The 54572-nt window shown below is 67.6% G+C and carries 56 protein-coding genes and 1 pseudogene (1 of these 57 running past the window's edge); 39 read left to right on the top strand and 18 right to left on the bottom strand.

Going from position 1 to position 54572, the window contains the following annotated elements:
- The 8 genes from ACREEF_RS01570 to ACREEF_RS01535 form a co-directional block, all read left to right on the top strand.
- Positions 1 to 393: the end of an enoyl-CoA hydratase/isomerase family protein gene (locus tag ACREEF_RS01570; RefSeq protein ID WP_431563859.1), read on the top strand. The gene continues 654 nt to the left of window position 1, outside the view; only the last 393 of its 1047 coding nucleotides appear in the window; the start codon falls outside the window, past its left edge; the stop codon is at positions 391 to 393.
- Between the two features lie 59 nt (positions 394 to 452).
- Positions 453 to 1823, top strand: coding sequence for a class II 3-deoxy-7-phosphoheptulonate synthase (locus ACREEF_RS01565; protein ID WP_431563858.1), 1371 nt, complete (start codon positions 453 to 455; stop codon positions 1821 to 1823).
- On the top strand, positions 1820 to 2392 hold the full coding sequence (locus ACREEF_RS01560; protein ID WP_431563857.1) for a prephenate dehydratase domain-containing protein: 573 nt from the start codon (positions 1820 to 1822) through the stop codon (positions 2390 to 2392). Before ACREEF_RS01565 ends, ACREEF_RS01560 begins: the two co-directional genes overlap by 4 nt.
- Before the next feature lie 391 nt (positions 2393 to 2783).
- Entirely contained in the window at positions 2784 to 3545 is a 762-nt protein-coding gene (locus ACREEF_RS01555; protein ID WP_431563856.1) for a chorismate mutase, read from the top strand.
- 69 nt (positions 3546 to 3614) lie between these two features.
- Positions 3615 to 4253 (top strand): SPOR domain-containing protein, encoded by a 639-nt coding sequence (locus ACREEF_RS01550; RefSeq protein WP_431563855.1) that lies wholly within the window; start codon positions 3615 to 3617, stop codon positions 4251 to 4253.
- A 96-nt stretch (positions 4254 to 4349) separates the two neighbouring features.
- Positions 4350 to 5198, top strand: coding sequence for a division plane positioning ATPase MipZ (locus tag ACREEF_RS01545; protein ID WP_431563854.1), 849 nt, complete (start codon positions 4350 to 4352; stop codon positions 5196 to 5198).
- A gap of 7 nt (positions 5199 to 5205) precedes the next feature.
- Entirely contained in the window at positions 5206 to 5646 is a 441-nt protein-coding gene (locus ACREEF_RS01540; RefSeq protein ID WP_431563853.1) for a molecular chaperone DnaJ, read from the top strand.
- A 174-nt stretch (positions 5647 to 5820) separates the two neighbouring features.
- Positions 5821 to 6861, top strand: a complete 1041-nt coding sequence (locus ACREEF_RS01535; protein ID WP_431563852.1) for a DUF4062 domain-containing protein — start codon at positions 5821 to 5823, stop codon at positions 6859 to 6861.
- On the opposite strand, the gene cobS is transcribed toward ACREEF_RS01535, so the two are convergent.
- The gene (gene cobS / locus ACREEF_RS01530) at positions 6858 to 7862 is read right to left on the bottom strand and encodes a cobaltochelatase subunit CobS (RefSeq protein WP_431563851.1); all 1005 of its coding nucleotides are present in this window, start codon (positions 7860 to 7862) and stop codon (positions 6858 to 6860) included. The two genes, ACREEF_RS01535 and cobS, sit on opposite strands and share 4 nt — an antisense overlap.
- 59 nt (positions 7863 to 7921) lie before the next feature.
- A complete protein-coding gene (locus ACREEF_RS01525) occupies positions 7922 to 8350 on the bottom strand; it encodes an organic hydroperoxide resistance protein (protein ID WP_431563850.1) in 429 nt (142 codons plus the stop codon).
- 138 nt (positions 8351 to 8488) lie between these two features.
- Between ACREEF_RS01525 and ACREEF_RS01520 the strand changes: the two genes are divergently transcribed.
- Positions 8489 to 8752 (top strand): hypothetical protein, encoded by a 264-nt coding sequence (locus ACREEF_RS01520; protein WP_431563849.1) that lies wholly within the window; start codon positions 8489 to 8491, stop codon positions 8750 to 8752.
- On the opposite strand, the gene ACREEF_RS01515 is transcribed toward ACREEF_RS01520, so the two are convergent.
- Positions 8712 to 9380: a J domain-containing protein gene (locus ACREEF_RS01515; protein ID WP_431563848.1), complete on the bottom strand. Its 669-nt coding sequence runs from the start codon at positions 9378 to 9380 to the stop codon at positions 8712 to 8714. The genes ACREEF_RS01520 and ACREEF_RS01515 overlap by 41 nt on opposite strands.
- A gap of 45 nt (positions 9381 to 9425) precedes the next feature.
- Between ACREEF_RS01515 and ACREEF_RS01510 the strand changes: the two genes are divergently transcribed.
- The 5 genes from ACREEF_RS01510 (at position 9426) to ACREEF_RS01490 (ending at position 15621) form a co-directional block, all read left to right on the top strand.
- The gene (locus tag ACREEF_RS01510) at positions 9426 to 9728 is read left to right on the top strand and encodes a BolA family protein (protein ID WP_431563847.1); all 303 of its coding nucleotides are present in this window, start codon (positions 9426 to 9428) and stop codon (positions 9726 to 9728) included.
- A gap of 101 nt (positions 9729 to 9829) precedes the next feature.
- Positions 9830 to 11641, top strand: coding sequence for an ATP-binding protein (locus tag ACREEF_RS01505; protein WP_431563846.1), 1812 nt, complete (start codon positions 9830 to 9832; stop codon positions 11639 to 11641).
- A gap of 129 nt (positions 11642 to 11770) precedes the next feature.
- Positions 11771 to 12664 carry a mechanosensitive ion channel family protein gene (locus ACREEF_RS01500; RefSeq protein WP_431563845.1) on the top strand — a complete coding sequence of 298 codons (894 nt, stop codon included), beginning with the start codon at positions 11771 to 11773 and terminating at the stop codon, positions 12662 to 12664.
- Between the two features lie 4 nt (positions 12665 to 12668).
- Positions 12669 to 13685, top strand: coding sequence for a threonine aldolase family protein (locus ACREEF_RS01495; RefSeq protein WP_431563844.1), 1017 nt, complete (start codon positions 12669 to 12671; stop codon positions 13683 to 13685).
- Positions 13686 to 13734: 49 nt separating this feature from the next.
- On the top strand, positions 13735 to 15621 hold the full coding sequence (locus tag ACREEF_RS01490) for an ABCB family ABC transporter ATP-binding protein/permease (RefSeq protein ID WP_431563843.1): 1887 nt from the start codon (positions 13735 to 13737) through the stop codon (positions 15619 to 15621).
- Here the strand turns inward: ACREEF_RS01490 and ACREEF_RS01485 are convergent.
- The 4 genes from ACREEF_RS01485 to ACREEF_RS01470 form a co-directional block, all read right to left on the bottom strand.
- Complete coding sequence (locus ACREEF_RS01485; protein WP_431563842.1) at positions 15609 to 16091, bottom strand: chemotaxis protein CheE; 483 nt, start codon at positions 16089 to 16091, stop codon at positions 15609 to 15611. The two genes, ACREEF_RS01490 and ACREEF_RS01485, sit on opposite strands and share 13 nt — an antisense overlap.
- Positions 16088 to 16660: a response regulator gene (locus tag ACREEF_RS01480; protein ID WP_431563841.1), complete on the bottom strand. Its 573-nt coding sequence runs from the start codon at positions 16658 to 16660 to the stop codon at positions 16088 to 16090. The genes ACREEF_RS01485 and ACREEF_RS01480 overlap by 4 nt, the downstream gene beginning before the upstream one ends.
- 88 nt (positions 16661 to 16748) lie before the next feature.
- Positions 16749 to 17699 carry an acetyl-CoA carboxylase carboxyltransferase subunit alpha gene (locus tag ACREEF_RS01475; RefSeq protein WP_431563840.1) on the bottom strand — a complete coding sequence of 317 codons (951 nt, stop codon included), beginning with the start codon at positions 17697 to 17699 and terminating at the stop codon, positions 16749 to 16751.
- 83 nt (positions 17700 to 17782) lie between these two features.
- Entirely contained in the window at positions 17783 to 18685 is a 903-nt protein-coding gene (locus ACREEF_RS01470) for a site-specific tyrosine recombinase XerD (protein WP_431563839.1), read from the bottom strand.
- 60 nt (positions 18686 to 18745) lie between these two features.
- Here ACREEF_RS01470 and ACREEF_RS01465 point away from each other — a divergent pair, with 60 nt between their 5' ends.
- The 3 genes from ACREEF_RS01465 to ACREEF_RS01455 are packed head-to-tail and all read left to right on the top strand — an operon-like array spanning position 18746 to position 21029.
- On the top strand, positions 18746 to 19327 hold the full coding sequence (locus tag ACREEF_RS01465; protein ID WP_431563838.1) for a shikimate kinase: 582 nt from the start codon (positions 18746 to 18748) through the stop codon (positions 19325 to 19327).
- Entirely contained in the window at positions 19324 to 20445 is a 1122-nt protein-coding gene (gene aroB / locus ACREEF_RS01460) for a 3-dehydroquinate synthase (RefSeq protein WP_431563837.1), read from the top strand. The genes ACREEF_RS01465 and aroB overlap by 4 nt, the downstream gene beginning before the upstream one ends.
- Positions 20442 to 21029, top strand: a complete 588-nt coding sequence (locus tag ACREEF_RS01455; RefSeq protein WP_431563836.1) for a GNAT family N-acetyltransferase — start codon at positions 20442 to 20444, stop codon at positions 21027 to 21029. The genes aroB and ACREEF_RS01455 overlap by 4 nt, the downstream gene beginning before the upstream one ends.
- On the opposite strand, the gene ACREEF_RS01450 is transcribed toward ACREEF_RS01455, so the two are convergent.
- Together ACREEF_RS01450 and tadA are read right to left on the bottom strand one after the other, a co-directional pair.
- A complete protein-coding gene (locus tag ACREEF_RS01450) occupies positions 21026 to 21442 on the bottom strand; it encodes an MliC family protein (protein WP_431563835.1) in 417 nt (138 codons plus the stop codon). The two genes, ACREEF_RS01455 and ACREEF_RS01450, sit on opposite strands and share 4 nt — an antisense overlap.
- A 31-nt stretch (positions 21443 to 21473) precedes the next feature.
- Positions 21474 to 21938, bottom strand: a complete 465-nt coding sequence (gene tadA / locus ACREEF_RS01445) for a tRNA adenosine(34) deaminase TadA (protein ID WP_431563834.1) — start codon at positions 21936 to 21938, stop codon at positions 21474 to 21476.
- Positions 21939 to 21950: 12 nt separating this feature from the next.
- Between tadA and ACREEF_RS01440 the strand changes: the two genes are divergently transcribed.
- From ACREEF_RS01440 to ACREEF_RS01430, 3 genes are read left to right on the top strand one after another with little or no spacing between them, the layout of a single operon-like run.
- The gene (locus ACREEF_RS01440; protein WP_431563833.1) at positions 21951 to 23591 is read left to right on the top strand and encodes a pseudouridine synthase; all 1641 of its coding nucleotides are present in this window, start codon (positions 21951 to 21953) and stop codon (positions 23589 to 23591) included.
- Positions 23592 to 23594: 3 nt separating this feature from the next.
- A complete protein-coding gene (rsmD, locus tag ACREEF_RS01435; protein ID WP_431563832.1) occupies positions 23595 to 24161 on the top strand; it encodes a 16S rRNA (guanine(966)-N(2))-methyltransferase RsmD in 567 nt (188 codons plus the stop codon).
- Positions 24162 to 24201: 40 nt separating this feature from the next.
- On the top strand, positions 24202 to 25176 hold the full coding sequence (locus ACREEF_RS01430) for a dienelactone hydrolase family protein (protein WP_431563831.1): 975 nt from the start codon (positions 24202 to 24204) through the stop codon (positions 25174 to 25176).
- 49 nt (positions 25177 to 25225) lie between these two features.
- On the opposite strand, the gene ACREEF_RS01425 is transcribed toward ACREEF_RS01430, so the two are convergent.
- The 3 genes from ACREEF_RS01425 to mutL form a co-directional block, all read right to left on the bottom strand.
- Positions 25226 to 25501, bottom strand: coding sequence for a YjhX family toxin (locus tag ACREEF_RS01425; protein ID WP_431563830.1), 276 nt, complete (start codon positions 25499 to 25501; stop codon positions 25226 to 25228).
- A gap of 176 nt (positions 25502 to 25677) precedes the next feature.
- Positions 25678 to 26145: a low molecular weight protein-tyrosine-phosphatase gene (locus ACREEF_RS01420; protein ID WP_431563829.1), complete on the bottom strand. Its 468-nt coding sequence runs from the start codon at positions 26143 to 26145 to the stop codon at positions 25678 to 25680.
- Between the two features lie 4 nt (positions 26146 to 26149).
- Complete coding sequence (gene mutL / locus ACREEF_RS01415; protein ID WP_431563828.1) at positions 26150 to 28078, bottom strand: DNA mismatch repair endonuclease MutL; 1929 nt, start codon at positions 28076 to 28078, stop codon at positions 26150 to 26152.
- Positions 28079 to 28259: 181 nt separating this feature from the next.
- Between mutL and ACREEF_RS01410 the strand changes: the two are divergent.
- The 11 genes and pseudogenes from ACREEF_RS01410 (at position 28260) to ACREEF_RS01360 (ending at position 39151) form a co-directional block, all read left to right on the top strand.
- Positions 28260 to 28963, top strand: a pseudogene (locus tag ACREEF_RS01410) (YceI family protein).
- 68 nt (positions 28964 to 29031) lie between these two features.
- A complete protein-coding gene (locus tag ACREEF_RS01405; RefSeq protein ID WP_431563827.1) occupies positions 29032 to 30333 on the top strand; it encodes a cytochrome b/b6 domain-containing protein in 1302 nt (433 codons plus the stop codon).
- A 251-nt stretch (positions 30334 to 30584) separates the two neighbouring features.
- A complete protein-coding gene (serS, locus tag ACREEF_RS01400; protein ID WP_431563826.1) occupies positions 30585 to 32024 on the top strand; it encodes a serine--tRNA ligase in 1440 nt (479 codons plus the stop codon).
- A complete protein-coding gene (gene surE / locus ACREEF_RS01395) occupies positions 32024 to 32815 on the top strand; it encodes a 5'/3'-nucleotidase SurE (protein ID WP_431563825.1) in 792 nt (263 codons plus the stop codon). The genes serS and surE overlap by 1 nt, the downstream gene beginning before the upstream one ends.
- Positions 32812 to 33456 carry a protein-L-isoaspartate(D-aspartate) O-methyltransferase gene (locus ACREEF_RS01390; protein ID WP_431563824.1) on the top strand — a complete coding sequence of 215 codons (645 nt, stop codon included), beginning with the start codon at positions 32812 to 32814 and terminating at the stop codon, positions 33454 to 33456. Before surE ends, ACREEF_RS01390 begins: the two co-directional genes overlap by 4 nt.
- 122 nt (positions 33457 to 33578) lie before the next feature.
- Positions 33579 to 34679 carry a peptidoglycan DD-metalloendopeptidase family protein gene (locus ACREEF_RS01385; RefSeq protein WP_431563823.1) on the top strand — a complete coding sequence of 367 codons (1101 nt, stop codon included), beginning with the start codon at positions 33579 to 33581 and terminating at the stop codon, positions 34677 to 34679.
- 147 nt (positions 34680 to 34826) lie between these two features.
- Complete coding sequence (yajC, locus tag ACREEF_RS01380; protein WP_292082982.1) at positions 34827 to 35141, top strand: preprotein translocase subunit YajC; 315 nt, start codon at positions 34827 to 34829, stop codon at positions 35139 to 35141.
- 41 nt (positions 35142 to 35182) lie between these two features.
- Entirely contained in the window at positions 35183 to 36781 is a 1599-nt protein-coding gene (gene secD, locus ACREEF_RS01375) for a protein translocase subunit SecD (protein WP_431563822.1), read from the top strand.
- The gene (gene secF / locus ACREEF_RS01370) at positions 36781 to 37752 is read left to right on the top strand and encodes a protein translocase subunit SecF (protein WP_431563821.1); all 972 of its coding nucleotides are present in this window, start codon (positions 36781 to 36783) and stop codon (positions 37750 to 37752) included. The genes secD and secF overlap by 1 nt, the downstream gene beginning before the upstream one ends.
- A 91-nt stretch (positions 37753 to 37843) precedes the next feature.
- The gene (locus ACREEF_RS01365) at positions 37844 to 38464 is read left to right on the top strand and encodes a hypothetical protein (protein WP_431563820.1); all 621 of its coding nucleotides are present in this window, start codon (positions 37844 to 37846) and stop codon (positions 38462 to 38464) included.
- A 54-nt stretch (positions 38465 to 38518) separates the two neighbouring features.
- Positions 38519 to 39151, top strand: a complete 633-nt coding sequence (locus ACREEF_RS01360) for a squalene/phytoene synthase family protein (RefSeq protein WP_431563819.1) — start codon at positions 38519 to 38521, stop codon at positions 39149 to 39151.
- On the opposite strand, the gene ACREEF_RS01355 is transcribed toward ACREEF_RS01360, so the two are convergent.
- A complete protein-coding gene (locus tag ACREEF_RS01355; RefSeq protein WP_431563818.1) occupies positions 39148 to 40026 on the bottom strand; it encodes an MBL fold metallo-hydrolase in 879 nt (292 codons plus the stop codon). The genes ACREEF_RS01360 and ACREEF_RS01355 overlap by 4 nt on opposite strands.
- Positions 40027 to 40100: 74 nt before the next feature.
- Here ACREEF_RS01355 and ACREEF_RS01350 point away from each other — a divergent pair, with 74 nt between their 5' ends.
- From ACREEF_RS01350 to ACREEF_RS01340, 3 genes are read left to right on the top strand one after another with little or no spacing between them, the layout of a single operon-like run.
- Positions 40101 to 40424, top strand: a complete 324-nt coding sequence (locus ACREEF_RS01350) for an ArsR/SmtB family transcription factor (protein WP_431563817.1) — start codon at positions 40101 to 40103, stop codon at positions 40422 to 40424.
- A gap of 28 nt (positions 40425 to 40452) precedes the next feature.
- On the top strand, positions 40453 to 40986 hold the full coding sequence (locus ACREEF_RS01345) for a rhodanese family protein (protein ID WP_431563816.1): 534 nt from the start codon (positions 40453 to 40455) through the stop codon (positions 40984 to 40986).
- Between the two features lie 4 nt (positions 40987 to 40990).
- Positions 40991 to 41767, top strand: coding sequence for a sulfite exporter TauE/SafE family protein (locus ACREEF_RS01340; RefSeq protein WP_431563815.1), 777 nt, complete (start codon positions 40991 to 40993; stop codon positions 41765 to 41767).
- 2 nt (positions 41768 to 41769) lie between these two features.
- On the opposite strand, the gene ACREEF_RS01335 is transcribed toward ACREEF_RS01340, so the two are convergent.
- Complete coding sequence (locus ACREEF_RS01335) at positions 41770 to 42261, bottom strand: MarR family winged helix-turn-helix transcriptional regulator (RefSeq protein ID WP_431563814.1); 492 nt, start codon at positions 42259 to 42261, stop codon at positions 41770 to 41772.
- A gap of 68 nt (positions 42262 to 42329) precedes the next feature.
- Here ACREEF_RS01335 and ACREEF_RS01330 point away from each other — a divergent pair, with 68 nt between their 5' ends.
- Together ACREEF_RS01330 and ACREEF_RS01325 are read left to right on the top strand one after the other, a co-directional pair.
- A complete protein-coding gene (locus ACREEF_RS01330) occupies positions 42330 to 43535 on the top strand; it encodes an MFS transporter (protein WP_431563813.1) in 1206 nt (401 codons plus the stop codon).
- A gap of 85 nt (positions 43536 to 43620) precedes the next feature.
- The gene (locus ACREEF_RS01325; protein WP_431563812.1) at positions 43621 to 44346 is read left to right on the top strand and encodes a sterol desaturase family protein; all 726 of its coding nucleotides are present in this window, start codon (positions 43621 to 43623) and stop codon (positions 44344 to 44346) included.
- A gap of 6 nt (positions 44347 to 44352) precedes the next feature.
- Here the strand turns inward: ACREEF_RS01325 and trmFO are convergent, their stop codons facing one another.
- Positions 44353 to 45750, bottom strand: coding sequence for a methylenetetrahydrofolate--tRNA-(uracil(54)-C(5))-methyltransferase (FADH(2)-oxidizing) TrmFO (gene trmFO / locus ACREEF_RS01320; RefSeq protein WP_431563811.1), 1398 nt, complete (start codon positions 45748 to 45750; stop codon positions 44353 to 44355).
- 275 nt (positions 45751 to 46025) lie between these two features.
- Between trmFO and ACREEF_RS01315 the strand changes: the two genes are divergently transcribed.
- Together ACREEF_RS01315 and ACREEF_RS01310 are read left to right on the top strand one after the other, a co-directional pair.
- Complete coding sequence (locus ACREEF_RS01315; RefSeq protein ID WP_431563810.1) at positions 46026 to 46466, top strand: hypothetical protein; 441 nt, start codon at positions 46026 to 46028, stop codon at positions 46464 to 46466.
- Positions 46435 to 47328, top strand: a complete 894-nt coding sequence (locus ACREEF_RS01310) for a hypothetical protein (RefSeq protein WP_431563809.1) — start codon at positions 46435 to 46437, stop codon at positions 47326 to 47328. The genes ACREEF_RS01315 and ACREEF_RS01310 overlap by 32 nt, the downstream gene beginning before the upstream one ends.
- Positions 47329 to 47355: 27 nt before the next feature.
- Here the strand turns inward: ACREEF_RS01310 and uvrA are convergent, their stop codons facing one another.
- Together uvrA and ACREEF_RS01300 are read right to left on the bottom strand one after the other, a co-directional pair.
- The gene (gene uvrA / locus ACREEF_RS01305; protein ID WP_431563808.1) at positions 47356 to 50295 is read right to left on the bottom strand and encodes an excinuclease ABC subunit UvrA; all 2940 of its coding nucleotides are present in this window, start codon (positions 50293 to 50295) and stop codon (positions 47356 to 47358) included.
- Between the two features lie 114 nt (positions 50296 to 50409).
- Complete coding sequence (locus tag ACREEF_RS01300; protein WP_431563807.1) at positions 50410 to 50934, bottom strand: group III truncated hemoglobin; 525 nt, start codon at positions 50932 to 50934, stop codon at positions 50410 to 50412.
- 183 nt (positions 50935 to 51117) lie between these two features.
- Between ACREEF_RS01300 and ACREEF_RS01295 the strand changes: the two genes are divergently transcribed.
- Positions 51118 to 52734, top strand: coding sequence for an ABC-F family ATP-binding cassette domain-containing protein (locus tag ACREEF_RS01295; RefSeq protein WP_431563806.1), 1617 nt, complete (start codon positions 51118 to 51120; stop codon positions 52732 to 52734).
- A gap of 157 nt (positions 52735 to 52891) precedes the next feature.
- On the opposite strand, the gene ACREEF_RS01290 is transcribed toward ACREEF_RS01295, so the two are convergent.
- A complete protein-coding gene (locus ACREEF_RS01290) occupies positions 52892 to 54478 on the bottom strand; it encodes an EAL domain-containing protein (protein WP_431563805.1) in 1587 nt (528 codons plus the stop codon).
- Positions 54479 to 54572: the final 94 nt, after the last annotated feature.

Raw genomic sequence — 54572 nt, 5'->3', positions numbered from 1 at the left:
CCGCTGGACGCGCACCACGAGGCCATCGACCGGCTGTTCGCCTTCGATACGGTCGAGGCGATCTTCGCCGCGCTGGAAGCCGACGGTTCGGACTGGGCGCTGAAGCAGCTGGCGACGCTGAAGACCAAGTCGCCGCAGTCGCTGAAGGTGTCGCTGCGCCAGATCCGCACCGGCGCGATCCTGACCTCCTTCGCCGAGAACATGGCGATGGAATATGCGCTGGGCGGTCGGGTGGTGCGCACCCACGACTTCCAGGAAGGCGTGCGCGCCGTCATCGTCGACAAGGACAACGCTCCGCAGTGGTCGCCCGCCGACCTGTCGGGCGTCAGCGACGCTGTGCTGGACGAACTGTTCGCGCCGCTGGCCGCTGACGAGGCCTGGTCACCCATCTGAATTGCCGCTGCGGCGCAACATTTGTTGTTCCGAGACGCCCGGAAGGTTATCTAGGCGGCATGAGTAAGCGCTGGACCCCTGAATCCTGGAGAAACAAGCCCGTCGTGCATATGCCGACGGACTATCCTGACATGGCCGAACTGGCCCGTGTCGAAGACGAGCTGCGGGCCATGCCGCCCCTGGTGTTTGCCGGCGAGGCCCGCAAACTGACCCAGCATCTCGCGCAAGTGGAGGCGGGGAACGCCTTCCTGCTTCAGGGCGGCGACTGCGCCGAGAGCTTCAAGGAGTTCTCGACCGACAATATTCGCGACACCTTCCGCCTGATCCTGCAGATGGCGGTGGTCCTGACCTTCGCCGGCCGCAAGCCGGTGGTGAAGGTCGGCCGCATCGCCGGCCAGTTCGCCAAGCCGCGTTCGTCGCCGCTGGAAGAGATCGGCGGGGTCGAGTTGCCGTCCTATCGCGGCGACATCATCAACGGCATGGGCTTCACCGCTGAAGAGCGCGTGCCCGATCCGCAACGCCTGCTGAAGGCCTATAACCAGTCGGCCTCGACGCTGAACCTGCTGCGCGCCTTCGCGGGCGGCGGCTATGCCGATCTGTACAACATCCATCGCTGGACCCTGGGCTTCGCCGACAACGGCGCGGGCGCGGCTTACCGCGAGCTGGCCGACAAGATCACCGAGGCCCTGGCCTTCATGGAGGCGGTCGGCGTTACGCCCGAGACCCATCCCGACCTGTCGCGCGTCGAGGTCTTCACCAGCCACGAAGCCCTGCTGCTGAACGTCGAGAGCGCCCTGACGCGCCTGGAAGGCTCGTCGGGCGAATGGTTCGACACCTCGGCCCATATGCTGTGGATCGGCGAGCGCACCCGCCAGCTGGACGGCGCCCACATCGAGTTCATGCGCGGCATCTCGAACCCGATCGGCGTCAAGTGCGGACCGACCATGACGGCGGAGGACATCCTGCCGCTGATCGACGCCCTGAACCCGAACAACATCCCGGGACGCCTGACCCTGATCGGCCGCTTCGGTCACGACAAGATCGGCGACCGCCTGCCGGCCCTGATGCGGGCGGTGAAGGCCGAGGGCAAGCGCGTCATCTGGTCGATCGACCCGATGCACGGCAATACGCTCAAGGCCGCCAATGGCTACAAGACCCGGCCGTTCGACCGCGTCATGGGCGAGGTCCGCAGCTTCATCGACGTGGCCGAGGCCGAGGGCGTCCATCCCGGCGGCGTCCACCTGGAGATGACCGGCCAGAACGTGACCGAATGCCTGGGCGGCGCCCAGGCGGTGACAGAAGACGACCTGTCGAGCCGCTATCACACCCACTGCGATCCGCGTCTGAACGCGGACCAGGCGCTGGAACTGGCCTTCCTCGTGGCTGAACGCCTCAAGGTCGGCCGCCAGGCGCGCGCCGAGGCCGCGTGACCACGCCGACCGAAGACGAAGGGCCGGGCCGCGTCGCCTATCAGGGCGCGCCCGGCGCCTTCAGCCACGAGGCTTGCCTCGACCTGCGCCCATGGGACGAGGCGGTTGGTTTCGAGACCTTCCAGGGGGCCATCGAGGCCCTGCTGTCGGGCGACTGCCAGTCGGCGCTTATCCCGGTCGAGAACTCGACCATCGGCACGGTCGAGCCTGCCGCCACCCTGGTGCGCGAGGCGGGTCTGACCGTCGTCAGCGAGGCCTGGCGGCCGATCCGGCTGGCGCTGCTGGGCCTGCCGGAGGCCCGGATTTCGGACATCAAAACGGCCGAGAGCCATCCCGTCGCCTTGCAGCAATGCTCCAAGGCCCTGGGCGAGATGCGGATCACGCCGGTTGAGGTCTTCGACACCGGCGGGGCGGCTGCTGCGGTCGCCGAAGCCGAAGACGTGACCCGCGCCGCCGTGGCGCCGGCCCGCGCCGCCGAGGTTTACGGCCTGACGGTCCTGCGCAACGATCTGCAGGATTTCAGCGACAACCGGACGCGATTTGTCCTGTTCACGGCCCCCGAAGCCTGATTGGCGAAACAGGCTTTCGGATAATTCTGGAGCGAAGATCTCGGTTCGAATGCGAAAACATTCGAACCGATTTCGCTCTGCGGGTTGACCGCGCACAAAGTTTGCGTCTTTAAGATTGGGTCGGATCGACCCTGATCCAGAAACCGGACCGGATTCATGTCCTCGCTGCGCGCACAAATGACCCTTGAAACCACCTCGCGCGCGGTGGCCGGCTTTTATTTTGGCTACGGCTATTACGGCTTTCGATACGCCGGCTGAGGCGTCGGGCTTCTAACCAACCCTGACAGTCTCGCTGGCGACCGCTTCTCCCGAGCGGCCCTGCACGCGTTCCTGCCTGATGTTCGGCGGGCGCGATCTCCCATCGAAATTCGAATGCTGAAAGCCAAGTCCCATGCCGCAATCCAATCTCCAGCAAGTCTGGCCCGCTGAACAAGCCGAACTGTCGCCCGAGCAGAAGGCGCTGGCCGCCCTGCGCGCCGAGATCGACAGCCTGGACGACCAGATCCTGAACCTGTTCGAGCGCCGTCTGGCTGTCGCCGCCCAGGTGGGCAAGGCCAAGGACGCACCCGTAGGCCCCCACATCAAGCTGCGCCCCGACCGCGAACAGGCCGTTCAGGCGCGCGTCCTGAAGCAGTGCGAACCCGAGAACCGCGAGGCGGTCGAGCACCTGTGGCGCGAGATCGTCGGCTGGGGCCTGGCCCGTCAGGGCCGGCTGCAGGTGCACGTCTGGGCCCCCATCGACCCGGCCAAGGCCGTGGACGGCGCCCGTCTGCGCTTCGGCGCCGCCGCCGACATCAAGCTGGTCCGCGACCCGCAGGCCGCGCTGGCCCACGCGGCCGAAGGTCATGGCGTGGCCGTTCTGTCGATCAACACCGACGACGCCTGGTGGATGGGCCTGCGTCGTGAATGGTCGATGCTGAGCGTCTTCGACGGATACGGCGGCGAGACGCCGACCTCGCTGGCCGTGGGCAAGATCGATCCGCCGGCCCTGCCGACGGGCCGCCGCGTGGTGGTGACGGTCGGCGGCGACGCCGGCGACGGCTCGGGCGCGCGTCGCTGGGGCCTGAACACCAACCACGGCTGGACCCTGGCCCTGACCGACGCCGATGTGGCGCCGGGCGACGTGGAAGGCTGCGTCGGCGCCATCGGCTGATGAAAGCGTGAACGGGCGTTAAGCCTGTTCCTCAACCCTGTCTCAAAAGACTGCGTTCAGCATGGCGGCATGAACGCTTCCGTCATCCTGCGGTTCGGATCGGTCGGCGCCCTCGCGGCGCTGCTGGCCGGCTGCGGCATGACGGAGGCCGATCCGCATCGGTTCGAAGGCGTGGCCGAGAGCATTGCGGCCATTCCTCTGTCGGCCAAGCCTGAAGCCAGACGTGAGCCAGCCGGGCCGCGCAACGCTGAGGAGGCGGGGCTGAGGCCGCTGAAGGTCGAGCTTCTGACGCCGCATCAGCTGTGGGACGCCCGCGACGGGCTGACCGCCAAGGCGGCGGCTGTCCTGCCGGCCATGCCGTCGGTGTTTCATGATCCCGAGGCGCTGGCGGACGTGCAGGCGGCGTCTCATCCAGAGGCCAAGCCGTCGCGACCGGTCGCGGTCGCCTCGTCCTCATCCAGCGCCCTGATCCAGCTCGGCGCCTACGCCAGTCAGGCCTCGGCCCAGGCGGCGTGGGATCGACTGGGGCAGGGGACCAGCGGTCTGAACCCGGTCTTCGAGCCTGTCGAGGTTAATGGTCGGCGGCTGGTGCGGCTGAAGGTCCGCGCTGGATCTGCCCAGGCGGCGGCGCTTTGCGCCAAGGTCGCGGCGTCCGATCCGTGGTGCGTTCGGGCCGTAGAGGTGGCGTCGTCCACAGGCGCGGCTTAAGGTTTCGTTGACGACTGACGCCCTTGGCCCGATCTAGGGCGTCTGGGACGGACCGCGACCGCTTGAGTCGCGCCCGTCGAAACATCGGGGTCCAACATGGCGCAGCCTCAGGTCATCGTCATCGGCAATGAAAAGGGCGGGGCGGGCAAGTCCACCCTGGCCATTCACATCGTCACCGGCCTGCTGCACGCGGGCAAGAAGGTCGCCATCATCGATCTGGACCTGCGTCAGCGGTCGATGGAGCGCTTCTTCTCGAACCGCGCGGCCTGGACGGCGGCCAACGGTCACGACCTGCCGCTGCCGATCGTGCCGGACATGGGCGACGGCAAGGCTCTGGCCAAGGCCGACGAGGCCGAGCAACTGGCGCGCTTCGAGGCCGCCTACGCCGAGGCGCAAGGGCTCGCCGATATCATCCTGATCGACACGCCCGGCGGCGACACCGCCCTGTCGCGCGCCGCCCATGCCCGCGCTGATCAGATCGTCACCCCGATGAACGACAGCTTCGTCGACTTCGACCTGCTGGGCGAGGTCGATCCGGTGACGCTGGAGCTGAAGAAGCCCTCCATCTATTCCGAGAGTGTCTGGGAGGCGCGCAAGCATCGCGCCATCACCGAGGGCCGTCAGGTGACGATCGACTGGATCGTCGTCACCAACCGTCTGGCCGTGGCTGAGGCCCGCAACCGTCGCCGTCTGGAAGAGCGGATGATGAAACTGGCCAAGCGGGTCGGCTTCCGCGTCGGACCGGGCCTGCGCGACCGGGTCATCTATCGCGAGCTCTTCCCCTTCGGCCTGACCGTCGCCGACCTGTCGAACGACATCCGCCCGGTGTCGGTGTCCCTGGCCCACGTCGCCGCGCGTCAGGAGATGCGCAATCTGATGCAGGCCATGGGTCTGGACGACGCAGCGGGCGGATCGCTGGCTCCGCTGGACGCGGCCGCGGCCTGATCGTCGCATGGGTCTGATCTGGCTGGCGCTGGCCGCCGTGGCGGTCTGGGCGCTGGTCCGGCTGGGCCGCCAGACCGAGCGCGCCCGGCGCGGCCACTGGCGCATCTCTGCGACGATCCTCAGCAGCGCCCTGTTCGCAGGGGCGGTTCTGGCTGCCTCACGCGGGGTCTGGCTGGCGGCGATCGGGCTGGCGGGGGCAGGGCTGTGGCTGGCGGTGCAGTCGCGGGTTCGCACTGTGCCGCCGCGTGCGCCGGGGGCTGAGCGCCTTTCGGAAGCCGAGGCGCGGGCCATTCTGGGCGTGTCCGCCGATGCGACGCCGGAAGCTGTGCAGGCGGCTTGGCGCCGCCTGATGGCTCGCGCCCATCCCGATCAGGGTGGGACCGAAGGGCTGGCCGCAAGGGTCAATGCGGCGCGGGATCGACTGCAGCAAAAGAACGGGCGCGACTGAGGCTGTAGCAATATCTACTAGATAATACCGCTCGCCTATTCCCGGCTTATGATCCCGGCGTTCAAGCCGGCCGTGACTATGGCCGAGAGAAGTTGGCAGGATAGGCAGTCCAGACCGGAATTGGACGGTTAGACTATTTCAGTTATCTAACTGAAGATTGCGGAGGGCGGTTAAATGGCGGACGTTAGGTATCAGTTTTTCCTCAGTTCAACATTTGAGGATCTTCGCCGAGAGCGACAACAAGTTATCGAAGCGGTACTCGAGATGGGGCACATCCCGGTTGGGATGGAAGTATTTCCGGCCGCCGATGAGACGCCGTGGGAAATCATCAAACGCGCGATCGCACAATCGGACTACTATATTGTTTTGTCGGCGGGGCGTTACGGATCGTGCGGAGCCGACGGAAGAAGCTACACGGAGCGCGAGTTCGACTTGGCGGTAGAGCTGGGTGTGCCGATCATAGGCTTTCTGGCTAAGCACCCCTTCGATAGACCGGAAAAGCAGCGGGATGACGATCCAGATTTGCGGCATCGATTGGCCGCGTTCCATGGAAAAATTTCCGAACGACACTTGAGAAGGTGGGCGTCAGTCGAAGAGCTGGGTCTTTTGGCCTCTAAGGCGATCATCCACGCAACCACAAGCTATCCTCGCACGGGATGGGTAAGAGCTGACCAAGCAAAATCGCTGGGGGATTTTCAAGCACTAGAAAGTTTGAGATCGTCCTTAGAGCAAAGCCAAAATAACATGGGGCGCCTAGAGGAAGAGCTGGAAGAAGCTCGCGTGCTAATTCGTCAATCGGTCCTCCAGGAGGATGATATTCAGCCTGAACTTTTGGCGGGAGGGGATGACGAAGTAGATGTTCCGGTTCGATACACGTTGTCAGGAGAACGATTTGAAGCGAATTGTAGAGTAACTTGGGACGAAATATTCGCTACCATTGGACCTAAGATGTACAATGTTAGGTTATCTAAGGGGTATTCGGGCCGTTTTGATTTCGAAAAGGACGTGTCGGACTATCTTAAGGAGCGTATGGGAATTGCTGCCCCGAACACGCAAGTTAAGGTTGTTTCACGGTTCTTGGAGGTCATCTTGTTCCAATTCAAGCAGCGCGGGCTGTTGATGTTGGAAGTTGGTGAGCAAGGCCGGACGTGGTGGACGCTCACTCCGAAGGGGGAAGTTCACCTGACCAGATTGCTCGTAGTACGTAAGGGTTAGCCCACCTTCACCCGCGTGGCGGCTTCCGGCAGGTCCTCGCCGAAGGCGCGCTGGTAGAACTCGGCGATGGTGGGGCGTTCCAACTCGTCGCACTTGTTCAGGAAGGTCAGGCGGAAGGACAGGGCCAGGTCGCCGCCGAAGATGATGGCGTTCTGGGCCCAGGTGATGACCGTGCGCGGCGACATGACGGTCGAGATGTCGCCGTTCATGAAGGCGTTGCGGGTCATGTCGGCGACGCGGACCATGGCGGCGATGCGGCGCTTGCCCTCGGCGTCGTTCCATTCGGGAATCTTGGCGGCGACGATCTCGGCTTCGACGTCGTGGTCAAGATAGTTCAGCGTCGTGACGATGTTCCAGCGGTCCATCTGACCCTGGTTGATCTGCTGGGTGCCGTGATACAGGCCCGAAGTGTCGCCCAGGCCGATGGTGTTTGTGGTCGAGAACAGGCGGAACCAGCGGTTCGGGCGGATGACGCGGTTCTGGTCCAGCAGGGTCAGGCGGCCTTGCGCCTCGAGCACGCGCTGGATCACGAACATGACGTCGGGACGGCCGGCGTCGTATTCGTCGAAGACCAGGGCGACCGGGCGTTGCAGCGACCAGGGCAGGATGCCCTCGCGGAACTCGGTGATCTGCTTGCCTTCCTTCAGGACGATGGCGTCCTTGCCGATCAGGTCGATGCGGCTGATGTGGCTGTCCAGGTTCACGCGGACCAGCGGCCAGTTCAGGCGGGCGGCGACCTGCTCGATGTGGGTCGACTTGCCGGTGCCGTGATAGCCCTGAACCATGACGCGGCGGTCGAAGGCGAAGCCGGCGCAGATGGCCAGCGTGGTCTGCGGATCGAAGCGGTAGCTCTCGTCGATCTCGGGCACATGACTGTCGCGTGTGTCGAAGGCGGGCACGACCATGTCGGAATCGACGCCAAACGCCTCCCTGACCGTCACCTTGCGGTGCGGTTCCAGCGTGACCAGGGGATCGGGCGAGGCGTCGAGGGGTGAGGTCATGGCTCCCATCTAGTGCCCTCGCGCGCGCGGCTCAACACGCGCGCGAGGAAACTGGACGGTTATTCCGCCGACAGGGCCACATCGATGTTGCCGCGCGTGGCGTTGGAGTAGGGGCAGACCTGATGCGCCTTGTGGATAAGGTCGTCGATGACGGCCTGATCGAGGCCGTGGTCGGTGACCTTGAGCGTGACGTCCAGGTTGAAGCCTTCGCCGCGCGTATTCTTGCCGAAGCCGACGCCGGCCTCGACTTTCGTGTCCGGGCCGACTGGCGTCCCCGCCTTGCCGGAAACCAGCCGCAGGGCGCCCAGGTAGCAGGCGGCGTAGCCGGTGGCGAAGAGCTGTTCGGGGTTGGTCCCGCCGCCGCCCTTGCCGCCCATTTCAGTTGGAACGGACAGGCGGACGTCGATCTTACCGTCGTCAGTGGCTGAGCGGCCCTCGTCGCGGCCGCCTCCCGATGCTGTGGCGTGGGCGCGGTACAAGACTTCCATGAGGGCGACTCCTTTGGCGATCCAAGGAGACGGATATGGGTCTCAGTCGTTCAGAAACAACGGTTCTGTGATTCGTGTAATCCGCAAGGGGGCGTTAATAGTTTAGCCATCACTTCCGTCGGGGAAGAGGCTATGCATATGAATGCGCAGTTCTTTTGCTACGTCTATGATGCGCCCGAGGGCACGCCGCTGATGTTCGCGCTGGACGCGGACAGTCTGCCCGAAGCGGTCTGTGAAACGCGCCGCATGATGCGGGACGAAAACGCAGGCAGCGTATTCGCGGAAATCTGGGACGGAGCCGCCGAGAGCGTGGTGACGCGCATCGACGGAGCGCCCAGGCCTGGCGGTCTGCTGCGTTCGCTCAGGCGTGACCGGCCTTCTTCAAGGTTTTCCAGGCCTTGATGACGCGCTGAAGCTTGGCCTCGGCGCCGCGGTCGCCGCCGTTGGTGTCCGGGTGGAAGCGTTTCAGCATTTCATGATAGCGCGCCTTGATCGCCGCCTTGTCCGCGCCGGGCGTCAGGTCGAGGTCGGCCAGGGCGGCGCGCTCGATCTTGCCGATGCGGTGCTCCTCCGCCGTGGCGGGTCCCGCCTCGCGAGTGCGCCGTCCGAACAGGCCGAAGCTGTCGCGCCATGAACCGGCGCCTTCGGTGTTGGCCGTGCCCATCTTGGCGGCGAAGGCGGCGGCCTCGCGGGTGTTCTTGCCGGCCTTCATCTCCCAGGTCGGGCGGCCGCCGGTCATGGCCTCGTTTTCCTGGGCGGCGCGGACCTCGCCCTCGCTCATGCCCGCGTAGAAGTTCCAGCCCTTGTTGTACTGGCCCGCGTGCGCCTGACAGAAGTCGTAGAACTCGGCCAGCTGTTCGCGCGACTTGGGCGCCTTGGCGGTCGCGGGGCGGCTGCAGTCGGGCCACTGGCACGGCTTCTCGCCCGCCTTCAGGTGCAGGACGTCGGCCTCGGCCTGTTCCTCGTCAGGCTTGGGCGGCTTCACCCGAATGTCGGTGAAGCGGGGTTTATATTGAAAAGACGCGGACATCGCCCGAAGTGTAAGCCTGAATTGGACAGCTTCAAGGAACGACCGATGTCAGATGGCCCCGTGGCGGCACTTATCCGCGAAAAACTGACCGTGGCCTTCGCTCCGCTGCGGATCGAACTGGAGGACGACAGTTGGAAACACGCGGGCCACCATCATGAGGGCGGCATGGACGCCAGGGACGGCGGCGAAAGCCATTTCCAGCTGACCATAGTGTCCGACGCCTTCGAGGGGCAGGGGCGGGTGGCGCGGCAAAGGGCGATCAACGCCGTCCTCAAGGATGAACTGGCAGGGCCGGTTCACGCCCTGGCGGTCCGCGCTATGACGACGACAGAGGCCGGCGGCGTTTGAATTTGTGCCGTTTCGATACGTAAAGAAACGTATTTATCTCGTCTTAGAACCTTCAATCTAGGGTCCACTCCTGACTTATTTGCAATGGCGGGGGCGTGCGAATGGTGGGGGACGGGATCAAGGGACTGGACGGGCAAGCGCCCGGAGAAGCCGCACAGGCGCTGACCGCGATCCTGCAAACCCACTATCTGCGCTATCTGATCATCGTCAGCTGGGCTCTGGGCGTGATCGTGACCGTCGGCTTGGTTCACGGAATGGCATGGTTCGTCGCCACCTTGGCTGCCGGCGCCCTGCGCGGCGAAGTCGAAAAACGCATCAGCCAGCGCGTCGGCGCAGGCTGGGGAATGCTCTTCCCGGTGGTGGCGACCGCGACGACGGCGGTCTGGGCTGTGGCGCCGCTTCTGGCCTGGTTCTCGAACGCCCAGTTCGGCCATGAACTGGCCATCGCCCTGCTGGTGTCGGGCTATGTGCTGGTCTTTGCCCAGCTTCGCAGCTCGCCGCGTCAGGCGATCATGATTTCATCGCCCTATGGTCTGGCGGCGGCGATCATCGCCGTCAGCCTGATGGGCGGACCGCTGTTCTGGCCGTTCCTGACCCTGGTGCCGTTCATTGCGGCCAGCCTGTTCGTCCTCGTCACCATGACGGTCCTGCGTGAGGATCGTATCCGCGCCTTCCAGGAGCATCAGTCCCATCTGATCGAGGAACTGGAGGCCGCGCGCGACAAGGCCGACGCGGCCAATGAAGCCAAGTCGAGCTTCCTGGGCGTCATCTCGCATGAACTTCGCACGCCGATGAACGGGGTGCTGGGCGCAGCGCAGTTGTTGAGCGCCACTCGGCTGGAAGGGACGCAGCGAGAGTATCTGTCGATCATCCGCAATTCGGGCGACAACCTGCTGAGCCTGCTGAACGACATTCTCGATATGACCAAGATCGAGGCCGGCAAGATGAATTTCGACGTCGTGGACGTGCAGGTCGACGACCTGCAGCGGCGCATAACCGGACCGTTCGAAGCGCAGGCGGAGGCCAAGGGCCTGACGTTCGTCACCGCGCTGGAAGGCGAGATTCCGGCCGTCGTACGCGGCGATCCGCTGCGGGTCTGCCAGGTGGTTCAGAACCTGCTGTCCAACGCCGTCAAATTCACCGATCAGGGCGAGATCCGCTACACGGTGCGCGGTCGCCGCATCTCGGACCGCAGGGTCGGTTTCGAGTTCTCGGTCACGGATAGCGGCTCGGGCATCTCGCGCGAGGATCTTGAGCGCCTGTTCCAGCCTTTCACCCAGGTCGACAACTCCTCGACGCGCAAGTTCGGCGGCACGGGGCTGGGCCTGACCATCGCCCGGCGCATGGCGCATATCATGGGCGGCGACATCACCGTGACCTCGCGTCTGGGCGAGGGCTCGACCTTCACCCTGTCGATCGAAGGGGAAGTGGTTGAATGGGCCAAGGCCGAGGAGGCCGAGGTCATCGACGCCGATATCGAGGGCGGCGATCATCTGGATGTGCTGGTGGTCGAGGATCACCCGGTCAACCGCATGATTCTGGAGGCCTGGATGGGCTCGGCCGGGCACCGCACCAGCACCGCCGAGAACGGCCAACTGGCGGTCGATATCGCCATGAACCAACAGTTCGACCTGATCATCATGGATGTGAATATGCCGGTCATGGACGGGCTGACGGCGACGCGCCTGATCCGTGAAGGAACGGGCGTGAACGTCGATACCCCCGTCGTCGTCCTTTCGGCCTCCGCACGAATCGAGGACCATGAGGCGGGTCTGGCCGCCGGGGCCGACGCCTACCTGAACAAGCCGATCGATTTCCGCAGCCTCGCGGAGCTGATGGTCCAGGTTCCGGGTGGGCGTATTGCTCTGCGCCAGGCCGTCGAGGCGGCCGAGGAGCCTGCAGCCGCGGCCTGATCCAGGCACCTTGCGGCGCCGGGACTCCTTGAACGGCCTGTGATTTTCCCGGTCCCGTCGCGCGTCGTTAAGGAAAAAGCCTGACCGGCGGGGCTTCCATTCGTGGGTGCAGGCGCTAGACCCAAGGTCATGTCTTCCTTACCCGAAACCCTGACGCAGGCGGTAGCCGACGGTGAGAAGCGGCTGACCGCCGACGCCGCCTTCCTGGCCAAACTGGTCGACATGGCCGGCGACCTGGCGATCAATCTGATGATCGCGGCGCTGATTTTCGTCGTCACCCTGTTCATCGCGCGCTGGGCGTCGGGGGTGACGCGGCGGGTGCTGGGGCGGATGCGGGCCTTCCGGCGCGATCCGACCGTATTGAGTTTCGCCGCCCAGGTCGTGCGGGTGGTGGTCATCATCATCGGCATGATCGCCGTGCTGCAGCGGCTGGGCGTGCAGACGACCTCGATCATCGCGGTGCTGGGCGCCGCTTCCCTGGCGGTCGGCCTGGCCTTGCAGGGCACGCTGTCGAACGTGGCGGCGGGGGTCATGCTTCTGGTGCTGCGGCCCTATCGCGTGGGCGAGGTGATCGAGGTCGGCGGGGCCACGGGCACGGTTCAGAAGCTGGACCTGTTCACCACCCAGCTGTCGAACGCCAACAACCACAAGATCGTCATCCCCAACTCCAAGGTCCTGAGCGACGTTATTGTCAATCTGACCGGCCAGAAGACCCGCCGGATCGAGATCAAGTTCAACATCGGCTATGGCGAGAACCTGAAATCCGCCTGCGCCCTGCTGGCTGGCGTAGCTGCCAGGCATGAGGCCGTTCTGACCGATCCCGAGCCGTGGACCGGCGTGACCGCGCTGAGGGACAGTGCGGTCGAGATCACCCTGCACGCCTGGGTGAAGGTCGCCGACTGGTGGCAGACCCAGTCGGATCTGATTCAGGCCGGCAAGGAGGCGCTGGACGCCGCCGGGATCGAGATCCCGTTCCCGCATCAGGTCGAAATTCCGTACCGCGACCCCGCTCAGAAGGACTGATCCCGTGCGTTACGACTTTGGATCGGACAACACCGCCGGCATGGCTCCGGCCGCCCTGAACGCCCTGGTCGACGCCAATCGGGGCTTTGCGCGCGCCTATGGCGCGGATGAAACCTCGGCGCGCGCCGCCGAGCTGATCCGTCAGCGGGTGGACGCCGACGCCGAGGTGCGGTTTGTCTTCAGCGGCACGGCGGCCAACGCCATCGCCGTCTCCATGCTGGCCCGTCCCTATGAGGCGGTGCTGACGCATCACGCGGCCCACATCTGCACCGACGAGACGGGCGCGCCGGGCTTCTTTGGCCAGGGCGTCGGCCTGATCGGCCTGCCGGGCTATTCCGGCAAGATCGAGGGTCTGGCCCTGCGCGCCGCGCTGGAGGAACCCGTGGTCGGCCATCGCCAGCCGGCGGCGGCGCTCAGCGTCACCCAGGCCACTGAATACGGCGCCGTCTATTCCGAGGAAGAACTGCGCCACCTGATCGAACCGGCCAGACAGGCGGGACTGGGCGTCCACATGGACGGGGCGCGGCTGGCCAATGCGGTCGCCGCGGGCTTTGACCTGAAGGACATTCCGCGCCTGGGCGTGGACGTTCTGGTGTTCGGCGGGGCCAAGGCGGGGGCGAACTGCGCCGAGGCCCTGGTCATCTTCAACAAAAGCCTGACGCGGCGGATCGACAACCGGCTGAAACAGGCCGGGCAGATGGCGTCCAAGGGGCGGTTCCTGGCGGCGCCGATCCTCGGGCTGCTGGAATCGGGCGCCTGGGAGACCGGGGCGGCCCACGCCAACCTGATGGCCCAGCGTCTGGCCGACGGCATCGAGGAGCGCTCGCCCTTCGTGCTGGCGCATCCGGTTGAGTCCAACGCCGTCTTCGTGCGGATGCCGGACGAGGCGCACCAAAGGCTCAATGCGCTAGGCTGGGCCTGCTACCAGTTCGACGACGGCTCGGTGCGGTTCGTCTGCTCCTGGGCGACGACCGAGGGCGCCGTCGATGAACTGCTTGAAGCCATAACGAGCCTGAACTGAATGTCGGTTTCGCTCCGGCGAGGCGCGGCCCATATGCTGGAGCATGACCATGCGCGGTGAACGATCCGGCCGACGGGGCGACTCTACGGTCAAGGCCATGGCTGCAGGCCAGAAACAGGCGAAACCGGAGGCTCCGCCGACCCTGCAGGCGTTGGCCGATCTGTTGCGCGTGGTCGGCCGCTCGGGCGCGCCGCAACTGCCGTGGCGCATCGCCGGGGCCATCGGTTTGACGCTGGCGGGCAAGGGACTGGGCGTGCTGGCGCCCCTGATCCTGGGCGCGGCGGTCAACCATCTGGCGGCGGGGCAGGGGGCGGCGGCGGCCGTGGGTTGGGGCTTCGCGGCCTTCGCCGTGGGCTGGGCCCTGGTGCGCTTCCTGTCGGCGGCGACGCCGCAACTGTCGGACGTGGTGTTCGCGCCGGTTCGGGCTGCGGCCCAGCGCAAGACGGCGGCCGAGACTTTTGCTCACGCGCTGAGCCTGTCGCTGGATTTCCACCAGACCAAGCGCTCTGGCGCCCTGTCACGGACCATGGATCGCGGCTCGCGGGCTGTGGATTTCCTGCTGCGGATTCTGGTGTTCAACCTCGGCCCGACCGTGGTTGAACTGGTGCTGGCGGCGGCGGTTCTGAGCGGCAAGTACGACTGGCGCTTCGGTGCGGTGGCGATCGGGGTGGTGGCCGTCTATGCGGTGGCGACCTTCGCCATGGCCAACTGGCGGCTGGAGCACCGGCGCGCCATGAACGCCGCCGACAGCGAGGCGGCGGGCCTCTCGGTCGACGCCCTGCTGAACTATGAGACGGTCAAGTCGTTCGGCGCCGAGACGCGGGCGGCCGAGGCCTATGATCGGTCGCTGTCGACCTATGTGGACGCGGCGTTGAAGGCCAACACCTCCCTGGCGACGCTGAACCTGATCCAGGGCCTGATCATGAACGTGGGCTTGGGCGTCATGGCCGTCATGGCCGGGTTCGAGGCGGCGGCGGGGCGGATGGGGCCGGGCGACGTGACGGCGGCGGTGCTGATCATGATCTCGCTCTATGCACCGCTGAACATCCTGGGCTTCGCCTATCGCGAAATTCGCCAGTCTTTCATCGACATGGAAGAGATGCTGAAGGTAACACGTCAGGCGCCGCAGGTGGCCGATGCTCCCGACGCCATCGCCTTGCCGCGTCCCGCCAGCGGGTGCGGGGCCGAAATCATTTTCGATCACGTCGGCTTCCGTCACGACGCCCGCGCCGCGGGTCTGGACGACGTCAGCTTCGTCACGCCGGCCGGGACGACCACGGCTCTGGTGGGGCCGTCGGGGGCGGGCAAGTCCACCATCGTCAAGCTGGCCCTCCGCCTGCTCGACCCGCAGGAAGGCCGCGTCCTGATCGACGGTAATGATGCGCGGTCGGTGACGCAGGCGTCGCTACGCGCGGCCGTGGCCCTGGTGCCGCAGGACGTGGCCCTGTTCAACGACAGCATCCGCGCCAATGTCGCCTTTGCACGTCCTGACGCCGACGACACGGCCATCTGGGCCGCGGCCGAGGCTGCGGAACTGGCCGACTTCATCCGCGACCTGCCCGAGGGCATGGAGACGCGGGTCGGGGAACGGGGACTGAAGCTGTCGGGCGGCGAGCGTCAGCGCGTCGGCATCGCCCGCGCCCTGCTGGCCGATCCCTGCATCCTGATCCTGGACGAGGCCACCAGCGCTCTGGACAGCCGAACCGAGGCCGCCATCCAGAAGACCTTGCGAAAGGCGCGAGCGGGGCGGACGACCCTGGTGGTGGCGCACCGCCTGTCGACCGTTGCCGATGCGGAGCAGATTCTGGTGCTCAAGGCCGGGCGGATTGTCGAACGCGGGGCGCACCATGAACTGGTGGCGCGTCAGGGCGGGGAATACGCCAGCCTGTGGCGCAAGCAGACGCGCGGCGCGAAAAGCCAGGTTCAGTCGGACTGAGGTCCGCCCGGAATCTTGGCCTTCAGTACGTCCTTGAGGCTGGCCAGAACCTGGGCGCGGGTCTCGGCAGCCTCGGCCGGAAGGGTCAGAAGCAGGCGAAGGGCCTGGGCGTGGACGGTGACGATGCGCCAGTCGAACGGCCTGTCCTCGGGCGCGGCGTCGATCAGGTCGCACAGGTTGGCGGCGGCGGCGCACAGGTCCTTCAGCTCAAACGGACCGGCGGCGTCTATGACGGCGCTGGAATGGTCGTAGGCCTGGTCCAGAATGCGGGAGGCTTCTTCAGTGGAGGCGGCGGGCTGAAGCGCCGCGAGCGCCGCGACCTGCTCCTCGATGACGGCGCGGCTGCGGGCTTCCATCTCGGCCAGATTGGCCTTGGCCTGGGCCAGGGCGACGCCGGCGCTGACGCCGCCGGGTTGGTCGATCAGGGTCGACAGGCGCGAGCGACGGCGGTTGTGCGTGATGACGGTCATAGCTCGATCGACGCTCTGCGTTGGGCTTCGAATTCAGCCTTGCGGTCTTCGGCACGACGCTCGACCCCCTCCCAGGAGCCCGAGCGGAAGCGGCGGTCGGGGCCAAAATAGTCGCCGACCTCGAGGAAGGGGCGGGCGTCGCGGGCGACCCAGACGATGCGTTCCAGAAGAACGCCGGCGCTGAACGGCTTGGTGATCAGGAAGTTGGCGCCGCAGTCGCGGGCCTCCGATACCTTGGAGCGGCGAACGTGAGCCGCAGTCATGATGACGGGAGCGAAGGCGTTGGGCTCCAGCCCCGAACGGCGCAGCCAGCGCACGAACTCATAGCCGCTCATTCCCGGCATCTCGCAGTCGACCAGGATCAGGTCGACGGGCCGGTCGCGCAGCACGCCGATGGCCTCGGCCGCGCTGCCGCATGCGTGGCGCACCTTGATGCCGAAGCCCAGCAGGGCCTGGGCCGTCAGTTCCAGCGCGAAGGGCGAGTCGTCGATGACCATGGTCACCGCGCCCGCGAAGTTGAACACTGCGCTTTCGCGCAGCGACTCGCCGACCCCGTTCATGCCACGCATGAAGAGGCCCTGACGTGCAGAAGGGGCGAGGAACCGAATCGCATGGCGTCAGCTTCGGCGGCGCGGAGCCGCCATGCAATGCGTGCGGTCAGCTCAGACGACCGATGGCGTAGAAGCGATCGGCGCGGGCCTTGCGGATCTGGTCCGCGGACAGCGTGGACAGGGTCTTCAGCTCGTCTTCCAGCACGTCGCCGACTGACTTGATGGCCTGATCGCGGGCGGTGTGGGCGCCGCCCAGGGGCTCGGGGATGACGCGGTCGACGATTTTCATCGCCATCAGGTCGGGGGCGGTGATCTTCATGGCCATGGCGGCGTCCTTGGCCCGGGTGCCGTCGCGCCACAGGATGCCGGCCGCGCCCTCCGGCGAGATGACCGAATAGATCGAGTGCTCCAGCATCAGCACACGGCTGGCGGCGGCGATGGCGATGGCGCCGCCCGAACCGCCTTCACCCGTCACCGTGGCGATGGAGGGAACGCCCAGGGTCAGGCCGCGCTCGGTCGAACGGGCGATGGCCTCGGCTTGGCCGCGTTCCTCGGCGCCCAGGCCCGGATAGGCGCCGGCGGTGTCGACGAAGGTCAGGACCGGCAAGCCGAACTGCTCGGCCATGTCCATCAGGCGGACGGCCTTGCGATAGCCCTCGGGGCGGGCCATGCCGAAATTGTGGGTGATGCGGGTCTGGGTGTCGTGACCCTTTTCGTGGCCCATGACCACGACCGGCTGGCCGCGGAAGCGGGCCAGACCGCCGAGGATGGCTTGATCGTCGCCGAACTGACGGTCGCCGTGCAACTCCACAAAGTCAGTGAACAGGCCGTCGATGTAGTCGACCAAGTGCGGACGCTGCGGGTGGCGCGCGACCTGGGTGCGCATCCACGGGTCAAGGTTGGCGTAGGTCTTCACCCGCAGGGCATCGGCCTTCTTGCGCAGGGCGGCGATCTCGGTCTCGAACGAGCCGCTGGTCGGGGCCAGATGCGACAGCTCCGCGATCTTGGCTTCCAGCTCGGCGATGGGCTTTTCGAATTCGAGGTAGTGCGTGGCCATAAGGCGTCCGTGAGGAGAAGCGCGGTTGGCGCTACGGAAAGCGGCGGAAACTAGAGCGGTGAACGCCGTGGGGCAAGCGGGGTTCAGTCGTCCTTCGCCAAGGGGTGTTTTGAATGGACGACCTGGGCTGGGCGGTCGGTGGCGACGTGGGTGTAAATCTGGGTGGTCGAGATGTCGGCGTGGCCCAGCAGGGTCTGGACGACGCGCAGGTCGGCGCCGCCTTCCAGCAGGTGGGTGGCGAAGGCGTGGCGCAGCACGTGGGGGCTGACGCGGGCGGGGTCGATGTCGGCCGCGAGGGCGGCTTGATCCAGCAGTTGGGCGAAACGGCGGGGCGTCAGGTGGCCGGTCTTGCCGTGCGAGGGAAACAGCCAGGCGCTGTCGGGCGTGTTGGGCTTGTGCGTGGCGTCGCGGGCGTCGAGCCAGGCCTTGATGGCTTGGCGGGCGGCGGCGTTGAGGGGGGCCAGCCGTTCCTTGCCGCCCTTGCCACGCACGATCAGATAGGCCGGATCGCGGCGCACCGCCTCGACCTTGAGCGCCAGCAGTTCTGAAACGCGCAGGCCCGAGGCGTAGGCCATCTCGACCAGGGCCACGAGGCGTAGGGCCGCCGCGCTGTCGGCGGCCCCGGCGGCGGTCAGCAGGGCCTCGATCTCGTCGCGGCTGAGGGTCTTGGGCAGGCTGCGGCCCTGCTTGGGCGCGTCGATGCGGCGGGACGGGTCATCGCTGCGCCAGCCTTCGCCCAGGGCGAAGCGGTAGAATTGACGCACGGAGGACCGTCTGCGCGCCGCCGTGGCCGCCGACAGGCCGCGCCGGGACAAATCGGCGAACCAGGCCTCAACCGCTTCCTGAGACGCGCCCATCAGGCCGCCCGCGTCGCCCAGCCAGACCTCGGCGTCGGTCAGGTCGCGGCCATAGGCGGACAGGGTGTGGGGCGAGGCGTCGCGCTCGACCGCCATCATTTCCAGAAAGGCCTCGACCTGAGGCGTCATGCAGCGCGCTCAACACAGGTGTGGAGCGAACGGCCGGGTCGTGTAGAGACTGTAGGGACCATGCCTGCCGACGCCTCGCCCGATTCCTCGCCCTTGTCGCCGTCCTTGACGCCCGACCGCACCATAACCCTGGTGGGGCTGATGGGCGTGGGCAAATCGACCGTGGGACGCCGACTGGCGCAGCGGCTGGGGTTGCCGTTCTACGACGGCGACCATGAGATCGAGGCGGCGGCCGGCATGACGGTCAGCGAGATCTTCGCCAGCCGGGGCGAGGCTGAGTTCCGGGCCGGCGAGGCGCGGGTCATGCGCCGTCTGTTGGAAGGACCGCCCATCGTGCTGGCGACCGGCGGCGGGGCCATGATGAACCCCGAGACACGGGCGCTGATGAAGAAGCACTCGGTCAGCGTCTGGATGCGCGCTGACCTGAAGGTGATCGCCGAACGGGTGCAGCGCCGCGACACCCGGCCCCTGTTGCGCGGCCGCGATCCGCTCGAGGCCCTGACCCAGTTAGCCGAGGCCCGATACCCCATCTACGCCGAGGCCGACCTGACGGTGGAGGTCGGCGGCGGCTCGCACGGCCAGGCGGTCGAAGCGATCTATCGAGAACTGCGGCGCCACGCCCGCGAGGAGAGCCAGAAATGACGACGACGATCCCGGTCGGAGGCGAGGGCTTCGCCGCCTATGAGGTCGTAGTCGGACGCGGTCTGCTGAAAGAGGCCGGCGCGCGCGTCGCGGCCCTGAAACCGACCAAGACCTTCATCGTCAGCGACGAGACGGTGGCGGCCATTCACGGCGAGACGGTGCGCGCGTCGCTGGAGGCTGCGGGGCTGGCGACGGGGATCGTGACGGTTCCGGCGGGCGAGGCGTCCAAGTCGTTCGAGCAACTGGAGGCCGTGCTGGACCGGCTGCTGGCCGAGGGGCTGGACCGCAAGAGCCTGGTGGTGGCCCTGGGCGGCGGGGTGGTGGGCGATCTGGCCGGACTGGCTGCGGCCCTGTTCATGCGCGGCATCGACTTCGTGCAGGTCCCGACGACCCTGCTGGCTCAGGTGGATTCCTCGGTCGGGGGCAAGACCGCCATCGACACGCCGCGCGGCAAGAACCTGATCGGCGCCTTCCATCAGCCGCGGCTGGTGCTGGCCGACATCGAGGCCCTGGCCACCCTGCCGGCGCGGCAGGTGCGCTCGGGCTGGGCCGAGGTGCTGAAGCACGGGCTGATCTGCGACGCGGCCTTTTTCGACTGGCTGGGCGACACGTCGCCTTCTGGGGGGGCTGTGGGCGCTAAGGGCGACCCTGACGCCCTGGGGCGGGCGGTGATCCGCTCGGTCGAGATCAAGGCCCAGATTGTCGGCGAAGACGAGAAGGAGGCGGGGCGGCGCGCCCTGCTGAACCTGGGCCACACCTTCGGCCATGCGTTGGAGGCCGAGCTCGGCTTCGGCGACGCTCTGACCCACGGTGAGGCGGTGGCTCTGGGTTGCGCCATGGCCTTCCGTTTCTCGGCGCGTCAGGGGCTGTGTTCGGCGGCGGACGCCGACAAGGCCGAGGCGGGGATCAAGGCGGCGGGCCTGCCGACGCGGCTGGCCGACGTGGATCAGGTTTTCAGCGCCGAGGCCCTGATCGGACGGATGGCGGGAGACAAGAAGGCCGAGGGCGGGCGACTGACCCTGATCCTGGCTCGGGCCATTGGCGACACCTTCACCGACAAGGACGTGGACGCCGAGGCGGTGCGGGCCTTCCTGATCGAGGAAGGCGCGGCCGCGTGAAGCTGAGCCCCGTCGTTCTTGAGGATCGCTTTGTCCGGCTGGAGCCGTTCACAGCGGCGCTGGAGGGCGAGGTGAGGGCGGCGCTGGATTGCGATCCCGAGGCCTGGAACGGCATGGTCAGCGCCGCTTGCGGCCAGCATTTCGACGGCTGGTGGGCGGCGGCGCTCAAGGGGATGGCCAGCGGCTCGCGCATCGCCTATGCCGTGCGGCGGTTGAGCGACGGGGCGGTGGTCGGCACGACCAGCCTCTATGAAATCAAGCCCGAGCATCGGCGCTGCGAGGTCGGCTCGACCTTCTATCGGTCCGACGCGCGGGGCGGTCCGGTTAATCCGGCGTGCAAGCGGCTGTTGCTGGACTACGCCTTTTCCAGCGGCGCGGTGCGGGTCGAGATCATCACCGACGCCCTGAACGCCGCCAGCGCCGCCGCCATTCGCAAGCTGGGCGCTCGCGACGAGGGCGTCTTGCGCAAGCACAAGATCACCTGGACCGGGCGGGTGCGCGATACGGCCCAGTTCGCCGTTCTGGATGAAGACTGGCCCGAGGTGCGTCGCGGGCTGGACGAACGGCTGGCGGCCTTCGCCTAATCCACCGCTCGGCAGTGGGCCGGTTCGTGGCCGACGGCGGTCCAGACGGCCTGATCGCCCTTGCCGCGCAGGTCGTGGCCGCTGGCCCGATACCAGATGCCGGAGGCGGCGCGTTCCTGATACAGGTCCACCGCTTCGCCGCTGGACGTGCGCACAGTCGCCATCTGGCGCGGATTGTCGAAGTCGACGGTCAGGCGCTCGCTATTGTTGCACAGATAGACGGCGCGAACGACGCGATTCATGGCGTTGTCCTGGATCTCGGCACCGGTGCGACGGCGGGCGGTCTGGGCCTCGATGGCGCGATCACGAACCTGATCGCCGCTGGTCGGGGCGTTGCGCGGTTCCGGGGCGCAAGCGGCCAGGAGGGCGACAAGAACGGCACCCAGCGAGGCGATCAGTCGGCGATTTTCCAAGTCGGGCGCCTCTCTTGCTAAGCTTATTCGGTCAACGCCCGGTTGCGCTTCGCGTTCCGCCGTTACGCCGCGCCCGGAAGAAGGCGCGCAGGGTCTCGGCGGCAGGCTCGGCCATGATGCCGCCCTCGACGGCGGGCCGCCAGTGGCAGGTCGGCTGATCGAAGAAGCGGCCGCCGTGGATCACGGCCCCGCCCTTGGGGTCGTCGGCGCCCCAGACGACGCGGCCGATGCGGGCGTGGCTGATGGCGCCCGCGCACATGGCGCAGGGTTCCAGCGTCACATAGAGGGTGAGGTCCGTAAGGCGATAATTCTGCAACTTTGCCGCAGCATCGCGCAAAGCCACGATCTCGGCATGAGCGGTCGGATCATGCGCGGTTATGGGGCCGTTTTGCCCGCGTCCCAGCACTTCGCCGGTCGTTTCGTCGACAATTATGGCACCCACGGGCACTTCGCCCGCTTGCGCCGCAGCTTGCGCCAAGTCGAGCGCCATGCTCATGAACCGCTCATCATGGATCGCCATCCCAAAGACAACGACAAGAAGCCCCGCTCCCGTCAAGACGACGGCCCGCGCGGCCCCCGTAAATTCGCCGACGCGCGCCCGGACAAGGGCGGCTTCGCAGACCGGAAAGGCCCGCCGCGCGGCGATCGCAAGGACGATCGCGGCGACAAGCTTTTTGTGAAGGGCGCTGGCAAGGGCGGCCCGAAAGGCGCCAAGGAACCGGCCGCCCCGCTGCGCAGCGAGCGAATCGCCAAGGCCATGGCTCGCGCCGGCATCGCCTCGCGCCGCGAGGTCGAGCGCCTGATCGGTCTGGGCAAGGTGGCGGTGAACGGCCGCATCCTGGACACGCCGGCCACCCTGGTGACGCGCGACGATGTGATCACCATCGACGGCAAGCCGATGGGCGCAGCCCAGGCGACGCGGGTTTGGCGCTATCACAAGCCCGCCGGCCTGATCACCAGCCACAACGATCCGGCGGGCCGCCCCACCGTGTTCGACGCCCTGCCCAGCGGCCTGCCGCGCGTGATTTCGGTCGGGCGCCTCGACCTGAACACCGAAGGCCTGCTGCTGCTGACCAACGACGGCGAGCTGAGCCGGGCGCTGGAACTGCCCGAAAGCGCCTTGGTGCGTCAGTACCGGGCCCGCGCGCGCGGTCGCATCACCCAGGAGCAACTGGACAAGCTGAAGACCGGCTGCACCGTCGACGGCGTCCACTATGGTCCCATCGAGGCGACCATCGACAAGGCCAAGGAAAAGGAAGACGGCGAGCGCAGCTCGGCCAACCTGTGGCTCAGCGTGTCGATCACCGAAGGCAAGAACCGCGAGGTCCGCAAGGTTCTGGAATCGGTCGGCCTGACCGTGAACCGCCTGATCCGTCTGGCCTATGGCCCGTTCCAACTGGGCACCCTGCCGGTCGGGGCGGTCGAGGAAGTCGGTCCGCGCGTAATCCGCGAAATGCTGGCCGACCATATCCGGCCCGAGAACCTGCCGACCGGCAATACGGTTTCGACGCCCGCGCCGATCCCAGGCCGTCGCACTTCTTCGCCGATCGTGACGGGCAAGTCGGGTTCGGCCCTGTCCGATCCCTCGCGTAAGCCCAGCCGCGTCCGCGCCGCCACGGCGGCGCAGGCCGACGCCGTCGATCGCCGCGAGCGTCCCGCCAAGAAGGAAGGCTGGGCCAAGGCCGCGCCGAAGTTCGAGCACACCAAGACCTTCAAGCCGCGCGCCCGGCCGGAAGCGGCCCAGGGCGGCGAGTGGTCGGAGCGTCCGCGCAAGCCCTTCAACCGAGGCGAACCGCAGCTCATTGACGACCGCCGTGCGCCGCGCGACAGCGCCAAGGGCGGTTTCGGCGACCGGCCGAAGCGGGACTTCAAGCCCCGCGACGGCGCCCGTTCGGGCGGCGACCGCCCGCAGCGCGACTTCAAGCCGCGTGAAGGCGGCTTCGGCGATCGTCCGCAGCGCGATTTCAAACCGCGCGAAGGGGGGACGAGCGACCGTCCCCAGCGGGACTTCAAGCCGCGTGACGGCGCGCCGCGTTCGGGCGGCAAGCCCGGCGGCTTCGGCGGCAAGCCGGGTGGCGGTTCGCGTCCCGGCGGCGGCAAACCCTTCGGCGGCAAGCCTTCGGGCGGTCGCGGCGGACCGCGCGGCTAAGCCATGCGGATCGTTGCGGGCAGCCTGAAGGGGCGCGCCATCCTCGCGCCCGAGGGCCAGAACACGCGTCCGACCTCGGATCGGGCGCGTCAGGCTATCTTCAACGTGCTGGAACACGCGTCGTGGGGCGAAAGCCTGCACGAGGCGCGGGTCATGGACATCTACGCCGGGTCGGGCGCCCTGGGGTTCGAGGCCCTGTCGCGCGGGGCGGCCTTCGCCCTGTTCGTCGAGATCGACGACGGCGCGCGCGGCGTGATCCGCGAGAACATGGACGCCTATGGCCTGTTCGGGCGCGGGCGAGTGCATCGCCGCAGCGCGACCGACCTTGGGGAGCGTCCGGGATCGGTGGGCGAGGCCTTCGACATCGCCTTCCTGGACCCGCCCTACGCCAAGGGGCTGGGCGAGCAGACGCTGGAGCGGCTGCGCGAAGGCCAGTGGCTGAAGCCCGGCGCCATCGTGGTGTTCGAGCGCGGCTCGGACGAACCCGACATCGACACGCCCGGCTACGAGCGTCTGGATACGCGCGACTATGGCGCGGCTCGCGTGCTGTTCCTGAGAAGCGAACGCTGATACCCATGGCGTCTGTCTCTGGGCGGACGCGGAGGGTGTCATGTTTGGGCGGATTGAACGGCGCGCGCTGATCGGCGCGGCACTGGCCATAGGGCTGGCGCCGGGACTGGGGTGGGCCCAGACAGCGTCGTCGCCGGTGCCAGGTTTTCCCCACGCCAAGGTCTATGTCGAGGCGGGCCAAGGCTCTCGACCTGTGGTGGTCATCCTGCATGGCGCGGACGGCGGGACCGAGGCGGGCGACCGGTTCGGTCCGATCCTGGCCGGGATGGGCTATGCGGCGGTGGGGCTGCCCTATTATTCGCCGGACTGGGGTGAGTACGGGCCGCCCAAGGCCCTGTCAGAGATCGCAGGCAGTTTCATTGACATTCGGGTGGACCAACTGGCGGAGTTACGTGACGCGCTGCGCGGGATGCCGGGCGTTGATGTCGAGCGGTTCGGCCTGTTCGGCGCCTCCAAGGGGGCGGAGTTCGCCCTGATCGCGGCCAGCCGCTACGACTGGATCGATGCGGTCGTCGCCTATGCGCCCACGGACGTCGTCTGGGAGGGCTGGGGCCTGGAGATGGTGGAGGCCGAGGGGACGCGGTCCTCGTTCTCGTTCGCGGGCCAGCCGCTGCCCTTCATGCCCTATCGCGGGTTTGTCGAAGGGCTGATGGCCGGGCCGGGCCAGGCCGATCTGCGCGCCATCCACGCCAACGGGCGGGCTGATCATCCGGAGAAGGAGGCCGAGGCGCGTATCCCGGTCGAGACCTATGCCGGGCCGCTGATCCTGATCGCGGGCGGGCGCGACGCGCAGTGGGATTCGGCGGCGGCGGCGCGCGCCATCGTGGCGTCCCGAGAGACGGCGGGACGCGAGACGACGGCCCTGATCTATCCCGAGGCGGGCCATGATCTGGTCGGCGACGGCGGACCGCGCGAAAGCTCGCGCAGCGGCGGCTCGCCCGAGGCGGACGCAGCGGCGCGTCAGGACGCCTGGCCCAAGGTGACGGCCTTCATGGCGGCTGCGCTGAAACCCTGAGGATCAGGAAGCGCGCTATGATCGTCGCGCGCTTCCTTCCTTCAAGACGTCAGAAACCGCGACCTGAGGTGCGGTTGTCCAGCTGGCTGCGCAGGCGGCACAGCCCGTCGCGATTGACGACATAGGGGCCGCCGTTTCGCGACTTGATGACGCCCTTGCGCTTCAGGCTGCGCCATTGCTCGAGATCGCAGCCGTCCAGCACCCAGCCTTCGCGGGTGAAGCAGCGGGCGGCGATGGTGCGACCCTGTTCGTCGCGTTCCAGCAGGATGCGACCGCCCTGGGCCAGGGCGTGGAGCGTGCGTTGTTCCGCACGGGAGATGTTCATTTCGGATTGTCCGGGACAGGCGTCAGCATGCGCCCGGCGTCGATCATTCAGACGCGGGGCGTTACGAGCGGCCTCGGACGAGTTTCAGCGTCCGGGCCTCAGGCCGTGAACACATTCTCAGACATAAACAGTCCCAACAGGTGAGCGGCGAGAGATAGAGGCCCTGTGGTCGGGTTTCAATCGCCTCGGCGCAGCTTGTGAGCCAGTCCGCGCGCGCCCGCCGTGACATCGGCCCAGGTGATGTCGAAGCCGTCGGCGTCGCCGAAATAGGGATCGGCGACCGGCTGGCCCTCGCGGCCCTCGACATGATCCAGCAGCAGGCTGAGTTCGGCCGTGGCGTCGGCGGGGGCGAGGCGGCGCAGGTTGTCGAGGTTGTCCTCGTCCAGAGCCACAACATGGGTGAAGCGGCGGAAGTCGGCGGGCTTTATCTGACGCCCGCGCAGGGGGGAGATATCGACGCCGTGCTTTTGGGCCACGGCCTGGGCGCGCGGGTCGGGCGGTTCGCCGACGTGCCAGTCGCCGGTGCCAGCGGAATCGACGATGACATCCAGCTTCAGGCGGCGGGCCTCTTCGCGAAAGGCGGCCTCGGCCAGGGGCGAGCGACAGATGTTGCCGAGGCAGACGAAGAGGACGCTATATCTCATTGAACTATCTGCGTCCGAACAGCTTTTCGAGGTCGTTGAGCTTCAGCTCGACATAGGTCGGGCGGCCGTGGTTGCATTGGCCGGAGTGGGGCGTGGCTTCCATCTGGCGGAGCAGGGCGTTCATCTCGGGGGCGCTGAGGACGCGGCCGGCGCGGACGCTGCCGTGGCAGGCCATGGTGCCGCAGACCTCGGCCATGCGCTCCTTCAATGACAGGGCGGCGCCGTGTTCGGAGAGGTCGTCGGCGATGTCGCGGATCAGGCCCTGAACATCGGTGTCGCCCAGCAGGGCGGGGGTTTCGCGCACCAGCACCGCGCCCACGCCGAAGGCCTCGACGATCAGGCCCATCTCGGCCAGTTCCTCGGCCTTGGCGGCGACACGGTCGGCCTCGGCGGGGTCCAGTTCGACCACTTCGGGCGTCAGCAGGGCCTGACGGGTGACGGCGCCGTTGGCCATCTGGGTCTTCATCCGCTCATAGACGAGGCGTTCGTGGGCGGCGTGCTGATCGACCACGACCAGGCCGTCGCGGGTCTGGGCGACGATATAGGTGCCGTGCAGCTGGGCGCGGGCGGCGCCGAGCGGGTAGTCGATCAGGTCGGCGGGCGCGTGGGCGCCGGGCGCGATTTGACCAGCCTGTTCGGCCTGAACCTCGCCCAGGGTGCGGAAGCTGGGGGCGGCGGCTTCGCCCGTCCAGGTGTGTTCGACGCGGGCGGAGCGTTCGTTGAGGCCCGGCAGGTTCTGGGCGGCGGCGGCCGGTTGCGACCAGCCCTGCCAGCCGCTCCAACCCGGAGCGGCATTGCCGAACGACTGGGCCGAGGGCGAGGAGGGGCTGTGGAGCGCTTCTCCGGTGTGCGGGCGGAAGCCGGACAGGGCGTCGGCGGCGACCGTGGTCGAGGCGCGGTGGCCGGCGGCGTGCAGGGCGTGACGCAGGGCGCCGACGATCAGGCCGCGCACCAGAGCGGGGTCGCGGAAGCGGACTTCCGCTTTCGCCGGGTGGACGTTCACGTCGACATACAGCGGGTCGATGTCGAGGAAGAGGGCCGCCGCCGGGTGCCGGTCGCGGGCCAGGAAGTCGGCGTAGGCGCCGCGCAGGGCCCCTTGCAGCAGGCGGTCGCGCACCGGGCGGCCGTTGACGAACAGGAACTGGTGCGCCGCATTGCCGCGCGAATAGGTGGGCAGGCCCGCATACCCCGACAGACGCACGCCGTCGCGCTCCTGATCGATCAGCAGGGCGTTGGCCTCGAAGTCGCGGCCCAGAAGCGCGCCGAGGCGCTTCAGCCGGCCCTCGAAGCCGGGATGCTCGGCGGGCAGGCGCAGCGTCACCTTGCCGTCCAGCGACAGGGTGAAGGCGACGGCTTCGTGCGCCATGGCCTGACGCTTGATCTCCTCCGAGATGGCCATGGCCTCCGAGCGCTCGGACTTCATGAACTTGAGGCGAGCGGGGGTGGCGTAGAAGAGGTCGCGGACCTCGACCCGGGCGCCGTGCGGGCCGGGGAAACCGGCGGGCGCGACCGGGCGCTGGTCGCCGCCGTCCACGGTCACGGCCCATGCCTCGTTTTTGTGGGCGTCGCCTTCGTCGCGGGCGCGGGTGGTGATGGTCAGGCGGGCGACCGAACCGATGGAGGGCAGGGCCTCGCCGCGGAAGCCGAGGGTGTGGATGCGCAGCAGGTCCACGTCGCCCGCGTCATCGGGCTCCAGCTTGGAGGTGGCGTGGCGTTCGACCGCCAGCGGCAACTCGTCTTTTGGAATGCCCTTGCCGTCGTCGGCGATCAGGATGCGGGTTAGGCCGCCGCCGTCCGCCTGGATCTCGACGCGCGAAGCCCCCGCGTCCAGCGCGTTCTCGACCAGTTCCTTGATGGCGCTGGCGGGGCGTTCGACCACCTCGCCGGCGGCGATGCGGTTGACGGTTTCGGGGGGGAGGCGGCGAATGGGCATGTGAGTCGCAAGATAGGCGGGCGACGCGCGGGGCGCACCTCAATCCGCATTTTTGCACGAACGGGGCTTGAAGGTCGTCAATCGCAACTTATACTGTTGCAGTCCGAGCGGCGCGCCGACGGGCAGACGAACCGTATCTGGGCCTCGTGTCCAGTCCTGAACATTCAACGAGGTCCTCCCCATGAAGATCAAAGCCGCCATCCTGGCCGTCTCGGCCGCCGCCCTGCTGGCCGCCTGCAGCCCCGCCGCCGACAAGTCGGGCGCCCCCGCCGCCGCCGTCTCGACCGCCCCAGTCGAGCTGAAGGCTCCGGCCGGCGTCTATGTCATGGACCCGACCCACGCCTCGCTGCAGTGGTCGATCGGCCACAACACGATTTCCAACTACACCGCGCGCTTCAACAAGTTTGACGCCAAGATCACGCTGGACCCGGCCAACCTGGTCAACAGCTCGGTCGAGGTCAGCATCGACCCCGCCTCGGTCGACGCCAACTATCCGGGCGACTACACCGGCACCCACGCCGGCTCGGGCTTCAAGAGCTGGAGCGAGGACATCGCCAAGAACAAGAACTTCCTGAACGCCAGCGCCTTCCCGCAGATCACCTTCAAGTCGACCAAGGTCGAGCTGACCGGCACGCGCACCGCCAAGGTGACGGCGACCTGACCTTCCTGGGCGTGACCAAGCCGGTGACGCTGGACGCGACGTTCGGCGGCGAGATCGAGAAGCACCCCTTCATGCAGGTTCCGACCCTCGGCTTCGCGGCTGAAGGCAAGTTCAAGCGCTCGGACTTCGGCATGCCGGTCGGTCCGGTGGGCGACGAGACCACCATCCGCTTCGACGGCGAGTTCCTGCAGCAGGTGGCTCCGGCCGCCGCCCCGGCCGCCTAAGCCGGGATGAATGAGCGGGCGGGGCCGGACGGGCCCGCCCGTTTTTCTTGAGTTTTGCGAGTTTTGCCATGACCGCGCCCCCCAGCCGCTACACCCCCGTCGCCATCGCCCTGCACTGGGCCATCGCCGTCGCCATCATCGCCATGATCCCGATGGGCTGGTGGATGAGCGAGGCGATCAACGAGCCGGGCAGCCAGGCGCTGGCCTATCGCGTGTTCCAGATTCACAAGTCGGTCGGCTTCCTGATCCTGGCGCTGACGGCGTTGCGGCTGGTCTGGCGGCTGACGCACCGGACGCCGGGGATGCCGGCGGAAATGAAGACCTGGGAGACGTTCGCGGCGCGGGCGACCCATGCGGCCTTCTACGGCTTGATGCTGGCCCTGCCTTTGACAGGATGGCTCTATGTTTCGGCGGGCTGGGCTGTGGCGACGGATACGCCGCTGGCCGTGGCGACGAGCTGGTTCGGCCTGTTCACCGTGCCGCATCTGCCCTTCATCGGCGAGGCAGCGGCGGGCGTTCGTCGCGCTGTAGCTTATCAGGCCATGGGGGCGCACAGCCTGATGGCCTGGGGCGCGGTCGTGCTGATCGCCCTGCACGTCGGGGCGGCTCTGAAGCACCAGTTCATCAATCGCGACGGCGTTCTGGCCCACATGATCCCCGCGCTGAAGCACGGCGAGGGCCGCACCGCGCCGGAGCCGAAGCCCCTGCTCCGCAGGGCCGAGCGTCTGGCGGGGCTGGGCTTCATCGCGGCCCTGGCCGTGGCGGGCGGCATCGCGGCCAAACCCGTGCCGCTGGCGGACGGAGCAGGGGCCGAAGCCGCCGTCGCGGCGACGCCCGCTCAGGCCGAGGCGGCGGTCAAGCCAGGCACGGCGACGGCCTGGACCATCGACAAGGCGGCCTCGAGCATCGAGTTCTCGGGAACCCACGCCGGCAAGGCCTTCAAGGGCCGGTTTGAGCAGTGGGAGGGTCAGGTCTGGTTCGACCCGGCCGATCTGGCGGGCTCCAAGGCGGTGGTTCTGGTCAAGACCGGCACGGCCAGGACGGGCGACGCGACCCAGGAAGGCAGCCTGACCGGCGCCGAATGGTTCGACCCGAGCGTTTATCCGACGGCGCGGTTCGAGGCGACGGCGTTTAAGGCCCTGGGCGGCAACCGTTATGAGGCGACGGGCACGCTGCGGATCAAGACGGCGACCGTGCCTGTGGTCCTGCCCTTCACCTTCGACGAGGCGAACGGCGTCGCGACCGTGGCCGGCAAGCTGGAGCTGGATCGCACGGCGCTGGATCTGGGCATGATGTCCGACGCGGGCGGCGACTGGGTGTCCAAGGCCATCGGCGTGGAGATCGGGTTAAAGGCGAGCCGGGCGGGCTAACATCCCCTCTCTTTCGTCATTCTCCGGGCCGCGCCTGCGCGGAACCGGGGAACCCAGCGGCGCCCGTCAGGGCGAGGGGCCCATGCACCGCGTCTGCCGTGAAAGATCGCCTTCGGCGCCGCTGGGTCCCCCGATCTCCGCTTCGCTGCGTCGGAGGATGACGGAGGAGAGAGCGCTTAGGGGTTTGCCCGACTCCGCGCGGGGCGTTACAGCCTTCGGCTTCCCTTAACGAGCGCCCGAAGAGCGACGCCATGCACGATATCCGAGCCATCCGCGACAACCCCGAAGCCTTCGTCGCAGGCTGGTCGTCGCGCGGGGTGGATGACGCCGCCGAGGTCGTGGCCCGCATTCTGGCGCTGGACGTGGACCTGCGCGCCGCCCAGACCAAGGGGCAGGAAGCCCTGGCCAAGCGCAACGCCGCCTCCAAGGCCATCGGCGCCGCCATGGGCAAAAAGGACATGGCCGAGGCCGACCGGCTGAAGGCCGAGGTCGAGACGCTGAAGACCGACATCGCCGACGCGGGCGAGGCCGAAGCCGCCAAGGGCGCCGAACTGCGCGACCTGCTGGCGGGGCTGAAGAACCTGGCGGCGGACAACGTGCCGGACGGCGCGGACGAGAACGACAACGTCGAGGTCCTGAAGTGGGGCGAGCCTCGCACGACGGGCCCGGCCAAGGATCACGCCGATCTGGGCGAGGCCCTGGGCCTGCTGGACTTCGAGGCTGCGGCCAAGATGTCCGGCTCGCGCTTCGCCGTGCTGAAGGGCCAGTTGGCGCGTCTAGAACGCGCCATCGGCCAGTTCATGTTGGACTTGCAGACCGACAAGAACGGCTATCTGGAAGTGAACCCACCGCTGCTGGTACGGAAAGCTGCGATGGTTGGGACGGGGCAACTGCCCAAATTTGAAGAAGACCTTTTCTTCGCAAGCTCGACTATCCCTTGGGGCACAGATCAAACTGACAGTCGACTCGAAGTGTCTGGTTTGATGCTAAAAGAGCATGCCAGCGTTAATGCGGACTGGGAGGCTGACACGATCATGGTTCGGGGTGACGACACTCTGATGATCGACCAGCCTCGCTATCTCATCCCCACCGCAGAAGTCTCCCTGACCAACCTCGTTCGCGAGCAGATCCTGGCCGAGGACGAGGTGGCGGAGCCCATGCGTCTGACGGCGCTGACGCCCTGCTTCCGGGCCGAGGCCGGGTCGGCGGGGCGCGATACGCGCGGTCTGATCCGCCAGCACCAGTTCTCCAAGGTCGAGATGGTCTCCATCTGCCGTCCCGAGGACTCGGAAGCCGAGCACGAGCGCATGACCGGCTGCGCCGAGGCGGTGCTGCAGGCGCTGGAGCTGCCCTATCGCAAGGTGCTGCTGTGCAAGGGCGACATGGGCTTCTCGGCGCAGAAGACCTATGACCTCGAGGTCTGGCTGCCGTCGCAGAACACCTATCGCGAGATCAGCTCCTGCTCGAACTGCGGCGACTTCCAGGCCCGGCGCATGGACGCCCGGTTCAAGCGCGCGGGCGAGAAGAAGACCGAGTTCCTGCACACCCTGAACGGCTCGGGCCTGGCGGTCGGCCGGACCCTGGTCGCGGTGATGGAGAACTATCAGCAGGAGGACGGCTCGATCGCCGTGCCGGCTGCGCTGCTGCCCTATATGGGCGGCCTGACCACGGTGGGTTCGGTTTCCAGGTAATGCGTATCCTCCTCACCAATGACGACGGCATCGAGGCGGAAGGCCTTGAATGTCTTGAGAAGATCGCCCGCGCCCTGTCGGACGACGTCTGGGTCGTCGCGCCCCAGACCGAGCAGTCGGCCAAGGGGCGGGGGATCACCCTGACCGAGCCGCTGCGGGTCAATAAGCTGGGCGACAAGCGCTTCGCTGTGACCGGCACGCCGACCGACTGCGTCATCCTGGCGGTCAACGACCTGATGCCCGAGAAGCCCGATCTGGTGCTGTCGGGCGTCAATCGCGGCCACAACGTCGGCGAGGACGTCAGCTATTCCGGCACGGTGGCGGGCGCCCTGCAAGGCATGGCCTTCGGCATCCGCTCCATCGCCCTGTCGCAGTCGCTGGAACGGTTCCACGACGACGTGGTCGCCCATTGGGAGACGGCCGAGGCCTTTGCGCCCGGCATCATCGCCCGGCTGCTGGAGCAGAAGTGGGAGGACGGCGTGGTCATGAACGTCAACTTCCCCAAGCTGCCGCCGGAACTGGTCAAGGCGGTCGAGGTGACGAAGCAGGGCTTCCGCGACATCGGCGAGATGCACGCCATCCGCCGCACCGACCTGCGCGGCCGCGACTACTACTGGATGGCCTTCCGCGGCGCGCCGCAGGAGCACGCCGAGGGCACCGACCTGCGGGCCATGGACGAGGGGCGCATCTCGGTCACGCCGCTGCATATCGATCTGACGCACATGCGCAGCGTCAACGATCTGAAGAAGGTGCTGGGCGGCGCGCCTCCCAAGGGACCCGTCGCCGCATGAGCCTGTCGGACGACCGTGCGGGCCGGTTGATCCTGTCGCTGCGGCGGCAGGGGGTGACCGACGCGCGGGTGCTGAAGGCGATGGAATCCATCGACCGGTCGCTGTTCGTCCACGAGAAGTTTCTGGATCAGGCCTGGGAAGATCAGGCCCTGCCGATCGACTGCGCCCAGACGATCAGCCAGCCCTATATCGTCGGCCTGATGACCCAGGCCCTGGAGGTCGGGCCGCGCCACCGCGTGCTCGAGATCGGCACCGGCAGCGGCTATCAGTGCGCCGTGCTGAGCCGACTGGCGCGGTTCGTCTATTCGGTGGAGCGCTACAAGAGCTTGTTGAGTGAGGCCGAGCACAAGCTGAAGCTGCTGGGTGTCGATAACGTCTTCACCCGTCACGGCGACGGCGGGCAGGGCTGGATGGAACAGGCGCCCTTCGACCGGATCATGGTCACGGCGGCCTCGCCGCACGAACCGACCGAACTACTGAAACAGTTGAAGCCCGGCGGGGTGCTGGTCGCGCCGGTTGGCCGCAGCTCGGTGCAGATGCTGAACCGCTATACGGGCCAGGACGACGGCAGCTTCCGTCGCGAAAGCCTGTGTGAAGTGCGCTTCGTGCCGCTGGTCGAGGGATTGGCCAAGGAGGGGTAGGGGCGGTGCTTCGGCGCGCGGTTAACCTTTCCGCCCCACTTTGGCGCCGTTTGGCGGGTTGGCTTGGCCGCGCATCCGGGGCACACCGGGAGCCAAGGCAATTCAAGGTTAAGGAGGGGCGCATGGGCGGCTTCACGGGCTGGATCAGGGCGGCGGTCGTCGTCGGCGGGGCGCTGACGGCCGCGGCGTGTTCGACCTATCCAGATGAGCCGCGCTATTCGACCCGGCCCATGCCGGTCGGCGGGCAGGGCGCCTATCCGGCGCAGCCGCAGCAGCCGGGCGCCTATCCGAACAACAATCCCTATTACGCCCAGCCGACCCAGCCGCAGACGCCGCCGCCCGCGCGCCCCTATGAGGAACAGGGCCCGCGTGCCCCGTCGGGCAGCATCGAGGGCGGGGGCCTGCCGCCTGCCGGCGGTCCGGCCTATCCGTCGACCAGCGCGCCCGTCGCCCCCGCCACCACGCCGCCGTCGCGGCCCAGCAGCGGCTCTGTCACGCCGGGCGTCGCCTATGTGATCCAGCCCGGCGACACGATTTCGGGCGTCGGACGGCGCTTCCAGACGCCGGTGCAGACCCTGATCGACCTGAACGGTCTGGGGCCGCGCGGCGCCATCTCCTCGGGACAGCGCATCATCCTGCCCGACAGCGCAGTCGACGCCGGTTCGGACCCCTACGCCACCGGCCCGTCGCCGGTCGGCGTGCGGACGCCGAACAACGGGGCAGTTCCGCCGCCGCCTCCGCCCAGCGGCAACGCCGCCCTGCCGCCCGCGCGCGCGCCTGCCGTGACGTCCTCGACGCCGGCCTCGCCGGTGCAGGGCGCGGCCGTGGGCCAGGCCCTGGCGATGCAGTGGCCGGTGCGCGGCGACATCCTGCGCCGCTTCGGCCCGGTGGGCATGGGCGAGCGCAACAACGGCGTCAACATCGGCGCCTCGGCCGGGACCGAGGTCAAGGCCGCCGCCGCTGGGCGCGTGGCCTATGTCGGCGACGACCTGGTGGGGCAGGGGCTGACGGTTCTGATCGTCCACAAGGACGGCTGGCGCACGGTTTACGGCCATCTGGGCTCGGCCACCGTCCGCGACGGGGCCGAGGTTCGCGCAGGTCAGGCCATCGGCACGGTCGGCCTGACGGCGGGCGACGGTCGTCCGTCCATCCACTTCGAGACACGCCAGATGCGCGGCGATGATCCTGTCGCCGTCGATCCGCTGGGCGTCTTGCCACGCTAATGATGTCCGCCCGGCGTGTCCGGGCGGCATCGTCCATGACGCCTTGGCGTCAGGCCGCGTTGCAAATCGACACGGCGCGCCCTAGGTTCCGCGCCTCAATTTCTTATGGGGCCCCCGTTCAAGGTCGGCCCGGTTCGGGGAGTTTCCATGCCTACTGGTTCCGAAGGCGGCCTGATGGCCATCGTGGTGCAGATCGCGCCGATCGTCGCAATCTTCATCCTGTTCTACTTCCTGATGATCCGTCCGCAGCAGAAGCGGATGAAGGCCCATCAGGCCCTGATCGCCGGCGTCAAGCGCGGCGACGAAGTTGTTCTGTCGAACGGCATGGTCGGCAAAGTGACCCGCGTTGAGGACGCCGAGGCCATGGTCGAGATCTCGCAGGGCGTGAACGTCCGCGTGGTCAAGGCGATGATCGCCGAAGTGCGCAACCGCACCGCCATCGCCGCCAACGACAAGGGCTGAGCGGCCCTCGCCGCTGAAGCCCGCCCGAAAAGAGCCCTGACATGATTCAGCTTTCGCGCTGGAAAATCGTCCTGGTCGTGCTGTCGCTCGTTTTCGGGCTGCTGCTGGCCTTCCCCAATGTCCTGACGCCCGCCCAGCGCGAGGCTCTGCCCGGCTGGCTGCCGAAGAACGGTCTGAACCTGGGCCTCGACCTTCAGGGCGGGTCCTACCTGCTGCTGGAAGTCGACGTCCCGGCGATGCGCGCCAAACGCGTCACCAACCTGGTCGAAGACGTTCGCGTCACCCTGGCCGAACAGAAGATCCCCATCGGCGGCCTGCAACGCGAATCCGGCGGCGTGGTCGTGACGATCGGCGAGGGGGCGCAATACGACGCCGCCCTGACCGCCTTGCGCACCCTGGCCCAGACCGGCGCGCCGCAAGGTCAGGCTGATCGCGTCGTCACGCGCCTGAACGACAATCGCATCCGTTTCGCCTTCACCGACGCCGCCCTGGCGTCCATGGGCGCGACGGCGGTGGATCAGTCGATCGAAGTCGTCCGTCGCCGGATCGACAGCTCCGGCACCAAGGAAATCTCGATCACCCGCCAGGGCGCCGACCGCATCGTCGTCCAGGCTCCGGGTGAAAGCGATCCGGCCAAGCTGGAGGCCGTCATCGGCCAGACGGCGCAACTGACCTTCCAGATGGTGGACAGCAGCGCCAATGGTCTGCAGGACGCGCTGGCTGGCCGCGTGCCGCCCGATGCAGAACTGCTGGTCGGCGAGGACGGCGTCACGCCCTATCTGGTCAAGAAGCGCGTGCTGGTCTCGGGCGAGAACCTGACCCGCGCCGGCGTCGGCTCGGACCAGAACGGCCGCCCCGCCATCGATTTCCGCTTTGACGGTCAGGGCGCGCGGCGCTTCGCTGAAGCCACGAGCCAGAACATCGGCAAGCCTTTCGCCATCATCCTGGACGGTAAGGTCATCTCGGCCCCGACCATTCAGGTTCCGATCACCAGCGGTTCGGGACAGATCACCGGCAACTTCTCGATCGAGTCCGCCGCCACCCTGGTGAACCTGCTGAACGGCGGCGCTCTGCCGGCGCCGTTGAAGGTCGAGGAACGTCGCGTGGTCGGCGCCGAACTGGGGGCTGACGCCATCAAGGCGGGTCAGATTTCGACCGCGGTCGGCTTTGTGATCATCGTCACGTTCATGTTCCTGTCCTACGGCTTCCTGTTCGGCGGCATCTCGGTCATTGGCCTGGTGCTGAACGGGATTCTGATCGTGGCGGCCATGTCGCTGTTCCAGGCGACGTTGACCCTGCCAGGTATCGCCGGCCTGATCCTGACCTTCGCGGTGGCGGTCGACGCCAACGTGCTGATCTATGAGCGGATGCGCGACGAAGCGCGGGCGGGCCGTTCGGTCATCGCCTCAATGGACGCGGGCTTCAACAAGGCCATGGGCACCATCATCGACGCCAACCTGACGAACCTGATGGCGGCGCTGATCATGTTCGCCTTCGGCGCTGGCCCTGTGCGCGGCTTCGCCTGGACGCTGACCATCGGCGTCATCACCTCCATGTTCTCCTCGGTGATGGTCGCCCAGGTTCTGCTTGGGTACTGGCTCAAAGTCGCCAAGCCCAAAAAACTGCCGATCGCGGAGTGATGGCGATGCGTGGATGGCCTTTGATTAAACTGCTGCCGAACAAGACGAACTTCTATTTTGTGAAGTACGCCTTGCCGGCGGGTCTGCTGTCGCTGGTGCTGTGCATCGCCTCGATCGTCGCCTGCTTCTATCCCGGCCTTGAAATGGGCATCGACTTCAAGGGGGGCGCGGTCATGGAAATGACCGCCCCCGCCGGCAAGTCGATCGACGCCGGCGCGGTCCGCGAAGCCATGGGCAAGCTCAATCTGGGCGAAGTCCAGGTTCAGAATATCGATGGCGCCCAGCGCGCCATCGTCCGCTTCCAGGTGCCGGACAACGAGGACCAGACGGCGGTCGTGACGCGGGTCCAGAAGGGTATCACCGACGCCGTCGGCCAGGTCGCCTTCTCGGGCACCAGCGTCGTCGGCTCCAAGGTGTCGGGCGAGCTGTTCAGCAGCGGCCTGATGGCGCTGGGCGCGGCCATCGTGCTGATGTTCGCCTACATCTGGTTCCGGTTCGAGCCGCAGTTCGGCTTCGGCGCCGTGGTCGGTCTGGTTCACGACGTGGTCCTGACCTTCGGCCTGATCGTGCTGTTCCGGCTGGAGTTCAGCCTGAACATGGTCGCCGCCATCCTGACCGTCATCGGTTATTCGATGAACGATACGGTCGTGGTGTTCGACCGCCTTCGCGAGAACCTGCGCAAGTACAAGACCATGCCTCTGCGCGAAGTGATCGACCTGTCGATCAACGAAACCCTGTCGCGGACCATCATCACCGGCATCACCGCCGTCATGGTGCTGGGGGCGCTGGCCGTGTTCGGCGGCGAGGCCCTGTTCGGCTTCTCCATCGCCCTGATGGCCGGCATCATCATCGGCACCTATTCGTCGATCTATGTCTGCGCGCCGATCATCCTGCTGTGGGGCGTCAAGCGCGGCGGCTCTGCTGACGAGGACGCCAAGCCGGTCAAGTTCGGCATGGCAAGCCGCCCCTGAGGGCAGGCTCCACCTGAAATACTCCTCCTTCCCCCGGGCGGGGAGGGAGGAGTAAGGTCACGCTTCCTGATTCCGACCCGGGGAGGGGCGCATGGCCAAACTGCTTTCCAACTTCAGAACGACATTCCTGCTCAGCATCCTGCTGGCGAGCGTCATGATCTTCGCCTTCGGCCGCATCGCGCCGGGCGGTTTCGATCTCGGCTTCGCCCAGGCGGCCTTCCGCTGGGTCCACGTCGTCGCAGGCATCCTGTGGATCGGCCTGCTCTACTATTTCAACTTCGTGCAAATCCGGGTCATGCCGTCGATCCCGGCCGAGCTGAAGCCCGCCGTCAGCAAGCATATCGCGCCCGAGGCCCTGTTCTGGTTCCGCTGGTCGGCGCTGGTGACGGTGCTGGCGGGGATCGCGGTCCTGTTCACGCGCGGCCACGCCTATGCCCACGAGGTCCTGACCTTCGGCCTGGCCGGCGGTCTGAACGCAGGCGACCAGCAGTTCGCCCTGATGGGGATCGGCGTCTGGCTGGCCATCGTCATGTTCCTGAACGTCTGGGGTGTGATCTGGCCGAACCAGAAACGGGCCCTGGGCATCGTCCCGGCCGACGACGACAAGAAGGCCAAGGCCGCGCGCATCGCCATGCTGGGCAGCCGTACCAACCTGTTGCTGTCGCTGCCGATGCTGACCTCGATGGCCATGTATCAGACCCTGTTCGGCTGAGACTTGCGCTCTGAGGCTTGAACCCCATCCCGCAATGGCCGATGGCCTTGCGGGATGACTGCTTCTGTTGATCTCGATACCCAGGTCCGCGCCGCCGACCCCGACCGCTGGCTGTCCAGCCGGTTCGTGGCCGATGTTCAGGCGCGCGCGGACCTGATCGCCCTCTACGCCTTCGAGGCGGAACTGCTGGCCATTCCCACCCGCGTCACCCAGCCCATGCTGGCCGAGATGCGCTACACATGGTGGGCCGAGCAGATGGAGGGCGTCTTCGCCAACACTCCGCGCGTCGGTCATCCGGTCCTGGAGGCCCTGACCGCCGCCGTCGCCCGTCACGGGCTGGAACGCGCGCCCTTCGACGCCCTGATCGAGGCCCATATCGGCCGGGTGCACGGCGAGCCGCACGACCTGGACGCCTTCTATGTCGGCCCCATGCAGATCGCGGCGCGAATGCTGGCGGGCGAGGGGCATGATGCAACGGTCGTGGAGGCAGGACGCCTCTGGGCGCTGTCGCAGACGGGGCGGGGCGATGAAGCGAAGGCTCAGGCCGCCGCCGCCAACGCCAACCTGAAGACCCTGCCGACCGCCGCCTTTCCCGCCGTTGCGCACGCTACCTTGATCCGTTCGGATGAGCCGGAACCGCTGAAGCGGCTGCGGCTGTTCTGGGGCGTGCTGCGCGGTCGGGTCTAGATCGCGTTCAGCGGCAGCTTCAGGAACCGCTTGCCTGACGCCTCGGCCGGCGGCAGGGCGCCGGCGCGGATGTTGACCTGAAGCGCCGGCAGGATCAGCTGCGGCGGCGCCAGGGTGGCGTCGCGCGCCTCGCGCATGGCGACGAATTCGTCTTCGGGTCGGCCGGCGATGTGGATGTTGGCTTTCTCCTCGCCGACAGTCGTTTCCCAGTGGAATTCGGTGCGTCCGTCTTGCGGCAGGTAGTCGTGGCCGACGAAGACGCGCATGGCTTCGGGCAGGGCCAGGATCTTCTGGATCGTGTGATACAGGGTCCGGGCGTCGCCGCCTGGGAAGTCGCAGCGCGCAGTGCCGTAGTCGGGCATGAACAGGGCGTCGCCGACGAAGACCGCGTCGCCGATGCGATAGCTGACGCAGGCGGGCGTATGGCCGGGCGTATGCATGACCTCGACCGCCAGCTCGCCCAGCTTGAAGCGGGCGCCGTCGGCGTAGGTCTCGTCGAACACCACGGCGTCGGGCGTGACGTCGGCGGCCTCGAACAGGTCGCCGAAGGTTTTCTGCACGCGGGTGATCTTCTCGCCGATGCCGATGGGCGCGCCGGTGCGCGTGCGGATGACGTCGGCGCCGGTCAGATGGTCGGCGTGGGCGTGGGTTTCCAGCACGCGTTCCAGCTTCAGCCCCCGGTCGCGGACAGCGTTCAGCACCCGGTCGATGGAGCCCGTCGAGGTGCGGGCCGCCGCCGGATCATAGTCCAGCACCGGGTCGATGATGGCCGCTGCGCCCGTCGCGGGATCGGCGACCAGATAGGTCACGGTGTGGGTCGCAGGATCGAAAAGGCCGACGACATCGGGACTGTTTGCAGCGGCGGAAAGGGTCATGGCGTCAGCCTCCTGGATCGCGGCTAGATATATTAGTCATTGCTAATTTAACAAGTGCTTATATATTGACGTCCATGATCGACCTGAACGCCATCGGACTGGAACGCTTTCAAGCCAATGCGGGCAGCGCCGCCCGGCTGCTAAAATCGCTGTCCAATGAAAACCGCCTGATGATCCTATGCCAGATCGGCGAGGGCGAGCGGCAGGTCGCGGATCTGTTGCCGCTGGTCGGCCTGTCGCAATCGGCCCTGTCCCAGCATCTGGCGCGCCTGCGCGAGGACGGACTGGTCAGTGCGCGAAAGAGCAGCACCGCCGTCTTCTATCGAATCGCTGATCCCGCCGCCCTGCAGGTGATCGGCGTTCTGGCCGAGATCTTCTGTCCTCCCGCTTCGGCCTGAGACCCTCCCCAGTTCCAAGGACCTGACCATGAACCCGCTTGTCTCCCTGTCGCCTGCAGACGTCGCCGCTCGCATGAAGGCGCGGACCGCCGTGCTGGTCGACGTGCGCGAACCCGACGAACATGCGCGCGAACATATCGCCGGGGCCGTCGCGGCCCCGCTGTCGGCTTTTGAGGCCGCGAACCTCGCGCTGACGCCGGGCAAGGACGTCATCTTCATGTGCCGCAGCGGCAACCGGACCGGCGCGCACTGCGACCGGCTGGCCGCGCGCGTCGACGGCCCGGCCCACGTGCTGGCGGGCGGTCTGGACGCCTGGAAGAAGGCCGGGCTGCCGGTCAAGACCGACGCCAAGCAGCCGCTGGAGCTGATGCGTCAGGTGCAGATGGCGGCGGGTGGGCTGATCCTGCTGGGCGGCGCCCTGGGCCTGGCCGTGCATCCCGCCTTCTGGGGCATCAGCGCCTTTGTCGGCGCGGGCCTGTTCGTGGCCGGGGCGACGGGCTTCTGCGGCATGGCGCGCCTGCTGGCGGTCATGCCGTGGAACCGGACCATGAAGCGGGCCTGAGGCCATGGAGCCGATCCAGCTGCTTCTGGCGGGCCTGAGCGGAGGCGTCGTCACTCTGCTGCTGACGGTGTTCGGCGGCGGCGGGTCGGTTCTGGCCGTGCCGTTGCTGCTCTATGTCGTCGGCGTGCGCGACCCGCATGTGGCCATCGGCGCCTCGGCGGCCGGGGTGTCTCTGAACGCGCTGACGGCCCTGGCCGGTCAGGCCAAGGCGAGGCGGGTGCGCTGGCCCTGCGCGGTGATGTTCGCGGTTGTCGGCGCGCTGGCGGCCTGGGTTGGGTCGTCGGCAGCCAAGGCCATCGACGGTCATCACCTGCTGCTGATCTTTGCGGTGGCCATGGCGGCGGTTGGTCTGGCCATGATGCTGCCCAAGAAGAGCGAGGGTGATCCGGGCGTGCGTCTGAACCGGGGCATGGCGCCGCGCGTGGCGGTGTCGGGGGCCGGCGTCGGCGTCGCGGCGGGCTTCTTCGGCATCGGCGGCGGCTTCCTCATCGTGCCGGGCCTGATGTGGGCCACCGGCATGACCCTGGCCGCGGCGCAGGCGACGTCCTTGCTCAGCGTCGCTGCCTTCGGGGCCAGCACGGCGGTGAACTACAGCCTGTCCGGGCTGGTCGACTGGGGCGTGGTCGCGGCCATGACGGTCGGCGGCGCGGCGGGGACGATGGCGGGCCTGCCGCTGTCGAAGCGGCTGGGGGCGAATGCGGTCCTGGGCCGTCAGTTGTTCGCCGGGCTGATCCTGATCGTCGCCGTCTATGTGGCGTTCAAGGCGATCACCGGCGGCTGATTTCAGTCGCAGAGGCCGTCGATCAGGCGGGCCAGCAGGGCGTTCAGCGTCTTCTGCTCATCGAGCGACAGCGGCGCGAGGATGTCTCGCGCCGCTTCTTCGTGTTCGGGCATGATGGTTTCGATCAGGTCCAAGCCCTTGTCGGTCAGGCGGACCAGGGTGGCGCGACGGTCGGTCGGGTGGGGGCCGCGCGCGACCAGGCCTGCCTTTTCCAGCCGGTCGATGCGGGCCGTCATGCCGCCGGACGACATCATGGCCGCTTCGAACAGGGCGGTCGGCGTCAGGCCTTCGGGCGCGCCCGAGCGGCGCAGGGTGGCCAGGGCGTCGAACTCGCCCTGTTGCAGGCCGTAGCGGGCGTAGAGCGGCGCCTGGCGTTCCCGCGCGACCACGATGGAGGCCTCGTGCAGGCGGCCCAGCGCCTCCATCGGCAGCATGTCCATGTCGGGGCGCTGGACGGCCCATTGGGCGGCCGCGCGAGAGGCTCTGTCGGGCATGGGTTATCTTGACATCGAGATACTTGAGGTCGAGAGACTAGCGCGATTTTCCAGTGGAGTCCTCTGTCATGACCGCACGGTCCGACGCCGAACCGGCGCGCGGCGCGTCCCTGCTGCTATTGGCGGCTATCTTCGCACTGGCGCTGAACCTGCGCCCAGCGATGGCGGCGGTCGGGCCTCTGCTGGACTTGATTGAGGGCGCGACGGGGATGGATTCCACCGCCGCCAGCCTGCTGACGACCCTGCCGGTGGCGATGATCGGCCTCGGCGCCTTGTCGATCCGACCTCTGAGGCGGCGGCTGGGCGAGCGACGCGGCATCCTGCTGGGCGCGCTGCTGATCGGAGGGGCCTGTCTGGTACGGGCGTCGCTGAAGGACACGGCGGGCCTGATCGCCAGCGCAGCGGTCGTTGGTGTGGGCGTGGCCCTGATTCAGGCCCTGGCGCCGGTCGTGATCAAGCGGGCCTTCCCGACGCGGTTCGGCACGGTGATGGGCCTCTACACCACGGGCATCATGGGCGGGGCGGCGATCGCGGCGGCTACAGCGGCGGGACTGGCCGAGGCGGTCGGCTGGGCCTGGACGCTGGCGTTGTGGAGCGGGCCCGCCTTTGTGGCGGCGGTCATCTGGCTGATCGCCGCGCGCGACCCGGCGGCGGAAGAACCCGACCGGGCGGCCGTGGCCGAGGTGGTCCATCCCGAGCTTCCCTTCTGGAAGCAGGGCCGGGCGTGGAGCCTGATCTTCATCATGGGACTGGGGACCTCGGCCTATACGCTGGTGCTGGCCTGGCTGCCGCCCTTCTACGTCGATCTGGGGCAGGCGAGGGCGACGGCGGGTTATCTGCTCAGCGGCATGACCGGGGCCGAGGTGGCGGCGGGCGTCATCGTGTCGATGGTCATCGCGCGCTTCCCTGATCGACGCGTGCCGATCCTGACGGCGCTGGTGCTGGCCCTGATCGGTCTGGCGGGTCTGGTGGTCGCGCCAGTGACCATGGCTGTCCCGGTCGTGGTGGTCATGGGGCTGGGGATCGGGGCCATCTTCCCCCTGACCCTGATTCTGGCGATGGACCAGATCGACGACCCGAGCCGATCCGGCGACCTGCTCGCCTTCGTCCAGGGCGGGGGCTACATCATCGCCAGCCTGTCGCCGCTGGCCGCCGGCCTGCTGCGGGACCACATGGCCGACCTGACCGGGGCCTGGGTCCTGATGGGCGTCGGCGTCGTGGTTCTGGGCGTGATCACCTTGGGGTTCCGGCCGGGCCTGCCCAAGTTGCGTTAAAGGGCTGTGGCGCTTTGCGGCTTGTCTGGGCCGCCTCGGGAGGCTCACTATGCCGCCGTCATGGTCACGTGCCGGGGGGCCTCTCATGCTGCTGCTGGTCTATTTCGTGACCTTTGCCGCCTTATCGATTGTCTTCACACGCGAGGTCATCGCGCCGGCGTCCGGCGCATCGTGTGACAAGCGGTGGCGCCTTTATGCGGGCGCCTTGAACGCCGCCAACCTAGTCGTGGTCGTTGCGGCGGGTTTTCTCTTCAAGGGCTGGATCGACGGCCATTCGCTGCTGGGGCTCGGGGATCGGCTAGGCGTCGGATGGGGCAGTGTGGCCACCTTCCTGTGTTCGAGCCTTGTAGCCTACGGCTATCATCGCGCGGTACATGCGTCGGACCGTCTGTGGCGCTGGGTTCATCAGCTACACCATAGCCCCACGCGGATCGAGGCGCTGACGGCCTTCTACGTCCATCCGTTCGACGCTCTGCTGGCGAGCCTGCTCAACGCCTTTGGGGCCTATGTCGTGCTGGGCGTGCACGCTCCCGCAGCTGGGTTGGCCTTGCTTTATGTGACGTTGTTCAACCTGATCGCCCACGCCGACGTGCGCACGCCTCAGTGGCTGGGGTTTGTGGTGCAACGCCCCGAGATGCATCGGCTGCATCACGAGCGGGGCGTCCACGCCAGCAACTACGGCCTGCCGATCATCGACATGATGTTCGGCACCTGGCGCAACCCGAGGACCGTCGACGTCGAGTGCGGCTTTCCGGACGACAAGGAGCGGCTGATCGGCCAGATGCTGATGCTCAAGGACGTCGACGGCTGAGGTCGATCAGCTTGCGTCCCGCCAGGCCTTGAGGGCCTCCATCGCCCGGATGGATTGCAGGCGCTTCTTGGCGCGGCCGCGTTCCTTGGGATGGATGCGTTTGCCGTCCTCGTCGACCTTGGGGGCCTCCAGCGGCGGCAGCAGGCCGTAGTTGATGTTCATCGGCTGGAACTTGGAGCCTGCCAGGTGGCCGCCGGTGATGTGTTCGACCAGGGCGCCCATGGCGGTTTCGGGCGGCGGGGCCGACAGGTCGCGACCCAGGGCTTGTGCTGCGGCCAGACGGCCGGTCAGCAGGCCCATGGCGGCGCTTTCGACATAGCCTTCAACCCCGGTCACCTGACCGGCGAAGCGCAGGCGCGGCATGGCCTTCATGCGCAGTTGCTTGTCCAGCAGTTGCGGGCTGTTCAGGTAGGTGTTGCGGTGTAGGCCGCCCAGACGCGCGAACTGGGCGTTCTGCAGGCCCGGGATCATGCGGAAGGTCTCGGCCTGCGCCCCGTGCTTCAGCTTGGTCTGGAAGCCGACCATGTTGAACAGGGTGCCCAGGGCGTTGTCCTGACGCAGCTGGACGATGGCGTGGGCCTTGACCGTCGGGTTGCGCGGATTGGTCAGGCCGACCGGCTTCATCGGGCCGTGGCGCAGGGTCTCACGACCGCGCTCGGCCATGACCTCGATGGGCAGGCAGCCGTCGAAATAAGGAACGTTCTCCCAGTCCTTGAACTCGGCCTTGGGGCCGCCCAGCAGGGCGTCGATGAAGGCGTCGTACTGTTCCTTGTCCATCGGGCAGTTGACGTAGGCGGCGGCGTCGCCGCCGGGGCCTTCCTTGTCATAGCGCGACTGACGCCAGGCGATGTCGAAGTCGATGCTGTCGGCGTGGATGATGGGGGCGATGGCGTCGAAGAAGCTGAGGCTTTCCTCGCCGGTCATCTTCAGGATGGCGTCCGCCAGGGCGGGCGAGGTCAGCGGGCCGGTGGCGACGATGACGTTGTCCCACTCTTCGGGCGGCAGGCCGGCGACTTCCTCGCGCACGATGGTGACGAGCGGGTGGGCCTCCAGCTTGGCCGTCACGGCCTGCGAGAAGCCGTCGCGGTCGACGGCCAGGGCGCCGCCCGCCGGGACCTGATGGGCGTCGCCGCATTCCATGATGATCGAGCCCAGCGCCCGCATCTCGGCGTGCAGCAGACCGACGGCGTTGTATTCCCAGTCGTCCGAGCGGAAGGAGTTGGAGCAGACCAGCTCGGCTAGGCCATCCGTCTGGTGCGCGTCGGTCTTTATGCCCGGCACGCCGCGCATTTCATGCAGGATGACGGGCACGCCCGCCTGGGCGATCTGCCAGGCGGCTTCGGAACCGGCGAGGCCGCCGCCGATGACATGAATGGGCTGGGTGGAGGGCGCTGCGTTCGACATGGCGGCCTTCTAGCGGTCCCGGAGGCTTCCGTCAGCCTGTCTTACGCACGCAGGCCGCGACGAGGTGGCGCGTGCTATATGGTCTGGCTTAAGACGGCGGTTCAGAGGAGCCAGTCATGACCACGGCGTTTTCCATCGGCGAGGCCTTGGCCTCTGGCTTCAAACTGACGCGGCGCAGGCCGCTGCAGGTCTGGGCGTGGGCGTTGTGTCGGCTGCGCCGTCGCTGCTGTTCGGCGCGCTGATGCTGGTGCGTCATCCTGCGGGCCTGCCTGATCATGCCGGCCAGCGTGGCCCTGGGCGACTTCGCCTTTGTTCAGGGCTGGAAGCTGTCCAAGGGGCAGGTGCTGCGGCTGCTGGGGCTGAGCCTCGCGATCATCGCGGTCGTGCTGGCGATCGAATTGGCCCTGCTGGCGGTCGCCGCCGTGGTGCTGTTCCTTGTTGCGGGGCTCAATGTCTTCAGCCTGGCCAGCCATGCTGGAGAACGGCGCGCCGCCGACGGTGAACTGGGGCGTGTTGATCCCCTGGGCGCTGGCGGCCTTCGTGCCGTTGTCATGGCTGCAGGGCTTTCTGACCACGGTGACGATGGCGCCCTATGCCGAGGCCTGCCGGTCGCTGCTGGCGCAAGCGCCGCAAGACGAAGCGCGCCCGGTTGGGCTAGGCTGATCGGGAATCGAGGACGACTGCATGACTTTTCCCGCCACCGACTGCGCCTTTGAAGGTTTCCGCCTGACGCGACGCGCGCCCGTCGCCGTCTTGTGCTGGGCCGGGGCCTACGCCGTCTTCATCGGCATTCTGTTCCTGCTGGTGGGGCCGCATTTCGTTACCGTCCTGTCGGTCATCACCCAGATGCAGGCGCAGGGGCAGACCGAGCCTTCGCCGGAGGACGTGGAACGGTTGATGCAGGCCTATGGCGTCATCATCGGCTGGGCCATGCCGCTGGGGCTGCTGTTCAGCGCCGTCATCAGCACCGCCATCGCCCGGTCCGTCATCCGCCCGGAAGACCGCAAGTTCGGCTATTTGCGCCTCGGCAAGGATGAACTGCGGGTGCTGGGGGCCAGCCTGCTTGTGTCGCTAATCATGTTCGCCGTGACCTTCGCCGGCTTCATGATCGTTACCGTGGCGATGGCGGGGGCCATGGCCCTGCCGGCGTTGTGGCTGGTCGTGGTTCTGCTGTCGCTGGCGGTGATCGCGCTGCTCGCCTGGCTGTCAGTTCGGCTTAGCCTGGTCGTGCCGGCCACCTTCGCCGGGGGGCGGATCATGTTGAAGCCGGCCTTCGCCATGACGGGCAAGAAGGTGTTCTGGCCGCTGCTGGGCATGGCGATCATCGCCGGGGTCCTGGCTATGCTGGTGGGCCTGCTGGGTTCGGCCGTGGCGGCGCCGCTGAGCCTGATGGTCGGCGGGAACGAGCGGCTGGTGGCCATGGAAGGCGCGAGCGTTCCCAGCCTGCTGGGCGCGCTGGGGCCCATGCTGGCGGTGTCGCTGGTCGTCCAGGCCATCCTGTCGGCGGCCCAGATCGTGATTATGTACGCGCCGTTCTCGGCCGCCTATCTGCAGCTCAAGGGCGCGCCGCGCGCCTGATAAGGCAAGAGCGCCTGACCGGACCGGTCAGGCGCTCTTGCGGGCGCGGGGCTTCTTCTCGGCCTTCTGCACTTCAGGCAGGGCGGCCACGCGCCCCTTGCGGCGCTCTTCGTGGCGGTCCAGCACCTCCTTGAGGTATTTGCCGGTCCAGCTGGCGGGGTTGTCGGCCACCTGTTCCGGCGTGCCGAAGGCCACGATCTCGCCGCCGCCGTCGCCGCCCTCGGGACCGAAGTCCAGCAGGTAGTCGGCGACCTTGATGACATCCAGGTTGTGCTCGATGACGACGATGGTGTTGCCGTTGTCGACCAGTTCCTGAAGCACCTCCAGCAGCTTGCGCGTGTCCTCGAAATGCAGGCCGGTCGTGGGCTCGTCGAGGATGTAGAGGGTCTTGCCGGTGGCGCGGCGGGCCAGTTCCTTGGACAGCTTGACCCGCTGGGCCTCGCCGCCCGACAGGGTGGTGGCGGGCTGGCCGACCTTGACGTAGCCCAGGCCCACGCGCTCCAGCGTCAGCATCTTGTCGCGGATCGACGGCACGGCGTTGAAGAAGCGCGCGGCCTCCTCAACCGTCATGTCCAGAACGTCGGATATGCTCTTGCCCTTGAAGACAATTTCCAGGGTTTCGCGGTTGTAGCGCTTGCCCTTGCAGACATCGCAGGTGACGTAGACGTCGGGCAGGAAGTGCATCCCGATCTTGATGACGCCGTCGCCCTGACAGGCCTCGCAGCGGCCGCCCTTGACGTTGAAGCTGAAGCGGCCGGGACCATAGCCGCGCGCCTTGGACTCGGGCAGGCCCGCATACCAGTCACGGATCGGGTTGAAGGCCCCGGTATAGGTGGCCGGGTTCGAGCGCGGGGTGCGGCCGATGGGCGACTGGTCGATGTCGATGACCTTGTCGAACTGCTCCAGCCCCTCGATCCGGTCGAAGTTGGCCGGGGCGTCCGAGGCGTTGTGCAGGCGGCGCGCGGCGGCCTTGTAGAGCGTCTCGATGGTGAAGGTGGACTTGCCGCCGCCGGACACGCCGGTGACGCAGGTGAACAGGCCGACGGGGATCTCGCCGGTGACGTTCTTCAGGTTGTTGCCGGTGGCGCCGCTGATCTTCAGCATCCGCTTGCGGTCGACCGGGCGGCGGCCCTCGGGTGGCAGTTCGATCTCGCGCGCGCCGGTCAGGTATTGGCCGGTCAGGGAGTTCGGGTTGGCCATGACCTCGGCGGGCGTGCCCTGGGCGCAGATTTCGCCGCCATGGACGCCGGCGGCCGGACCCATGTCGATGACGTAGTCGGCGGTCAGGATCGCCTCCTCGTCATGCTCGACCACCAGGACCGAGTTGCCGAGGTCGCGCAGGCCCATCAGGCTTTCCAACAGGCGGGTGTTGTCGCGCTGGTGCAGGCCGATGGAGGGTTCGTCCAGCACATAGAGGACGCCGGTCAGGCCCGAGCCGATCTGCGAGGCCAGGCGGATGCGCTGGCTCTCGCCGCCCGACAGGGTGCCGGAGCTGCGTGACAGGCTGAGGTAGTCCAGGCCGACGTTGTTGAGGAAGCGCAGCCGGTCGGTGATCTCCTTGAGGATGCGGCGGCCGATCTCGCGCTGCTTGTCCGTCAGGTGGTCGTCCAGGGTGGTGAACCACAGATAGGCCTTGGAAATCGACAGCCAGCTGATCTCGGCGATGTCGGCGCCGCCGACCTTGACCGCCAGGGCCTCGGGCTTCAGGCGCTTGCCGCCGCAGACCTCGCAGGGGGTCTCGGACTGATAGCGGCCCAGTTCCTCGCGGACCCAGGCGCTGTCGGTCTCGCGCCAGCGACGTTCGAGGTTCGGCAGAACGCCCTCGAAGGCCTTGGAGACCTCGTACTTGCGGGCGTTGTCGTCATAGACGAACTTGATCTTCTCGGACCCGGTGCCGTGCAGGATGGCGCGGTGCGCCTGTTCCGGCAGGTCGCGCCAGGGCTTGTCCATCGAGAAGCCGAAATGCTGGGCCAGCGACTGTAGCGTCTGAGTGTAGAGCGGCGAGGGGCCGCGCGCCCAGGGAGCCACCGCCCCCTTGTGCAGGGTCTTGTCGCGGTCCGGGATCACCAGATCGGCGTCGAAGGCCAGCTTGACCCCCAGGCCGTCGCAGGTCGGGCAGGCGCCGAAGGGGTTGTTGAACGAGAACAGCCGCGGCTCGATCTCGCTGATGGTGAAGCCCGAGACGGGGCAGGCGAACTTCTCGGAAAAGACGATGCGGCGAGGCTCTTCGCCCTCGGGCGCATTCGCCCATTCAGCGGTGGCGATGCCGTCGGCCAGGTTCAGCGCGGTCTGGATGCTGTCGGCATAGCGCGGCTCAAGACCATCTTTGGTAACAATGCGATCCACGACGATATCGATGTCGTGCTTGAACTTCTTGTCGAGCGCGGGGGCGTCTTCGATGGCGTAGAATTCGCCGTCGATCTTGAGCCGCTGGAAGCCCTGCCGCTGCCACTCGGCCATTTCCTTCTTGTATTCGCCCTTGCGGCCGCGAACGACGGGGGCCAGCAGCAGCAGACGCTCGCCGTCGGGCAGGGCGGTCAGTTTATCGACCATCTGGCTGACGGTCTGGCTCTCGATCGGCAGGCCGGTGGCGGGCGAATAGGGCACGCCCACGCGCGCCCACAGCAGACGCATGTAATCGTGGATCTCGGTGACCGTGCCGACCGTCGAGCGCGGGTTCTTGGACGTCGTCTTCTGTTCGATGGAGATGGCCGGCGACAGGCCCTCGATCAGGTCCACGTCCGGCTTGCCCATCAGTTCCAGGAACTGACGCGCATAGGCCGAAAGGCTCTCGACATAGCGGCGCTGACCCTCGGCGTAGATGGTGTCGAAGGCCAGCGAGGACTTGCCCGACCCCGACAGTCCGGTCATCACGACCAGCTTCTCGCGCGGGATATCGACGTCCACGCCCTTGAGGTTGTGCTCGCGGGCGCCGCGAACGCGGATGAAGTTGTGCTTTTCGGTCATGGGCCCGGAAACGGTAAGCGGGAACGCGGGAGACCCCGAAAAACCGTTCGGGGCGACGCCGCTATATGGGGATCAATTCGCCCGAAACAGCAAGAACAATATGAGAACTTTTGCTCAGTCCTCGGGCGTCCAGGCGGGCTCCGGGCGGCGATAGCGCTCGCCGGGGCCGACCAGGACGCCGTTGGCGTTGGCGACGCCCAGTTCCAAGCTTTCGGCGATGCGGCGGGCGCGGACGATGAAGTGGTCGGCGGCGACGGGCGGGCAGAGGTCGCGGGCGGTCGCCTCGAAGATGTGCAGCCAGCGGTCGAAATGACGAGCGTCTATGGGCAGGGGCAGGTGTTTCGGCATGGGCCGGCCCTGATAGACGCCGGTAGAGAGGGCGACCGAGGACCAGAAGAGCTTCATCTGTTCCAGATGCGGACCCCAGTCCTCGATCCGTTCGGCGAAGATCGGGCCGATGAAGTCGTCGTCACGGACGCGGGCGTAGAAGCCCTCGACCAGGGCGTCGATCAGGGCCTCGTCAATGCCGGTTTCGGCGCGGATGCGGTCCCCCGCCTCGGCCCGGCGGGCGGCGGCCTCGGCCCGGTCGGGGGCGGGGCGGTCGATGCGGAAGGCGACGGTTCGGTCGGGCGCGGTCATGGGGCGAAGATAGGGGCTCGGCGCCGCATCGCAAAAGCGCAGCAGGAGAATTGGGGTTGCGTTGCGAAAGATCAGCACCCATCCTTTCATTCAGCCAACGTATTTGACGAGGAGGCACGACGATCATGATCAGCGCTCTGGAAATCGGTTTCGCCCTTTCCGCTCCGCTTTTCGTGCTCGCCTATGTCCTCGCTCAGCCCAAGCCTCAGCCCGTCCGTATCCGCGTTCGCGACGCTCAGCAGCGTCGCGGCCCGCACGCCTGACGGTCACACTCTCTTCGATAATCTGAGCCTCGCCTTCGGGCGCGAGCGCACGGCCGTGGTGGGCCGCAACGGCGTGGGCAAGACCACGTTGCTGCGTCTTGTCGCCGGTCTGGCCGAGCCCGCGGAGGGGACGGTGGCGCGCGCCGGGAGCGTCGGCTGGCTGGCCCAGACCTATGAGCCTGGGCCCGGCGAGACCGTGGCCGAGACCCTGGGCGCGGCGGAGCCTCTGGCCCTGTTGGCGCGGGTGCTGGCGGGCGAGGGCTCGGTCGAGGACATGGCCGAGGCGGACTGGACGCTGGAGGCGCGGCTGGGCGAGGCGCTGGGACAGGTCGGGTTGAGCGGGTTGGCGTTGGATCGCTCTACGGCCGGCCTGAGCGGCGGCGAGCAGACGCGGCTGCGCCTGGCGGGCCTGATGATGGCCGCGCCGGACCTGATCGTGCTGGACGAGCCGACCAACCATCTGGACGCCGAGGCGCGGGCTCTGGTGGCCGAGGTCGTGGGGCGCTGGCCGGGCGGGGTGCTGACGGTCAGCCATGACCGGGGCCTGCTGCGGCGGATGGACCGGATCGTGGAGCTGTCGAGCCTGGGGGCGCGGATCTATGGCGGCGGCTGGGACCTCTTTGTCGAGCGACGCGAGGCCGAACGGACGGCGGCGGAGCGCGATCTGGAGAGCGCCGAGCGTGAGGTTGGCCGTGCGGCGCGCGAGGCGCAGGCGGCGCTGGAGAAGAAGGCGAAGCGGGACAAGGCGGGGCGGGCGCATCGGGCGGGGACGTCCGATCCCAAGATCCTGCTGGACGCCAGGGCGCAGCGGGCCGAGGAAAGCGGTGCGCGCGAGGGGCGGCTGGCGGAGCGTCGCCGCGCCGAGGTCGAGGCGCAGCTGGTCGAGGCGCGCGAGCGGGTGGAACGGGCGCGGCTGCTGTCCGTGCCCATGCCTTCGACGGGGCTGGCGGCGGGCAAGGTCGTGCTGGCGCTGGACGGGGTTGAATCGCACAGTCCCGAGGGGCGACGGATCGTCGGGCCGGTGTCGCTGCGACTGACGGGACCGGAGCGGGTGGCGATCACGGGGCCGAACGGGGCGACCTTGCTCAAGCTGATCTCGGGCGCGTTGGCGCCGACGGCGGGGCGCATCGAGCGGCCGGTGGCGGCGGCCCTGCTGGACCAGGCGGCGGCGATCCTGAAGCCGGACGAGACCCTGATCGAGGCCTGGCGGCGGCTTAATCCGAAGGGGACGCCGAATGACGCTCACGCGGCGCTTGCCCGCTTTCTGTTTCGCAACACGGCGGCGCACTGGACGGTCGGGACCATGTCGGGCGGCGAACGGCTGAGGGCGGCGCTGGCCTGCGTCATGACGGGGGCACGACCGCCGCAGCTGCTGATCCTGGACGAGCCGACCAACCATCTGGATCTGGATTCCATCGCGGCGATCGAGGCGGCGCTGGCGGCCTATGACGGCGCACTGGTGATCGTCACCCATGATCGGGACTTCATGGACAATGTGGGGGTCGATCGGGAGGTTCGGTTGGCGCGGCCGGATTGATCCTGCTCATTCCGGCGGAGACCGGGATGAGCGGAGCGACGTGTCAAAGACCCTTCCTAGTGTGACGGAGGCTGTGACCATGGCGTGCGAAATTGGGTCGAGAGCCCTCAATCCCGGAAAACAGCGGGGATTGATACGCGGTCTTGTGACGTCTGCGTCAGCCCCAGGCTTCGACCATGCCCTGACGGCGGGCGCGAACGGCGACGGGGCCGGTCGTGACGGGCTCGGCCTCGGCGCGGCCGAAGAGCCAGCCCTGGCCGTGGTTGACGCCGAGGTCCTGAAGAGTCTGAGCGGCGTCCTCGGTCTCGATCATCTCGGCGATGGTGGTCATGCCCAGCGAACCGCACAGGTCGACCAGATGGCCGATCAGGGTGCGGGTGCGGGCGTCGCCGTCGACGCCGCGCACGAAGGCCCCGTCGATCTTGACCGCATCGACCGACAGGCCGCGCAGGTAGTCGAAGGCGGCGGAGCCCGCGCCGAAATCGTCGATGCAGACCTTGATCCCCGCGTCGCGCAGGGCGCCGAGGCGGCGGTTGGCGGCGGCGATGTCGGCCAAGGCGGCGGTTTCTGTGACCTCGACGATCAAGCGTTGGCGGTTGTCAGGCTCGGAGGCCGTCATGCGCAGCAAGGCCGCGACATAGGCGTCGTTGGCCAGGGAGGCGCCCGAGACGTTGATGGCGACCTTGAGCAGGCCCGACCCAGGCTGGCGCAGGCGGTGGACGATCTTTTCGGCCACAGCCAGATCGAAGCTCTCGATCAGGGCCAATTCCTCGGCCATGCGGATGGCGGGGGCGGGGCCGCCCGACTGCCCGAAGCGGGCCAGGGCCTCGAAGTGGTGCACGGCCCGCGTCTTCAGGTCGACGATGGGCTGATAGAAGAGGGCGAATTCCTTGTCGCGCACGATGCCGCGGAAGCGGTCGGCGTCCTTGAGCGTGCGCGACAGGGAGTCGGCGAAGCTGAGTTCCGGTTGGGCGGCGTTGTCCTTCAGGCAGCCCTCGATGGCGAAGCGCATGGCGCGCAGGGCGCACAGGGCGTCCGAGCCGACGGCGGTTTCGCTGGCGCGCGAAGTCAGGGTCAAGCCCTCGGCCAGCCCGGCCTCGCGGACTTCGGCCTCCAGGTCGCGACCGTCGTCGGCTTGCTTGATCAGGGCGTAGCGGTTGGCCGTCAGCTGACCCGCGCAGACGCCGTCGTGCGAGGCCGCTTGCAGTCGGACGCCGAGGCGAGCGGCGACGCGCTCGTTGGCGGCGTCGTTGGCGGCGCTGAGGCCCTGAACCTCGATGAAGGCCATGGCCAGACGTTGCAGGGCGGCGCCGGTCTTGCCGTTCAGGCCTTCGCGGGCGAGCGCCATGAAGCCTTCGGCGTCCGTCAGGGGGCAGGCCTCGAATTCCTCGAGCACGAACGGCTCGCCCTGCCAGGTCAGGGCGCAGGACACGGCGGGCGCCAGATCGGGCAGGACAAAGGCTCTGAACAGGGCGCGACGCACGCGGCCGTCGCCGCAGTCGGCAAGAATTTCCAGCGGGAGGCTGCGCTCTCCGCCGGTCAGGCTGCGAAGCGTCTCCAGGACCGCCGAGCGGCTGGAAAACGACAGCAGGTCAGCGAAGGGGCGGCCGATCCAGCTCGCCGTCAATTGTCCCGCCGTCGGCCCGGCGCCGAGGGCGAAGGTGATCTCGACCTTGTCGTTCACCTCGACGAGCGCGTCGGCGGCGGCGAAGGCCAGACCAAGAAGGCGGGATTTCAGGTTCATGGGCCGACCCATGCGGGGTCGGCCGTTAAGAAAGCGCGGATCGACACCGGATTTCTTTCGACTCGATCAGGCCTTGCGGTTCAGGGCCACGGCG

The organism is Brevundimonas sp. (assembly GCF_050729455.1).
Classification (GTDB): Bacteria; Pseudomonadota; Alphaproteobacteria; order Caulobacterales; family Caulobacteraceae; genus Brevundimonas.
The sequence above is the reverse complement of the archived record's forward strand: the minus strand, read 5'-3'. Positions and strand labels throughout refer to the sequence as shown.

Excerpts from the sequence above, each read along its gene's own strand:
- ACREEF_RS01525 (WP_431563850.1), bottom strand. The coding sequence starts at position 8,350 with ATGGAAGTCTTGTACCGCGCCCACGCCACAGCATCGGGAGGCGGCCGC.
- serS (WP_431563826.1), top strand. The coding sequence starts at position 30,585 with ATGCACGATATCCGAGCCATCCGCGACAACCCCGAAGCCTTCGTCGCA.
- ACREEF_RS01330 (WP_431563813.1), top strand. The coding sequence starts at position 42,330 with ATGACCGCACGGTCCGACGCCGAACCGGCGCGCGGCGCGTCCCTGCTG.
- cobS (WP_431563851.1), bottom strand. The coding sequence starts at position 7,862 with ATGACCTCACCCCTCGACGCCTCGCCCGATCCCCTGGTCACGCTGGAA.
- ACREEF_RS01385 (WP_431563823.1), top strand. The coding sequence starts at position 33,579 with ATGGGCGGCTTCACGGGCTGGATCAGGGCGGCGGTCGTCGTCGGCGGG.
- ACREEF_RS01350 (WP_431563817.1), top strand. The coding sequence starts at position 40,101 with ATGATCGACCTGAACGCCATCGGACTGGAACGCTTTCAAGCCAATGCG.
- ACREEF_RS01340 (WP_431563815.1), top strand. The coding sequence starts at position 40,991 with ATGGAGCCGATCCAGCTGCTTCTGGCGGGCCTGAGCGGAGGCGTCGTC.
- ACREEF_RS01480 (WP_431563841.1), bottom strand. The coding sequence starts at position 16,660 with ATGCGTGGCATGAACGGGGTCGGCGAGTCGCTGCGCGAAAGCGCAGTG.
- ACREEF_RS01505 (WP_431563846.1), top strand. The coding sequence starts at position 9,830 with ATGGTGGGGGACGGGATCAAGGGACTGGACGGGCAAGCGCCCGGAGAA.
- ACREEF_RS01360 (WP_431563819.1), top strand. The coding sequence starts at position 38,519 with ATGACTGCTTCTGTTGATCTCGATACCCAGGTCCGCGCCGCCGACCCC.
- ACREEF_RS01500 (WP_431563845.1), top strand. The coding sequence starts at position 11,771 with ATGTCTTCCTTACCCGAAACCCTGACGCAGGCGGTAGCCGACGGTGAG.
- ACREEF_RS01295 (WP_431563806.1), top strand. The coding sequence starts at position 51,118 with ATGTCCTCGCTCAGCCCAAGCCTCAGCCCGTCCGTATCCGCGTTCGCG.
- ACREEF_RS01420 (WP_431563829.1), bottom strand. The coding sequence starts at position 26,145 with ATGAGATATAGCGTCCTCTTCGTCTGCCTCGGCAACATCTGTCGCTCG.
- ACREEF_RS01535 (WP_431563852.1), top strand. The coding sequence starts at position 5,821 with ATGGCGGACGTTAGGTATCAGTTTTTCCTCAGTTCAACATTTGAGGAT.
- ACREEF_RS01345 (WP_431563816.1), top strand. The coding sequence starts at position 40,453 with ATGAACCCGCTTGTCTCCCTGTCGCCTGCAGACGTCGCCGCTCGCATG.
- ACREEF_RS01440 (WP_431563833.1), top strand. The coding sequence starts at position 21,951 with ATGGATCGCCATCCCAAAGACAACGACAAGAAGCCCCGCTCCCGTCAA.
- ACREEF_RS01485 (WP_431563842.1), bottom strand. The coding sequence starts at position 16,091 with ATGACCGTCATCACGCACAACCGCCGTCGCTCGCGCCTGTCGACCCTG.
- ACREEF_RS01300 (WP_431563807.1), bottom strand. The coding sequence starts at position 50,934 with ATGACCGCGCCCGACCGAACCGTCGCCTTCCGCATCGACCGCCCCGCC.
- ACREEF_RS01545 (WP_431563854.1), top strand. The coding sequence starts at position 4,350 with ATGGCGCAGCCTCAGGTCATCGTCATCGGCAATGAAAAGGGCGGGGCG.
- ACREEF_RS01425 (WP_431563830.1), bottom strand. The coding sequence starts at position 25,501 with ATGAACATCTCCCGTGCGGAACAACGCACGCTCCACGCCCTGGCCCAG.
- ACREEF_RS01515 (WP_431563848.1), bottom strand. The coding sequence starts at position 9,380 with ATGTCCGCGTCTTTTCAATATAAACCCCGCTTCACCGACATTCGGGTG.
- trmFO (WP_431563811.1), bottom strand. The coding sequence starts at position 45,750 with ATGTCGAACGCAGCGCCCTCCACCCAGCCCATTCATGTCATCGGCGGC.
- ACREEF_RS01550 (WP_431563855.1), top strand. The coding sequence starts at position 3,615 with ATGAACGCTTCCGTCATCCTGCGGTTCGGATCGGTCGGCGCCCTCGCG.
- ACREEF_RS01465 (WP_431563838.1), top strand. The coding sequence starts at position 18,746 with ATGCCTGCCGACGCCTCGCCCGATTCCTCGCCCTTGTCGCCGTCCTTG.
- ACREEF_RS01490 (WP_431563843.1), top strand. The coding sequence starts at position 13,735 with ATGCGCGGTGAACGATCCGGCCGACGGGGCGACTCTACGGTCAAGGCC.
- ACREEF_RS01520 (WP_431563849.1), top strand. The coding sequence starts at position 8,489 with ATGAATGCGCAGTTCTTTTGCTACGTCTATGATGCGCCCGAGGGCACG.
- ACREEF_RS01475 (WP_431563840.1), bottom strand. The coding sequence starts at position 17,699 with ATGGCCACGCACTACCTCGAATTCGAAAAGCCCATCGCCGAGCTGGAA.
- secD (WP_431563822.1), top strand. The coding sequence starts at position 35,183 with ATGATTCAGCTTTCGCGCTGGAAAATCGTCCTGGTCGTGCTGTCGCTC.
- ACREEF_RS01540 (WP_431563853.1), top strand. The coding sequence starts at position 5,206 with ATGGGTCTGATCTGGCTGGCGCTGGCCGCCGTGGCGGTCTGGGCGCTG.
- ACREEF_RS01405 (WP_431563827.1), top strand. The coding sequence starts at position 29,032 with ATGACCGCGCCCCCCAGCCGCTACACCCCCGTCGCCATCGCCCTGCAC.
- tadA (WP_431563834.1), bottom strand. The coding sequence starts at position 21,938 with ATGAGCATGGCGCTCGACTTGGCGCAAGCTGCGGCGCAAGCGGGCGAA.
- ACREEF_RS01335 (WP_431563814.1), bottom strand. The coding sequence starts at position 42,261 with ATGCCCGACAGAGCCTCTCGCGCGGCCGCCCAATGGGCCGTCCAGCGC.
- ACREEF_RS01565 (WP_431563858.1), top strand. The coding sequence starts at position 453 with ATGAGTAAGCGCTGGACCCCTGAATCCTGGAGAAACAAGCCCGTCGTG.
- ACREEF_RS01310 (WP_431563809.1), top strand. The coding sequence starts at position 46,435 with ATGACTTTTCCCGCCACCGACTGCGCCTTTGAAGGTTTCCGCCTGACG.
- uvrA (WP_431563808.1), bottom strand. The coding sequence starts at position 50,295 with ATGACCGAAAAGCACAACTTCATCCGCGTTCGCGGCGCCCGCGAGCAC.
- ACREEF_RS01365 (WP_431563820.1), top strand. The coding sequence starts at position 37,844 with ATGGCCAAACTGCTTTCCAACTTCAGAACGACATTCCTGCTCAGCATC.
- ACREEF_RS01325 (WP_431563812.1), top strand. The coding sequence starts at position 43,621 with ATGCTGCTGCTGGTCTATTTCGTGACCTTTGCCGCCTTATCGATTGTC.
- rsmD (WP_431563832.1), top strand. The coding sequence starts at position 23,595 with ATGCGGATCGTTGCGGGCAGCCTGAAGGGGCGCGCCATCCTCGCGCCC.
- ACREEF_RS01290 (WP_431563805.1), bottom strand. The coding sequence starts at position 54,478 with ATGAACCTGAAATCCCGCCTTCTTGGTCTGGCCTTCGCCGCCGCCGAC.
- ACREEF_RS01355 (WP_431563818.1), bottom strand. The coding sequence starts at position 40,026 with ATGACCCTTTCCGCCGCTGCAAACAGTCCCGATGTCGTCGGCCTTTTC.
- ACREEF_RS01555 (WP_431563856.1), top strand. The coding sequence starts at position 2,784 with ATGCCGCAATCCAATCTCCAGCAAGTCTGGCCCGCTGAACAAGCCGAA.
- ACREEF_RS01430 (WP_431563831.1), top strand. The coding sequence starts at position 24,202 with ATGTTTGGGCGGATTGAACGGCGCGCGCTGATCGGCGCGGCACTGGCC.
- yajC (WP_292082982.1), top strand. The coding sequence starts at position 34,827 with ATGCCTACTGGTTCCGAAGGCGGCCTGATGGCCATCGTGGTGCAGATC.
- mutL (WP_431563828.1), bottom strand. The coding sequence starts at position 28,078 with ATGCCCATTCGCCGCCTCCCCCCCGAAACCGTCAACCGCATCGCCGCC.
- secF (WP_431563821.1), top strand. The coding sequence starts at position 36,781 with ATGGCGATGCGTGGATGGCCTTTGATTAAACTGCTGCCGAACAAGACG.
- ACREEF_RS01510 (WP_431563847.1), top strand. The coding sequence starts at position 9,426 with ATGTCAGATGGCCCCGTGGCGGCACTTATCCGCGAAAAACTGACCGTG.
- ACREEF_RS01470 (WP_431563839.1), bottom strand. The coding sequence starts at position 18,685 with ATGACGCCTCAGGTCGAGGCCTTTCTGGAAATGATGGCGGTCGAGCGC.
- aroB (WP_431563837.1), top strand. The coding sequence starts at position 19,324 with ATGACGACGACGATCCCGGTCGGAGGCGAGGGCTTCGCCGCCTATGAG.
- surE (WP_431563825.1), top strand. The coding sequence starts at position 32,024 with ATGCGTATCCTCCTCACCAATGACGACGGCATCGAGGCGGAAGGCCTT.
- ACREEF_RS01315 (WP_431563810.1), top strand. The coding sequence starts at position 46,026 with ATGCCGGCCAGCGTGGCCCTGGGCGACTTCGCCTTTGTTCAGGGCTGG.
- ACREEF_RS01390 (WP_431563824.1), top strand. The coding sequence starts at position 32,812 with ATGAGCCTGTCGGACGACCGTGCGGGCCGGTTGATCCTGTCGCTGCGG.